The organism is uncultured Microbulbifer sp., from assembly GCF_947504145.1.
In the GTDB taxonomy this organism is placed as follows: domain Bacteria; phylum Pseudomonadota; class Gammaproteobacteria; order Pseudomonadales; family Cellvibrionaceae; genus Microbulbifer.
Window position 1 is genome coordinate 1 of record NZ_CANNGQ010000003.1, and the last position, 56,781, is coordinate 56,781.

Annotated in this window: 60 protein-coding genes (1 of these 60 only partly in view); 40 read left to right on the forward strand and 20 right to left on the reverse strand. The window is 56.0% G+C overall.

The features are described from left to right. From Q1A74_RS10680 to Q1A74_RS10770, 19 genes are all read left to right on the forward strand, one after another. On the forward strand, positions 1-458 hold a 458-nt coding region (locus Q1A74_RS10680), incomplete at its 5' end, for a hypothetical protein (protein WP_299595618.1). A 995-nt stretch (positions 459-1,453) separates the two neighbouring features. Beyond that, the gene (locus Q1A74_RS10685) at positions 1,454-1,945 is read left to right on the forward strand and encodes an arsinothricin resistance N-acetyltransferase ArsN1 family B (protein WP_299595620.1); all 492 of its coding nucleotides are present in this window, start codon (positions 1,454-1,456) and stop codon (positions 1,943-1,945) included. Positions 1,946-2,077: 132 nt separating this feature from the next. Then, on the forward strand, positions 2,078-2,488 hold the full coding sequence (locus tag Q1A74_RS10690; protein ID WP_299595622.1) for a hypothetical protein: 411 nt from the start codon (positions 2,078-2,080) through the stop codon (positions 2,486-2,488). A gap of 57 nt (positions 2,489-2,545) precedes the next feature. Further along, positions 2,546-2,944 (forward strand): ATP-dependent Clp protease adaptor ClpS, encoded by a 399-nt coding sequence (locus tag Q1A74_RS10695; protein WP_299595624.1) that lies wholly within the window; start codon positions 2,546-2,548, stop codon positions 2,942-2,944. A gap of 124 nt (positions 2,945-3,068) precedes the next feature. Next, a complete protein-coding gene (locus Q1A74_RS10700) occupies positions 3,069-3,509 on the forward strand; it encodes a hypothetical protein (RefSeq protein WP_299595626.1) in 441 nt (146 codons plus the stop codon). A 155-nt stretch (positions 3,510-3,664) separates the two neighbouring features. Then, a complete protein-coding gene (locus tag Q1A74_RS10705; protein WP_299595628.1) occupies positions 3,665-4,171 on the forward strand; it encodes a hypothetical protein in 507 nt (168 codons plus the stop codon). Between the two features lie 120 nt (positions 4,172-4,291). Next, a complete protein-coding gene (locus tag Q1A74_RS10710) occupies positions 4,292-4,654 on the forward strand; it encodes a hypothetical protein (protein WP_299595630.1) in 363 nt (120 codons plus the stop codon). A 127-nt stretch (positions 4,655-4,781) separates the two neighbouring features. Continuing rightward, positions 4,782-5,198 (forward strand): GNAT family N-acetyltransferase, encoded by a 417-nt coding sequence (locus tag Q1A74_RS10715; RefSeq protein WP_299595632.1) that lies wholly within the window; start codon positions 4,782-4,784, stop codon positions 5,196-5,198. 894 nt (positions 5,199-6,092) lie between these two features. After that, a complete protein-coding gene (locus tag Q1A74_RS10720) occupies positions 6,093-6,605 on the forward strand; it encodes a hypothetical protein (protein ID WP_299595634.1) in 513 nt (170 codons plus the stop codon). 144 nt (positions 6,606-6,749) lie between these two features. Continuing rightward, positions 6,750-7,085: a hypothetical protein gene (locus Q1A74_RS10725; protein WP_299595636.1), complete on the forward strand. Its 336-nt coding sequence runs from the start codon at positions 6,750-6,752 to the stop codon at positions 7,083-7,085. A 646-nt stretch (positions 7,086-7,731) separates the two neighbouring features. Then, a complete protein-coding gene (locus Q1A74_RS10730; protein WP_299595638.1) occupies positions 7,732-8,172 on the forward strand; it encodes a protein export chaperone SecB in 441 nt (146 codons plus the stop codon). Positions 8,173-8,340: 168 nt separating this feature from the next. Beyond that, positions 8,341-8,559, forward strand: a complete 219-nt coding sequence (locus tag Q1A74_RS10735; RefSeq protein WP_299595640.1) for a hypothetical protein — start codon at positions 8,341-8,343, stop codon at positions 8,557-8,559. A gap of 148 nt (positions 8,560-8,707) precedes the next feature. Next, positions 8,708-9,010 carry a hypothetical protein gene (locus Q1A74_RS10740; protein WP_299595642.1) on the forward strand — a complete coding sequence of 101 codons (303 nt, stop codon included), beginning with the start codon at positions 8,708-8,710 and terminating at the stop codon, positions 9,008-9,010. 578 nt (positions 9,011-9,588) lie between these two features. Further along, on the forward strand, positions 9,589-9,924 hold the full coding sequence (locus Q1A74_RS10745; RefSeq protein WP_299595644.1) for a hypothetical protein: 336 nt from the start codon (positions 9,589-9,591) through the stop codon (positions 9,922-9,924). A 151-nt stretch (positions 9,925-10,075) separates the two neighbouring features. After that, on the forward strand, positions 10,076-10,438 hold the full coding sequence (locus Q1A74_RS10750; protein WP_299595646.1) for a hypothetical protein: 363 nt from the start codon (positions 10,076-10,078) through the stop codon (positions 10,436-10,438). 63 nt (positions 10,439-10,501) lie between these two features. Beyond that, complete coding sequence (locus tag Q1A74_RS10755) at positions 10,502-10,945, forward strand: hypothetical protein (RefSeq protein ID WP_299595648.1); 444 nt, start codon at positions 10,502-10,504, stop codon at positions 10,943-10,945. 75 nt (positions 10,946-11,020) lie between these two features. Beyond that, the gene (locus Q1A74_RS10760; protein WP_299595650.1) at positions 11,021-11,386 is read left to right on the forward strand and encodes a DUF2200 domain-containing protein; all 366 of its coding nucleotides are present in this window, start codon (positions 11,021-11,023) and stop codon (positions 11,384-11,386) included. Between the two features lie 110 nt (positions 11,387-11,496). Continuing rightward, entirely contained in the window at positions 11,497-11,850 is a 354-nt protein-coding gene (locus tag Q1A74_RS10765; RefSeq protein WP_299595652.1) for a DUF1428 domain-containing protein, read from the forward strand. Positions 11,851-11,922: 72 nt separating this feature from the next. Then, positions 11,923-12,534 (forward strand): DNA-3-methyladenine glycosylase I, encoded by a 612-nt coding sequence (locus Q1A74_RS10770; RefSeq protein WP_299595654.1) that lies wholly within the window; start codon positions 11,923-11,925, stop codon positions 12,532-12,534. A 51-nt stretch (positions 12,535-12,585) separates the two neighbouring features. Here Q1A74_RS10770 and Q1A74_RS10775 read toward each other — a convergent pair whose 3' ends face one another. The 3 genes from Q1A74_RS10775 to Q1A74_RS10785 form a co-directional block, all read right to left on the reverse strand. Then, complete coding sequence (locus tag Q1A74_RS10775; protein ID WP_299595656.1) at positions 12,586-13,152, reverse strand: hypothetical protein; 567 nt, start codon at positions 13,150-13,152, stop codon at positions 12,586-12,588. Positions 13,153-13,291: 139 nt separating this feature from the next. After that, positions 13,292-14,050 carry a serine O-acetyltransferase gene (gene cysE / locus Q1A74_RS10780; RefSeq protein WP_299595658.1) on the reverse strand — a complete coding sequence of 253 codons (759 nt, stop codon included), beginning with the start codon at positions 14,048-14,050 and terminating at the stop codon, positions 13,292-13,294. Between the two features lie 74 nt (positions 14,051-14,124). After that, on the reverse strand, positions 14,125-14,853 hold the full coding sequence (locus tag Q1A74_RS10785) for a M15 family metallopeptidase (protein ID WP_299595661.1): 729 nt from the start codon (positions 14,851-14,853) through the stop codon (positions 14,125-14,127). Between the two features lie 317 nt (positions 14,854-15,170). On the opposite strand from Q1A74_RS10785, the gene Q1A74_RS10790 reads away from it, so the two are divergent. From Q1A74_RS10790 to Q1A74_RS10805, 4 genes are all read left to right on the forward strand, one after another. Continuing rightward, the gene (locus tag Q1A74_RS10790; RefSeq protein WP_299595663.1) at positions 15,171-15,455 is read left to right on the forward strand and encodes a TfoX/Sxy family protein; all 285 of its coding nucleotides are present in this window, start codon (positions 15,171-15,173) and stop codon (positions 15,453-15,455) included. Between the two features lie 186 nt (positions 15,456-15,641). Then, positions 15,642-16,529, forward strand: a complete 888-nt coding sequence (gene htpX / locus Q1A74_RS10795; protein WP_299595665.1) for a protease HtpX — start codon at positions 15,642-15,644, stop codon at positions 16,527-16,529. A gap of 71 nt (positions 16,530-16,600) precedes the next feature. Beyond that, on the forward strand, positions 16,601-17,674 hold the full coding sequence (locus Q1A74_RS10800; RefSeq protein ID WP_299595667.1) for a trypsin-like peptidase domain-containing protein: 1,074 nt from the start codon (positions 16,601-16,603) through the stop codon (positions 17,672-17,674). Between the two features lie 49 nt (positions 17,675-17,723). Further along, the gene (locus Q1A74_RS10805) at positions 17,724-18,068 is read left to right on the forward strand and encodes a Rieske (2Fe-2S) protein (protein WP_299595669.1); all 345 of its coding nucleotides are present in this window, start codon (positions 17,724-17,726) and stop codon (positions 18,066-18,068) included. Positions 18,069-18,092: 24 nt separating this feature from the next. Here the strand turns inward: Q1A74_RS10805 and sfsA are convergent, their stop codons facing one another. Next, on the reverse strand, positions 18,093-18,803 hold the full coding sequence (gene sfsA, locus Q1A74_RS10810; protein ID WP_299595671.1) for a DNA/RNA nuclease SfsA: 711 nt from the start codon (positions 18,801-18,803) through the stop codon (positions 18,093-18,095). Positions 18,804-19,097: 294 nt separating this feature from the next. Between sfsA and dksA the strand changes: the two genes are divergently transcribed. From dksA to Q1A74_RS10860, 10 genes are all read left to right on the forward strand, one after another. After that, complete coding sequence (dksA, locus tag Q1A74_RS10815) at positions 19,098-19,535, forward strand: RNA polymerase-binding protein DksA (RefSeq protein WP_299596953.1); 438 nt, start codon at positions 19,098-19,100, stop codon at positions 19,533-19,535. Positions 19,536-19,621: 86 nt separating this feature from the next. Beyond that, positions 19,622-20,512 (forward strand): tRNA glutamyl-Q(34) synthetase GluQRS, encoded by an 891-nt coding sequence (gene gluQRS / locus Q1A74_RS10820; protein ID WP_299595673.1) that lies wholly within the window; start codon positions 19,622-19,624, stop codon positions 20,510-20,512. Positions 20,513-20,642: 130 nt separating this feature from the next. Continuing rightward, positions 20,643-20,819 carry a hypothetical protein gene (locus Q1A74_RS10825; protein ID WP_010130964.1) on the forward strand — a complete coding sequence of 59 codons (177 nt, stop codon included), beginning with the start codon at positions 20,643-20,645 and terminating at the stop codon, positions 20,817-20,819. Continuing rightward, the gene (locus tag Q1A74_RS10830) at positions 20,809-23,802 is read left to right on the forward strand and encodes an ATP-binding protein (RefSeq protein ID WP_299595676.1); all 2,994 of its coding nucleotides are present in this window, start codon (positions 20,809-20,811) and stop codon (positions 23,800-23,802) included. Before Q1A74_RS10825 ends, Q1A74_RS10830 begins: the two co-directional genes overlap by 11 nt. 144 nt (positions 23,803-23,946) lie before the next feature. After that, on the forward strand, positions 23,947-25,344 hold the full coding sequence (locus Q1A74_RS10835; protein ID WP_299595678.1) for a sigma-54 dependent transcriptional regulator: 1,398 nt from the start codon (positions 23,947-23,949) through the stop codon (positions 25,342-25,344). A 1,032-nt stretch (positions 25,345-26,376) separates the two neighbouring features. Further along, complete coding sequence (pcnB, locus tag Q1A74_RS10840) at positions 26,377-27,843, forward strand: polynucleotide adenylyltransferase PcnB (RefSeq protein WP_299595680.1); 1,467 nt, start codon at positions 26,377-26,379, stop codon at positions 27,841-27,843. 16 nt (positions 27,844-27,859) lie between these two features. Further along, on the forward strand, positions 27,860-28,333 hold the full coding sequence (gene folK, locus Q1A74_RS10845; RefSeq protein ID WP_299596956.1) for a 2-amino-4-hydroxy-6-hydroxymethyldihydropteridine diphosphokinase: 474 nt from the start codon (positions 27,860-27,862) through the stop codon (positions 28,331-28,333). Between the two features lie 156 nt (positions 28,334-28,489). Continuing rightward, entirely contained in the window at positions 28,490-29,134 is a 645-nt protein-coding gene (locus Q1A74_RS10850; RefSeq protein ID WP_299596959.1) for a deoxynucleoside kinase, read from the forward strand. A gap of 68 nt (positions 29,135-29,202) precedes the next feature. Next, complete coding sequence (panB, locus tag Q1A74_RS10855; RefSeq protein WP_299595682.1) at positions 29,203-30,018, forward strand: 3-methyl-2-oxobutanoate hydroxymethyltransferase; 816 nt, start codon at positions 29,203-29,205, stop codon at positions 30,016-30,018. A gap of 65 nt (positions 30,019-30,083) precedes the next feature. Beyond that, positions 30,084-30,929: a thioesterase family protein gene (locus tag Q1A74_RS10860; RefSeq protein WP_299595684.1), complete on the forward strand. Its 846-nt coding sequence runs from the start codon at positions 30,084-30,086 to the stop codon at positions 30,927-30,929. A gap of 174 nt (positions 30,930-31,103) precedes the next feature. Here Q1A74_RS10860 and zntB read toward each other — a convergent pair whose 3' ends face one another. From zntB to fabV, 9 genes are all read right to left on the reverse strand, one after another. Further along, positions 31,104-32,072, reverse strand: coding sequence for a zinc transporter ZntB (gene zntB, locus Q1A74_RS10865; RefSeq protein WP_299595686.1), 969 nt, complete (start codon positions 32,070-32,072; stop codon positions 31,104-31,106). Between the two features lie 17 nt (positions 32,073-32,089). After that, complete coding sequence (locus Q1A74_RS10870) at positions 32,090-32,965, reverse strand: D-hexose-6-phosphate mutarotase (RefSeq protein WP_299595689.1); 876 nt, start codon at positions 32,963-32,965, stop codon at positions 32,090-32,092. Between the two features lie 72 nt (positions 32,966-33,037). Continuing rightward, positions 33,038-33,811, reverse strand: coding sequence for an MBL fold metallo-hydrolase (locus Q1A74_RS10875; protein ID WP_299595691.1), 774 nt, complete (start codon positions 33,809-33,811; stop codon positions 33,038-33,040). A 20-nt stretch (positions 33,812-33,831) separates the two neighbouring features. Next, complete coding sequence (gene bamC, locus Q1A74_RS10880) at positions 33,832-35,007, reverse strand: outer membrane protein assembly factor BamC (RefSeq protein ID WP_299595693.1); 1,176 nt, start codon at positions 35,005-35,007, stop codon at positions 33,832-33,834. Positions 35,008-35,124: 117 nt separating this feature from the next. Beyond that, the gene (gene dapA, locus Q1A74_RS10885) at positions 35,125-36,000 is read right to left on the reverse strand and encodes a 4-hydroxy-tetrahydrodipicolinate synthase (RefSeq protein ID WP_299595695.1); all 876 of its coding nucleotides are present in this window, start codon (positions 35,998-36,000) and stop codon (positions 35,125-35,127) included. A 137-nt stretch (positions 36,001-36,137) separates the two neighbouring features. Next, positions 36,138-37,163: an LpxL/LpxP family Kdo(2)-lipid IV(A) lauroyl/palmitoleoyl acyltransferase gene (gene lpxL / locus Q1A74_RS10890; protein WP_299595697.1), complete on the reverse strand. Its 1,026-nt coding sequence runs from the start codon at positions 37,161-37,163 to the stop codon at positions 36,138-36,140. An 87-nt stretch (positions 37,164-37,250) separates the two neighbouring features. Further along, positions 37,251-37,481 (reverse strand): DUF2789 domain-containing protein, encoded by a 231-nt coding sequence (locus Q1A74_RS10895; protein ID WP_299595699.1) that lies wholly within the window; start codon positions 37,479-37,481, stop codon positions 37,251-37,253. Positions 37,482-37,625: 144 nt separating this feature from the next. Beyond that, a complete protein-coding gene (locus Q1A74_RS10900; RefSeq protein ID WP_299595701.1) occupies positions 37,626-38,669 on the reverse strand; it encodes an NADP(H)-dependent aldo-keto reductase in 1,044 nt (347 codons plus the stop codon). A gap of 172 nt (positions 38,670-38,841) precedes the next feature. Further along, positions 38,842-40,020 (reverse strand): enoyl-ACP reductase FabV, encoded by a 1,179-nt coding sequence (gene fabV / locus Q1A74_RS10905; RefSeq protein WP_299596962.1) that lies wholly within the window; start codon positions 40,018-40,020, stop codon positions 38,842-38,844. Positions 40,021-40,511: 491 nt separating this feature from the next. Here fabV and Q1A74_RS10910 point away from each other — a divergent pair, with 491 nt between their 5' ends. Continuing rightward, positions 40,512-40,925 carry a hotdog domain-containing protein gene (locus Q1A74_RS10910; protein ID WP_299595704.1) on the forward strand — a complete coding sequence of 138 codons (414 nt, stop codon included), beginning with the start codon at positions 40,512-40,514 and terminating at the stop codon, positions 40,923-40,925. A 104-nt stretch (positions 40,926-41,029) separates the two neighbouring features. Here the strand turns inward: Q1A74_RS10910 and Q1A74_RS10915 are convergent, their stop codons facing one another. Both Q1A74_RS10915 and Q1A74_RS10920 read right to left on the reverse strand, forming a co-directional pair. After that, entirely contained in the window at positions 41,030-41,887 is an 858-nt protein-coding gene (locus Q1A74_RS10915; protein ID WP_299595706.1) for a universal stress protein, read from the reverse strand. 282 nt (positions 41,888-42,169) lie between these two features. Continuing rightward, entirely contained in the window at positions 42,170-43,660 is a 1,491-nt protein-coding gene (locus tag Q1A74_RS10920; RefSeq protein ID WP_299596965.1) for a SulP family inorganic anion transporter, read from the reverse strand. A gap of 495 nt (positions 43,661-44,155) precedes the next feature. Between Q1A74_RS10920 and Q1A74_RS10925 the strand changes: the two genes are divergently transcribed. From Q1A74_RS10925 to Q1A74_RS10950, 6 genes are all read left to right on the forward strand, one after another. Beyond that, on the forward strand, positions 44,156-45,436 hold the full coding sequence (locus Q1A74_RS10925; protein ID WP_299595709.1) for an efflux RND transporter periplasmic adaptor subunit: 1,281 nt from the start codon (positions 44,156-44,158) through the stop codon (positions 45,434-45,436). A 107-nt stretch (positions 45,437-45,543) separates the two neighbouring features. Continuing rightward, a complete protein-coding gene (locus Q1A74_RS10930) occupies positions 45,544-46,245 on the forward strand; it encodes an ABC transporter ATP-binding protein (RefSeq protein WP_299595712.1) in 702 nt (233 codons plus the stop codon). A 39-nt stretch (positions 46,246-46,284) separates the two neighbouring features. After that, the gene (locus Q1A74_RS10935) at positions 46,285-47,616 is read left to right on the forward strand and encodes an ABC transporter permease (RefSeq protein WP_299595714.1); all 1,332 of its coding nucleotides are present in this window, start codon (positions 46,285-46,287) and stop codon (positions 47,614-47,616) included. A gap of 19 nt (positions 47,617-47,635) precedes the next feature. Further along, positions 47,636-48,844: an FtsX-like permease family protein gene (locus Q1A74_RS10940; RefSeq protein ID WP_299595716.1), complete on the forward strand. Its 1,209-nt coding sequence runs from the start codon at positions 47,636-47,638 to the stop codon at positions 48,842-48,844. A gap of 101 nt (positions 48,845-48,945) precedes the next feature. Beyond that, a complete protein-coding gene (locus Q1A74_RS10945) occupies positions 48,946-50,292 on the forward strand; it encodes a sigma-54 dependent transcriptional regulator (protein WP_299595718.1) in 1,347 nt (448 codons plus the stop codon). Beyond that, positions 50,292-51,629: an ATP-binding protein gene (locus tag Q1A74_RS10950; protein ID WP_299595720.1), complete on the forward strand. Its 1,338-nt coding sequence runs from the start codon at positions 50,292-50,294 to the stop codon at positions 51,627-51,629. The genes Q1A74_RS10945 and Q1A74_RS10950 overlap by 1 nt, the downstream gene beginning before the upstream one ends. Before the next feature lie 38 nt (positions 51,630-51,667). On the opposite strand, the gene Q1A74_RS10955 is transcribed toward Q1A74_RS10950, so the two are convergent. From Q1A74_RS10955 to aceE, 5 genes are all read right to left on the reverse strand, one after another. Beyond that, positions 51,668-52,063, reverse strand: a complete 396-nt coding sequence (locus tag Q1A74_RS10955; RefSeq protein WP_299595722.1) for a hypothetical protein — start codon at positions 52,061-52,063, stop codon at positions 51,668-51,670. 67 nt (positions 52,064-52,130) lie between these two features. Next, a complete protein-coding gene (locus Q1A74_RS10960) occupies positions 52,131-52,391 on the reverse strand; it encodes a hypothetical protein (protein ID WP_299595724.1) in 261 nt (86 codons plus the stop codon). A 47-nt stretch (positions 52,392-52,438) separates the two neighbouring features. Further along, a complete protein-coding gene (locus tag Q1A74_RS10965; RefSeq protein WP_299595726.1) occupies positions 52,439-52,708 on the reverse strand; it encodes a hypothetical protein in 270 nt (89 codons plus the stop codon). A 319-nt stretch (positions 52,709-53,027) separates the two neighbouring features. Next, positions 53,028-54,695 (reverse strand): dihydrolipoyllysine-residue acetyltransferase, encoded by a 1,668-nt coding sequence (gene aceF / locus Q1A74_RS10970; protein WP_299595728.1) that lies wholly within the window; start codon positions 54,693-54,695, stop codon positions 53,028-53,030. 27 nt (positions 54,696-54,722) lie between these two features. Beyond that, positions 54,723-56,781, reverse strand: the 3' portion of a protein-coding gene (aceE, locus tag Q1A74_RS10975; RefSeq protein WP_299595730.1) for a pyruvate dehydrogenase (acetyl-transferring), homodimeric type. 611 nt of this gene lie beyond the right edge of the window; only the last 2,059 of its 2,670 coding nucleotides appear in the window; its start codon lies beyond the right edge, outside the window; the stop codon is at positions 54,723-54,725.

Below are 56,781 nucleotides of genomic sequence, written 5' to 3' on the forward strand. Positions count from 1 at the left end.
CCTTTTGTGTTACTCGCTGTCGCTCAAACATTAACACAAAAGATGCTCCGCGCTGGCTGCGCCTGCGCTGGGCGTTATGCATCAAATATCCACGGAAGGGGATAATCATGAAAATTTTATTTAGTTGTATTTTGATTTCTTTGGCGTTGACGGCGTGCTCATCGAAAGAGAATTCAACCCAAGCTTCCGGGTCGGTTGGAAAATTTCCAAAATTGCCAACCAGTAGTACTGAATATACGACATTGCAAGGAGTTATGTCTTTCTGGATGTATGAAGGCGCTGCAGGTTGTTATGGGACAATTACTGATGGTCTATCCGAGGTTAACCTTTGGGTAAGTGAAGATTCGTGTGTAGAAGTTAATTACAGCGAAAACGAAGCCGCGTCGGTAGAAGTAACGTTTATCTCTGAAAATCAATATGGCCCAGGAAAAACCTACACAATAACCAGTTTCAAATAATGCATAACAAGGCGAGGCAATTCGTTCCGGCCCTGCGGGCCTCCACCGGACAGCTTACTTTGTGCACTTTATGCGCAAGTCGCTTCGCTCCTATTTTTGCGCATAAAGCGCCCAAAGTAATCTGCCGCTGCTCGCGGCGTTAATGTTCAGGTTCATCATGCCGCCGCCTAAACGTTGTAGCGTGCCCGATGAGCGATTTGGCGGCTGCTAGCGCTGTAGAAACAGTGTCGCTAGCAGGCATTGACGGTTGATTCTAAGAGGCTGCAGTGGGTTCCTTTCGTTAAAGTTAGCACTGGCGGCGGAAGAAATTGAGTGGGGTTTTCCTTTTGGGCGTGTAAGCCGCTCCAGGGAAAGCGTGGCATGGTACAGCCAGTCGTGCCGCTCGAAGTATGTTAGTAATTCGGGGCGTTGGGTTTCGTGGTCTTGTTCAGTATTAAATTGCTTTCAAGCCGTCAAACATTAACAAGGCCGGGCAGTTTGCTCCGGGCCTTCGGCCCTCCGCGGGACAGCTTACCTTGTGCACGTTTAGCGCAGGTCGCTTCGCTCCCATTTTTGCGCAAAACGCGCACAAGGTAAGCTGCCCCTGCCGGCGGCGTTATAAATCGAATCAAGGTTATGAGTAAAAATACAGGTAATATTTACGCACTTTACGTTTGCTTCGGTATTTCTATAGGACTAGTTTTGGGGGTTCTGGGAGGTATGGCGTTCGGGCTTTACGTTGAAAATATAGGAGTCGGAATAGGTTGCGGTGTAGCAATTGGTGGCGGGTTAGGGACAACCATCGGTTCGCTCCTAGGTATGTTTAAAAGCAGGTCAAATTAGCCAGGAGCAGAGATTTATAACAAGGCCAGGCAGTTTGCTCCGGGCCTTCGGCCCTCCGCGGGACAGCTTACCTTGTGCACGTTTTGCGCGGTCGCTTCGCTCCCATTTTCGCGCAAAACGCGCACAAGGTAAGCTGCCCCTGCTGGCGGCGTTAAGCGGCAGTAAGAGTCAAGATGATAAGGCAAGCTGAAAAATCGGATGCGGCTAAGATTGCTGAAATCTATAACTACTACGTGTTGAATACATGCATCACGTTTGAAGTGGAACCGGTAACAGAAGAGGAAATGACCGTTCGTATATTGGAGTGCCAAGAGAATGGTCTGCCGTGGCTTGTCGCGGAGTATGAAGGTGAAGTTGTCGGTTACTCTTACGCAAGTAAGTGGAAGGGCCGTTGTGCTTATCGGCATTCTGTTGAAGCTACGGTATATCTAGATCGAACTGCTGTATCTAAAGGGTGGGGTTCAAAACTGTATTCAGATCTATTTTCAAAATTAGCTAAAAGTGGCGTGCATGCGGTAATCTCGGGTATCGCATTACCAAATGATGCCAGTGTTTCATTGCATGAAAAATTTGGAATGGAGAAAGTAGCTCATTTTAAAGAGGTCGGGCGTAAGTTTGATAATTGGGTGGACGTTGGCTACTGGCAGTGCCTGGTCCGCGCTTAACAAGGTGCTGCAGCTGACGTCTTACTTTATGCACGTTTCGCGCAGTCGCTACGCTCCTATTTTCGCGCAAAACGCGCACAAAGTAAGCCGCCGCTGAGCACGGCGTTATGTAATCGCAAGAGTCAAGGAACGATGAGAAAAAACAAAATCAGGATGCTAGTTTTATGGTTTGTAATCGTAATTGCGTATTGCACATTCGCTTTACTCACAGAGTATGATTTTAAGCTGCTGGATCTGAGTGCTATTACCAATATCTTCTTGTTGATTGTTCTATTTAAAGAGAATGGCCCGCAGAGGGTGGAAGATCCGATTAATTTTGTAAAATTTTCAGATGGAAAGATCGAATTTTCTGAGGTGTCAATTCCTGTTGATAAGATCAACAAAATAGCCTTAGAAATTGTTGAAAAAGATTGCTATTTTACTCTTCCTTACAATCAAATTGAGCCAGGTAAATTTCCTAGTTTCGTATTCCCTTCCAAGAAATTGGAGGAGTTCAAAAACTACATTATCGCTGGCCTCGGACCAGTGGAAATAATTGCATAACAATCAGCGGCAGAGCGACAGCCAACGCTGGGCGTTATGCGCTTAAGGCAGATGAATTTGAGATTTATAATTAACTACTTTGAGAGAAAATATAAGGAACGTGCAGAGCGCGATAAGGTAATTAGGCTGATCTCAAAATGGGTGAAGTTTCAAAATGAGTTTCCAAAGGATGTAAAATCCCTCACGAAATTCAGTGGTGTAAATGAAAATATCTATGAATTAATTTTGCATAATGATGATACGACTCCTATCGATTACGTCATGTTTGTTTTAGAAGGGTGTTTTGAGATGGAGGTTGATTCTGCCTCACAGAAAGCTTTAACTGCATGTAACGAAGGCAGTTGTGTGATTGCAAATAAACTCGATAAAAATTCTGCTGAATACTTAGCTATCTATCTTAAGGGGCATGCTAATTCTAGAGGGTACCCATTGATTTGGGAGGCAAAATACACATAACAAGGTGCTGCAGCCGACGTCTTACTTTGCGCATTTTTTACGCGGTCGCTGCGCTCCTAGTTTCGCGCAAAAAACACACAAAGTAAGCCGCTGCTGAGCACGACGTTAAGCATAAGAAACAATAATGAAGAAAAATCTCCTTTACGTAATAGCAATATCATCTGTATTTTTTCTATACAACTTCGTCGTCAGCTATGGCTGGCAGCTGGTGACCCCGTATGACGTATTCCGGCCTTGGGTAAAATCTACATTTCCTCCTGAAAGTTATCCTTTTGCGTACAACGCCATTAACTTGGCGTACATATTCATATTGAGTGTGATTTTTGCTCTACCTGCGGGTATCGCGCTTCGCTGGCTACTACCGGCTAATTCGTGGAAGCTGATCATTCCGGCAGTTCTAATTTTCTTTCTGATTGAGTACCGTGAATCCATTATTGATGGAGGGCAATTCATCAGCTACGCATCTAACCCGCGTACGTTTGTATACATGATTTTTGCCTTGGCTATGTATCCGGTGGCTTATCTAGTGGTCGCAAAAGTCCCAGGGCTCCGCAGCAATGCTTAACAAAGCCGGGCAGTTTGCTCCGGGCCTTCGGCCCTCCGCGGGACAGCTTACCTTATGCACATTTTGCGCAGGTCGCTGCGCTCCCATTTTTGCGCAAAACGCGCACAAGGCAAGCTGCCCCTGCCGGCGGCGTTAGAAATCGTAGTCGTCAAAGAATGAAAATTTATCAACCCGCGAAAAATTCGATTCCAAAGTTTTTGGGAGTATTTGCAATTCTGTTCGGAGGCGGGGGCTTCCTACTTCCTGGCATCACATCGGGAAGTGCAGGATTTTTGATTGCCGGGTTACTAATCACAGCAATTGGCGTGATCACATTTTTTGGCAAGGTTGAAAGATTCATCGATACAGAAAAACGCGCTGTCGTAAACTTTAAAAAATGGCTCTTCATAGAGTCGGAAACGCAGATTTCTTTGAGCTTATATAAGTATGTAAGAGTAATCGAGAATTCTGATGGTCCTTCCACTGATGATCGATCACGCAGATTCTATGAGGTCAACTTGGTTGGAAAGAATACAACCAATGATTATTCTGGCGGTTTTGATATTAATATGTTGCTGGCCAAGTATCCAAGGTCTAGTACTGGGAAGAGCGAAGCCATGAGCTTCGCTGAGAGGGTGGCCCGCGACGTAGGCCTACCACTCCACGCTGACAAAAATTTCTAACAATGCAATGCAGCCGACGTCTTACTTTGTGCGTTTTTTGCACGGTCGCTACGCTCCTATTTTCGTGCAAAAAGCACACAAAATAAGCCGCGGCTGATCGCGGCGTTAGCAGTCTTAGCCATGAAACTAGAAATTGATAACTATTGGGAGCTTCTATCTCTCCATAAAAGCATGATGGCCGTAAAATTTGATAAAAATTCATGCTTGAAGGAGGCTCAGGGTAGTCCTTATACGGGTAGCTTGGCGTTCAAAATCTTTGATTTATTGCTTGAAAACTGCAATGAAAAACAACGTCAAGAATGGTTGGAGTGGCAATTGGCAGATGAGAGCCGCCTCGAAACTCAATTACTAAGGAAGCACATTGCAGATTCGGATTGGTGGGCAAGCTCAAATATAGAGCAAAGGGAAAGCTTTGTTCGCGATTTCATGGCGCCCCTAACTCTTGAGCAGCAGCTCTTTCATGAGGTAACGACCAACTGCTAACAAGCAGCGGCAGAGCGACAGCCAACGCTACGCACCTTTTGCGTTACTCGCTGTCGCTCAAACATTAACACAAAAGGCGCTCCGCGCTGGCTGCGCCTGCGCTGGGCGTTAACTGCTCAAGGAACTTATGAGCATCGAATATAAAATCAATGAATCAGTGACCGTCGATCAATTTGTGAAGCTATTGAGAGATTCGACACTCGGAGAACGCCGGCCTATTGATGATCGGGGTTGCATCGAAGGTATGATTTCAAATAGCAATCTCACCGTAAGTGCTTGGCATGATGGACAGCTTGTGGGTTTTTCCAGATGTGTTACAGATTTTCATTATGCCTGCTACTTATCTGACCTAGCTGTCAGTTTGCAGTATCAAAATTCTGGCATCGGTAAGCAGCTCCAAGTTCTTACACAAGCGCAACTTGGACCAAAATGTAAACTTATACTCATTGCTGCTCCAGCAGCCAATCAGTATTACGAGCATATTGGGTTTAGCCACAACCCCCGCTGCTGGGTGCTTGAACGTGAATCGAGTATCAGCAGTTAACAAACAGCGGCAGAGCGACAGCCAACGCTCCGCGCTGGCTGCGCCTGCGCTGGGCGTTATGTGCTGTAGATCAAAGTAATGGCAAATTTGAGAGAAAGAATAAATCGAGATGATGGTGAGTTTTTCCAAGTAGGAAATCATGCCTTGAATACACTGGAGATCATAGGGTTTGTTTTTCTTATCTTGGCAGTGCTTATCTATCTTGCCGTGACAAAGGCTGATTTTCAGCATGCATGGCTGGGGTGGGTGTTCTGCGTTTTGGGTTTTGTTATCGTAACTCTCGGGGTTGCTCAGAATGAACGCACGAAATGCACATAACAATCACGGGCAGTAAAGCTCCGGCCCTTCGGGCCTCCGCGGGACGGCTTACCTTATGCACGTTTTGCGCGGTCGCTACGCTCCCATTTTCGCGCAAATCGCGCATAAAGTAAGCCGCCCCTGCCGTGGGCGTTAAGACACATGAAGAAACGAATTGTTATTAGCCTCGTACTTGGGATATTTTGCACTATCGCGATGATGATTCCTTTCGTCAGTATTCCATTTATTTATGCGGCGCTACCAATACTCAGAAGCGTTCCTGGATTTGATGAAACTGGAGCACACATAGAGTATGTTTTTTTGTCAGTAATTCCGCAAAGTGGGCTCGCATGGTTGATGCTGATTTCATACTTCACAGGTATTTGGCTAGTATTTCTCTCTTTATTCCAACGCGCGAGTCGAGAGCCTGGAGGAAGGTCTTAACAAACGCAAGCAGGATGCTACGGCCCTTCGGGCCTCCGCGGGACGCCCAACGCTATTCACATTTTGTGCGGTCGCTGCGCTCCCAGTTTCGCACAAAATGTGCATAGCATTGGTCGCCCCTGTTGCGGGCGTTATGTTCAGGAGTAAGAAAACTTGAGTTGGATTTTTGAAGTCTTCTCAGAAAAATCTGATCAAGCCCGTTTGGTCGCTATTTTAATTTCAGCTGTTGTCGCTGTTATGGTTGTCCTGTTGAATCAATGGTTTCTTTCAAGAAGGGCCAAAAGAGAACTTTTGATTGAAAAAATCGAAGAAATATTTACGGCTTCAAATGAGTATATAGCATCATGTCGAGAGCTGCTTGCCGCGCTGAACAACTCGAATAGTCAAGAGGAGTACTATGAGTACCCCGAGGAATCAGTAAATAAGCTGAATGACTCAATAACAAAAATACAAATGATTTGTGGTCTGTACTTCAATTCTGAAAGTTTTAATGCGGAAGATTTTCGGATATGGAGAATGCCAATACTCGAAATAGCGCACAAGGGTAAGATCTTACCGGAAGGCGAGACACATATGGCGTATGAGGATTCAAAAATTCACATTCATACAAGCCGAGAAAAACTTGATGACCTTTGTAAATCGCTTATGCGCAGGTACGGGCATTGAAGAACATAACAATCAGCGGCAGAGCGACAGCCAACGCTACGCACCTTTTGTGTTACTCGCTGACGCTCAAACATTAACACAAAATGCGCTCCGTGCTGGCTGCGCCTGCGCTGGGCGTTATGTGCGGGTAACCGAGAAGAGAGTATGAGAACTACAGTTACATTAATTTTATCTTTATTTCTTCAGAATAATGCGTATGCAGATCTAGACTATAGAATGGTTGGAAAGGTAGATCTTTCAAATCATCAATATATTTCGGTCTTAAAGGATCGAGCAATTTATATCTGTGAAATTAATGCAAAAGATTATAATTTCGAGAAAAGAAAGTGTGAAAAGTATGTTAATGATCGATCAGATTCGTGTGTAGGTGAAAATAAATATTCTTTGCCTGAATCTGTAACGAACAAAGAAAGCGCTAAGAAATTTTCTTTAGATTACCTGCTTTGCGTAACTCCAGCTCCTAGGGTTAAATTAAACTAGTCGAAGTGTTTTTGCAGTGTAGCGGTGGCACATAACAAGGCCGGGCAGTTTGCTCCGGGCCTGCGGCCCTCCGCGGGGCAGCTTACCTTGTGCACATTTTGCGCGGGTCGCTGCGCTCCCATTTTCGCGCAAAACGTGCACAAGGTAAGCTGCCCCTGCCGGCGGCGTTAGTGTTTTTTACAGCAGTGGCATTTTGGGTTTTGGTTTTCTCGAAAGTTCAGTGCATTAAACGGTGGTTCCGGCACGCAGTGTGGTAAGAATTAGCAGCGTGAAATCGAGACCCCGCTATTTGGCATCGGCAAGCCGGCTTTTGAATATTTGCCGGCATCTCTATTTGTGCCGTGCCGCTTACAGATGTTCGTCGGCTTCGCCCACGGTGGAAAACTTAAGGTCTCTGCCAGTAGTGGCGGCACCGCACAGAGGTTTTTCCAAGTACAGAAAGGCCTATTCGCGTTCGTTCTGTGCAGTGGTAACATCAAGCCAAGAAGTGCTAAAGCGAGTTGGCAGTGCGCCGAAACACTAACAAGCTGCGGCAGAGCGACAGCCAAAACTACGCACCTTTTGTGTTACTCGCTGTCGCTCAAACATTAACACAAAAGGCGCTCCGCGTAGGCTGCGCCTGCGCAGGGCGTTATACGGCACCACTATGAAACAATGGAGTGAAATCAAGTCTGAATTTGAAGTAGATGGGTCTCTACGTGATATTTACGTGGAGAATGTAGATTCAGCTGTATGGAATATATTTATTAGCGCCGTAAAACAGTCAAGCTACAAATTTGATTTTGTTCATGGAGATCTGGTGAGGAATCTTCCTGGTAGCCTTGCTGAAATTAAGGCTTTGCAAGAAACCAACCCCACAACTTTGCGTATCTGGATTTCTGGTAGCATCCAGATTAATTGCCATTTTTTTGTGGAGTCAGAGATTGAGCTTGACTTGTCACCGTCTGAAATACAAAGCGCGGGTTCTTACTTTAAGTTAACAAGTTTTTTAGAATGGGTAGCCTCGGTTACAAGTAGCGTCGTAAAATTAACGCATGAAAATGCGCAGGAGCAGGTGATCCTCAGTGTCTGCAAGCAAGCCGTATAACAAGGCAAGGCATTTCGTTCCGGCCCTGCGGGCCTCCACCGGACAGCTTGCTTTGTGCACTTTATGCGCAGGTCGCTTCGCTCCCATTTTCGCGCATAAAGCGCCCAAAGCAAGCTGCCGCTGCTCGCGGCGTTATAAACCCAAGTAACGAGAATAAAGTAGTGCCTCATGAATATACCTCTGACAGTAATCGGACAGTTCATAATCATCTTTGCAGTAGTTATTGCGATTGTCAGCTACTACCTTGGTAGAAGGAAAACAGAAACGCCTGCATTGGCCGCCGTACTTGGGGCGGTATTTTCTATCGTGCCTATTTTTGGCCTTATTTATGTTGTAGTTTTAATGTTCAAGCGCGATCTGGTGAGAGAGGCTGAGTCCGGAGCGTAATTCGGTTTATAACAAGGCCGGGCAATTCGCTCCTGGCCTTCGGCCCTCCGCGGGACAGCTTAGCTTGTGCACCTTTTGCGCAAAATGCGCACAAGGTAAGCTGCCCCTGCCGGCGGCGTTATGTGCCCAGAGAGGAAAATCGAGTGCTGTGAAAAATTTTATGACTGTTGCAGCCTTTACAGTTGGGGTTCTAGGTGGAATTTTGGTCGGTATATTCCATGATCAATTTTCTTCAACTAAACAAGTCGTGCTAAGTAAAGATTTGGTAACTGATGATGGAAGGGTTCTCCCTGCTGGCACCGTCCTCAGGTATGTATCTCATGCTCCCGAGGGGTATATTCAGGCAGATTTAGCCATTGCAATAGAAGGGGAGGCGATTAGTGGAATTAAAGTTGAGTCCAATGAAAAGGCCAATGTTCGCAATCAGTACTTCTACTCTGGTACAAAGTGAAGCACATAACAATCACGGGCAGTGAAGCTCCGGCCCTTCGGGCCTCCGCGGGACGGCTTACCTTATGCACGTTTTGCGCGGTCGCTTCGCTCCCATTTTTGCGCAAAACCCGCATAAGGTAATCCGCCCCTGCCGTGGGCGTTATGCATCCGAAAATTCTGGCTTGATATTGTTATCATGAAAGAAAATATAAATACACTTTCTGAACACATAATGGATTTAGATAGTGTGCGTAACGAGTACAGTCCCGGCTCACTCAATCGTTTACACGAAATCGCCACCTGGACTAGCGAGTTCGTAACGCAGGAGCTAGAAAAGGGTTCGGATCTTGAAGAATCGGCTAGAAAGATAGGCTTTGAACTTCAGAGTAGATATCCTGATCTGAGCGAAGAAGGCATCAATAATGTCCTTGTGTATACACATTTCTACCTGTGCCGCTAACCATGCATAACAATCGCAAGCAGAATGCTCCGGCCCTTCGGGCCTCCGCGGGACGCCCAACACTATGCACGTTTTGTGCGCCCCTGTTTCGGGCGTTAGCAATACCAGTAGCTGATCTATCAATAGAGGATAATTTTATGAAGTCAGTATTCAGTTTCATTTTTGTATCATTCGTCGCACTAGCTTCGGTTTCGGCATGGTCAATTGAGATAACTGCCGATGAGGTTCGAGGCCAGCATGGTGGTGAAACAATGAATTATCTTGGTAACGTAAATGTTTTATTCCCTGATAGTTCAGTTTTGGAAACAACAGCCTTGACTGTTGAAAATCTTTCTAATGGTGAGAGAGTTTTGGAAGGTGATGTCACTTTAAAGTATGAAAATTTAGTGGTGAAGTCTGAGAAAGTATTGTTGTCGCCAGTTGAAGGCGGTTTAAAGGCTCTGATGGAAGAGGCGGCGGTTTCCGGTAATTAAGTTGCCAACAAGGCCGGGCAGTTTGCTCCGGGCCTTTGGCCCTCCGCGAGACAGCTTACCTTATGCACATTTTGCGCAGGTCGCTGCGCTCCCATTTTCGCGCAAAACGCGCACAAGGTAAGCTGCTCCTGCCGGCGTTAAGTATCCGCACATGAAAAATATTGTGGAAAATTTAAAGAAAGAAGAAATCGAATCCGCGCTAATCTGGTATCGCGTCATGAAATGGGTCAAGGTTGCTCTCGCTATCATACTCGTTTGGGCATACTTCGCTGATTTTCGCTGGCTCTCAGAGATTTTGTATATCTCGGTCATTCTTCTACTTTTTTTGCCGCTAGGTTTTTTTGATACGTTTATCTCCGAGCTGTTGGAGTACAACACTGGAGCAATTGAAAAACGGCAATTACTAAATGCGAATGAGGCAAATGAGCATTTTTCGGCGGTTTTTGAGCGGGTTAAATCTCTAGAGGAGCAAGTAGAGAGCATCGAACTTCGTATCGAGGACCAAAATACTTAACAATCAGCGGCAGAGCGACAGCCAACGCTGGGCGTTATGAGTCAGTCAAATTTGAGAATATGCATGGACGATAAAGTTAAAAAGATAATTACTCCCGAAAAATGCGAAATTTTCGCAAAGAACTGTATTGAGCGAGGGCGTGAAGATTTGGCACTACAAGCTAAAGAGCGTGCTGTTCAGCTTCGCGCAGAAGGCTATGGTGCGGAGACGCAAGCGGAACGCGAAGCTCTTGAGGCTGTGTATGCATACGAAGAAGTTTTGAGCACAAAGAATGGGAAGAAAACTCGCGCCGGTCGCACTTGGCAAATGATTTCTCGCCACGGGATCATTGGTGCCGTAGAAAGAGCTGTCAACCGTCCAACTGAAACTCAAGGTTATACCTCTCTAGTAGAAATGGGGCTAGAGGATTATGCATTTGAAAATGTCATCCTTCGTTACCCTGATCTATTCAGTGAGCAAGCAGTTAGCATCTCAAGAGAGCGCATGGAACATTGGCAAAACTCATAACAATCACAGGCCGTAAAGCTTTGGGCGTTATCTGCTTCGAGAGTTCGCTCCATTTAACTGAATAGTGATTGAGATATGATTACAACAGAAAAGCAAGATGAAAAAATTGCGAAGATGTCATTTGCTATGATCTATCACTTATATGTTAAGAAAGTCGAAAATAAGGGGAGAACTTCTGATGAGCTTAATGAAGTGATAACTTGGCTTACTTCATACAGTGAAGAGACGATAAATGAACTTATTGTAAATAAAGCCACGATGAAAGATTTCTTTGCCGGAGCGACAATGAATCCGAATGCACACCTGATTACAGGAAAAATTTGTGGCTATAAAGTTGAGAATATTCAAACACCTTTAACGCAACAAGTAAGGCAGTTGGATAAGCTGGTCGATGAGCTTGCGAAAGGCCATAAAATGGAAAGAATCCTACGATCAGCGTAATGAAAATGGAAGATAATAAGGTGCTCTAACAGATCTCCGGCAACTTAGCGCGGCGTGAGGTCAAGAGTAGGTTTCTTCGTACGTTAGAACCAAATCCAAAGGAAGGAAATATGTCATATATAGATTGTTTTGTTGCCGCGGTTCCGTCTGGAAACAAGGAGAAATATATTCAACACGCAAAGATAGCCGCAGAAATTTTCAAAGAGTATGGGGCGCTTGAAGTAGTTGAGAATTGGGGCGACGATGTACCTGATGGTGAAATAACGTCTTTGCCAATGGCGGTGAAAGCCGAGCGAAATGAAACGATTGTATTTTCTTGGGTGGTTTGGCCCTCTAAAGAGATTCGTGACTCGGGTTGGGGGGCAATGATGGAAGACCCAAGAATGTCTCCTGAAAATAACCCAATGCCTTTTGATGGTAAGCGGTTAATTTACGGTGGTTTCAAGACGATTCTCAAGTCCTAGGCACTACACCATACAAGGGCGGGCAATTCGCTCGGAACCACACCACTCTTCGCACATTTGTGGAGTTGATCGATGGAAAGAACGGTTGACGGACCTGATGGAAAACCTCGCTGTGGCTGGTGCGCGGCGGCGCCGGAGTTTTTTGAGTACCACGACCACGAGTGGGGGTTCCCGGTGAATGACGATCAGCGGCTGTTTGAGAAGCTGTGCCTGGAGAGTTTTCAGTCCGGACTAAGCTGGCGCACGATTCTGGCGAAGCGGCAGAATTTTCGCAACGCGTTCAAAAATTTTGACTTCAACAAGGTGGCGCTCTTTGGCGAAGTGGAGATTGAGCGCCTGCTACAGGACGAGGGCATTGTGCGGCACCGCGGTAAAATTGAGGCGACCATCAACAACGCCAGGCGTGCAAAGGAACTGATTAGGGAAAAAGGGTCCATCGCAGCCTATATCTGGCAGTTCGAACCGACAGGTAGTGACCAGCCTCCTCCGCAGACAGCATCCACTTCCGAAGCATCCAAGGCGCTATCCAAAGATTTAAAAAAACGAGGCTGGAAATTTGTCGGGCCTACTACTGTATACGCATTTATGCAGGCCATGGGGTTGATCAACGATCATCTGGTGGAGTGTAAATCCCGCAGAGAGGTAGAGCGCGCAAGGCGGTCTTTCCAACGCCCAACTAGTTAAGCTATTTCGGCGATTGTGTTCACTGCGGGCTTGTGTGCAACCCAGGGGCATTCAATCGGGCAGTTTGAATGTAGCCTTGCCGGTAATATGGCTTCCAAGCTGCCAATCGGGCACCTGAACCTGCACTGGCGGCGGCGCCGGCTGCTCACTCGCTTCTACTAAATTTCCATTTGCGGGCCTGAGGCTCAAGTGGCTAACAGGTACCTGTACGGGCTCCGTCTTGCTACGCTCATGCTCTTTCAGTAAGTAACCTTCCATCGGTGCCAGGGTCAGCCCAGATCCAGCTAAAGAATCTTGCGGAGCCACGGCTGTTGGTGGCGCTTCTTTCGGGGCTGGAGCCACGGGGGCAGCTTCGGCAGACGGCGCTTCTGCCGGCACGGCCTCCCCTTCCGTTTTCAGTGACGACTGCGCTCCCAGCTTGACCAGTGTGGCCTGCAGCTGCTCTGCCTGCGCCTTGCCAAGACCCTTCTTGATGGCCAGCGGACGACCGCTGAACAACTTTTCTACGGTTTCCGGGCCGGTTTTAAACAGTCTTGCGAAATTCGCTTTTACGTCGGCAACAGTGTAACCGGGCTGGAGATCACCGCGGAAAATGACGCTGTAACTAAGTTCACTCATAGGGCACCTCGATAGTATTGCCGCCGTCCCGGCTTCTTATTTTTCGTTCTTGTCTGTTGTTCGATCGGCCAGGTTGTAATAACCCGGGGCACTGATTAACTGGCTGGGACCAAATTTGTAGTGGCTATTGATAACCAATTCAGTCGTCGGAATCCAGTGTCTGGTCCATGGTATAGGCTGGAGCCCCTTCACATTTGCCCCCCACCACCCTGGCCGGTACGCCCGCGACGGTGGAATGCTCGGGAACATCCCGCAACACCAGGCTGCCTGCGGCGATCTTGACACCTGCGCCGATGGATACCGGCCCCAGGATCTTGGCGCCGGCGCCGATCATGACGCCGCGGCCGATTTTGGGATGACGGTCACCGCCACCGCTGCCACTTCCGCCAAGGGTGACCGAGTGCAAGATGGAAACGTCGTCTTCCACCACACTGGTCTCTCCCACTACCAGGCCGGTGGCGTGGTCAATCATGATGCCGCAGCCAAAGCGAGCGGCAGGATGGATATCTACGGCAAACTGCTCAGAAACGCGGCTCTGGAAATAGAGCGCAAGCGTGTAGCGCCCTTTCTTCCACAACCAATGGGCGATCCGATGGGACTGTAACGCGTGGAAGCCCTTAAAGTAGAGAAAAGGGGTCAGATACTGATCGCAGGCCGGGTCGCGGTCGTACCAGGCGCAGATGTCCGCCTGCATACAGCGGGAAATTTCCGGTTCGTCGGCCATGGCCGATGCGATGACTTCCTGCAGTGCGGTTGCGGTGAGCGCTGCGTGGTCCAGTACGGATGCAAGCTGATACGCCAGCGCCCGGTCCAGGCTGCGATGACGCAGCACGGTGTTGTGAAAATAGCTGGCCAGCACCGGTTCACCAGCTGCCGCTGCGGCAGCTTCGGCGCGCATGGCAGACCAGATATCCGACTGGTTCAGTTCTCTTACGTTGATAATTCCATTCCTCTTCGCGGATCACTTTGCGGTCACAGCCGGTCGATATTGGTCGGGTACGCAGACTCAGGCACATCGACAAAACGGGGGTATATTACCGGCATTTCGCCACATACCGTATCTGCCAGCGCGACCGCATCCTCCCCCTGACACAGCTGCAATTGCTCCTGCAATGTGTGCGCGCTCAACATCTGCTGGAACTCTTTCGCCCGCGGGGCGTAACTCAGATGCCAGCGCTCTGGTGCCACTCCTCCCCGGTCCTCCGCGTAAGGGCGGAACAGCCCGTGGCTTTTACCCTCGGCAATACGTCTATCCAACCAGCAGTGGAAGGGGCCAAACACGCCGCTATCAGCTACCTCTTCCGGCGTCAGTTGCACCCGGTAATCCTCCGGCACCGCCGCGGCATCGATGACATCAAAGTCGGTACCCCAGTGGTGACGGGACCCGCCAGGCAGTGCCGACCAGCGCAATATAGCGAATACCGTTTCTTCTGGCGACATACGCGCCACTTCCAGCGCCTTTCCTTCGTTATCCAGCAGCGGGCGCTGGCCGCTGGCCTTGGCATTCCAGATGGTTCGCTGGCGCCGGAAATCCCGGAAGCCGGAGACCACTTTCGGGTCAAATCCCGCAGCCCTCGCATCCCGTCGCAACTGGTCAAACGCGGCGAGCGCTTCGGGATGCATCAGCTGACCGGAAACCGGCTCGAGAATGACGTGCGCATCCGTGAGACCGAATAGAATATTTTTCAACAGTCGATGCATGGCGGCGCACCTCCAATCCCCAAAAGCGGGGATACACAAAAAAATGTAATACTGCAAAACTCCATAATACAGACTAGGCTTTTGCTGCGGACGTGACTAAATAGTACAAGTGTGCCGCGTGATGACGGCGGCCGCAAATATGCGAATTGTGCGCTCCCAAAATCGAACGGGCGACGCCAGGCAATGAGCAGCGCTGTTTGGGCTTTTATTTTTTTATGCTATGTTGGACGACCGTTGCAATTGGCTCAGGATGAAGCCGAAAAGAAGTTGTGACGCCGCAAGGTATGAGAAGCATCAACCATTCAGGGAATGAATTTATGCACCCAAGTCAATCAGAGTTGTTGAAACTGAAAAACCTGGGACTCGCTTCCGTCAATATTCTCCATTCCATTGGCATTCGCACGCAGGACGACCTGCACCGCGTAGGCCCGGCCGAAGCTTTCGCCAGTATTCGGCGTCGCGGCATCAATACCTCTCGCGTACTCCTCTACGCCCTGCAGGGCGCCCTCCTGGATATTCACTGGAACGACCTGGACCCAGACCTCAAAGCATCGCTAGTCAGCGAGGCGGAACAGCTTATGTCCCGCAAAGACAGCGCCTGACCCTATACTCTCCTGAAATTGTGCCCGGGCAGGCTTGTAAACGGCGCAACCGCACCCTATTTAGCCTCTAACGCCCCCTGCGTATTGCCATGTGACTCGCGGCTCAACGCCTGCGAATGCGCGCCTGCGTTATCTGGGCTTACCACAAGTCTCTTTTGGTTCCTCAATGTCTTTCGGAGAAGTTTGATGTTGCGAATAGGGCTCTTTCTGCTTACCAACCTGGCGGTGATGCTGCTTGTCGGCATCATATTCAACCTGCTGGGTATCCAGGGTATTCTCGACGCCAATGGCGTCAACCTGAACCTCCCCGGCCTGCTGTTGATGTGTGCGATTTTCGGGATTGGCGGGGCACTGATTTCGCTGCTGCTGTCGAAAACCATTGCGCGCAGAACCACCGGCACCCAGGTCATCGACCAGCCGCAAACCCCGGACGAGCGCTGGCTGGTTGAAACCGTGCGCGAACTGTCGCAAAAAGCCGGCATCGGTATGCCAGACGTGGGGATCTTCCCGATGCCCCAGGCCAACGCCTTCGCCACCGGCTGGAACCGGAACAGTGCGCTGGTGGCGGTGAGTGCCGGTCTGCTACAGCGCTTTAACCGGGACGAGGCGCGCGCGGTGATCGGCCACGAAATCGGCCACGTGGCCAACGGCGATATGATCACCCTGGCATTGATCCAGGGAGTGGTGAATACCTTTGTCATGTTCTTCGCGCGGTTGGTGGGCTTCTTCGTCGATCGGGTGCTGCTGCGCAACGAGCAGGGCCTGGGCATCGGCTACCACATCACATCGATCGTCATGGACATGGTGTTCGGGGTGTTTGCGATGATGATCGTCGCCTGGTTCAGCCGCCGCCGGGAGTACCGCGCGGACGCCGCCGGTGCGCATCTGGCCAGCCCCAACGCGATGATCGCCGCGCTGGCGCGGATCAAGGCGGAGTCGGAGGCCGGCCGCGAAGAACCCCTGCCGGCGAATATGAAAGCCTTTGGTATCTACGGCAACAGCATGGCCGCCCTCCTCGCCAGCCACCCGCCTCTTGAGGATCGGATCCTGGCATTGCAGAATTCTGCTCGTTAATTGCGAAACGCAGGGGCCCAACTGACGGGCCCCTGGCCGCTGCAGAACTTACGCGCAGGAACCGCCAACCGATGCCTCTGAAACATTCACTTTTCCGTATTGCCGTTACCCTTCTGTTGATCTGCCCGGCCCTCGGTGCCCTGAATAGCGCTCACGCAGACGCCCGCATCCCCCAATTCGCCACCGACGACGAAACCAACACCATGCAGGTGTTTAATTTCGCCAGCCCATCGGTGGTCTATGTCACCAATGAAACGGTTGTGCGGGATCGCTGGACCCTGCGCCTGCACACGGTGCCCAAAGGCGCCGGTAGTGGTTTTATCTGGGATGACCGGGGCCATGTAGTAACCAACTTCCACGTAATCGAAAAGGCTCGCAAGATCACCATCACCCTGCAGGACCGCAGCGAGTGGCCCGCCGAGCTGGTCGGCTCCGCACCGGAAAAGGACCTGGCGGTGCTGAAGATCAACGCCCCGCGAGAGTTGCTCAAACCACTGCTCCCCGGCGAATCCGCGGGCCTCTCCGTAGGGCGCAAGGTGCTAGCGATCGGCAACCCCTTTGGCCTGGACACCACGCTCACTACGGGCGTCGTTAGCGCCCTCGGCCGCGAGATCGAGGCGGCAGGCAATCGCACAATCCGCAATGTGATCCAGACAGACGCGGCCATCAATCCGGGCAATTCCGGTGGCCCGCTGCTGGACAGCAGCGGCCGCCTGATCGGTGTGAATACCGCAATTTACAGCCCCAGCGGCGCCAGTGTGGGCATCGGCTTTGCGATCCCGGTGGATACGGTGAAAAAAATCGTGCCGGAGCTGATTGCGCATGGGCGTCTGGTGCGGCCGATTCTGGGGATCGAATCGGCACCGGACCAGTGGGCAAATCGGTACGATTTCGAGGGGGTGGCAGTACTGCGCACGGCGCCCGGGCTACCCGCCGAGCGCGCGGGGTTGCGCGGTGTGTACCGCGGCAATCGCGGTGGCTGGCAACTGGGGGATGTGATCGTCGGTATCGACGGCCTGCCCATCAGCAATTACGACGACCTGATGAACGTACTGGAGAACCGGCGCCCCGGAGACAAGGTGAAAGTGGACTACCTCCGCGATGGCGAGGCCTACCAGACCTCACTGGTGCTCGCGGCGCCCTGAGCAGTTACACTGCGCGCCAGAAATTCATCGACTTCGCGTAATTAATCCCATGCAAAAACACTTTCTCTGCGGCTACGAAGACCTCAATGAAGGCGACTCCAAAGGCTTTTCCCTGGGCGACAACAGCGCGGGCATGAACAATGTGTTCGCGGTAAAAAAAGACGGCGAGGTGTTCGCCTATAAAAATATCTGCCCGCATCGGGGCATCAATCTGGAGTGGCAACCGGACCAGTTTCTGGATTCGGAAAAGGCCCTGATTCAGTGTGCCTCCCACGGCGCCCTGTTCGAGATCACCACTGGCGAGTGCATCGCAGGCCCCTGCGCAGGAGACGCTCTGACACCGGTACCGGTGGAATATGCCCAAGAGGGGCTCTATGTATTGTTGGCAGATTGAGAATGGCAGGCAGTCCGAGCCCGATCAATCCGCCGGTGGCAGAAAAGGCACCGGCTCATACAGACAGATTTCACCGGCACCGAGCTGAGCCCGGTAGGCAATCACTTCTACCCCGGCAGTAACAGCCTCTTTCAGCGCCGCCGTGTAAGCGGAGTCAATCGCCGCTGCCGCCTCTACCGAGTCGATAGCGGAGTGCTGGACACAGTAAAACAGGACCGCGCGTGTACCCGCCTCAGCCATTTTCTGCAGCTCACGCAAGTGCTTGGTACCCCGTGCACTGACCGCATCCGGAAAAAGCCCGCGGGAGCCCTCCGCCAGTGTCACATTCTTCACTTCTACGTAGCAATCGCCATCCTCCCCGCTGAGTAACAGGTCGATACGGCTGTTTTCCTCGCCGTATTTCACTTCCCGACGCAGCTGCGGGTATCCCTGCAACTCACTGACCACACCGGAAACAATCGCCTCCTCCACCAGGTGATTTGCGCGACCGGTATTGACGCCGGCGAGCGCGCCTTCCGGTGTGGTGGTGATTTCCAGCGTGTGGCGGTATTTGCGCTTGGGATTCCCCGAGTCGGAGTACCAACAAGGCGTGTTTTCCTCCCAACAATTTTTCATCGAGCCAGTATTCGGGCAATGAATGGTTATAATTTCACCAGAAGAAATTTCGATATCCGCGAGAAAACGCTTATAGCGGCGCAGTAATTTCCCCTCAGTGAGGGCCGGGTTAATTTTCACGCAAGATCCTGCAAAAAGTCAGCTTTGAATGAATTGAGCGACAAGCTGTCGAAAAAACGCCCGCCAGAATACACCATTGCGTGATTTCTTTGCGGTCAGATCGTCGCTAGAGCATCAACCGGGCAACATTTTGTGGCGCCGTTCTGAGAGATTTGGTAGTTTCCTCGCCTTGGTCGCGCTAGCGGCCTGAGGATACAGCCGGCGGTCGCTTAGGCTTTGTGCAGCCTGCTAGGCTTGAATTTGGTTGTAGTGCCCTAATAACTCAGGGCCCGTATTACGAGAGAGGCAATGACTATGCCCAATACTGCTGCGAAATCCGATTCTCTGCACGGCTTCGAGCCCTATCAGGAACAGAAGGGCGAGGAGTACATGAATGAGAAGCAGCAGGAGCATTTCCGCAAGCTGCTGCTGGCCTGGAAGGCCGAACTCATGGCAGAAGTGGATCGCACCGTAACGCACATGAAAGATGAGGCGTCGAACTTCCCGGATCCGGCGGACCGCGCCAGCCAGGAAGAAGAGTTCAGCCTGGAGCTGCGCACCCGCGATCGCGAGCGCAAACTGATCAAAAAAATCGATGGCACCATCGAACTGATCGACCAGGACGACTACGGTTTCTGTGAAGCCTGTGGCGTCGAGATTGGTATCCGCCGCCTGGAAGCACGTCCCACCGCCACCCTGTGCGTGGACTGCAAGACCCTGGCGGAAATCAAGGAAAAGCAGATCTCCGGCTAACGCCCGCTGCCCGGGCGGCACCCGAGCCGCCCGGTATTCCGCCCAGTCCAGATCTTTGTATCGCTATCTGCTCCCCGGTTTACGGCATGCCCGAACACTACATCGGCCGCTTTGCCCCCTCCCCCACTGGCCCGCTCCACTTCGGCTCCCTGGTGTGCGCGCTTGGCAGTTACCTCGATGCCGTCGCCCACGAAGGGCACTGGTGGGTGCGCATGGAGGACCTGGACCCACCGCGGGAAATGCCCGGCGCAGCCGCGCGCATTCTGAAGTCCCTCGATGCCCACGGCCTTCACGGGCACGGTCCGGTGGTGTGGCAGAGCCAGCGTCACGGCCTTTACCAGAGCGCACTGGATCAGCTGCGGCAGAGAGGCCTGGTGTACCCCTGTACCTGCACACGAGAGCAGGTGCGCAAGGCCGGTGGACACCGGCGGGACGACTGCCTGGGTGTACGGAGCCTGGGAGAACGGGGCACGAAGGAACCGCAAGAAAGCTACGCCCTGCGCTTTGCCTGTGCCGGAGTGACAGAGAAGTTTTCAGATATCTGGCAGGGTGAGCAGACCCAGCCCATCGGCGAAGACCCGATACTCAAGCGCAAGGATGGCCTCTACGCCTACCAACTCGCAGTGGTGGTTGACGATATTCAGCAGAACGTGAATTGTGTAGTGCGCGGCGCCGACCTGCTGGACTGTACCGGTGTGCAGCGACAACTGTTCCTCGCTCTGGGCGCGGAACCACCGCGCTTTGGCCACATGCCGCTGGTGATGAATGAGGGTGGCCAGAAACTTAGCAAGCAGAATCACGCCGCTCCCCTGGACGACGCTACTCCCTCAGAAAACCTGTTTCAGGCTTTGCGTTTCTTGAGCTTTCTTCCGCCAGCAGAACTGGTGAACGAGCCACCCCGGCAGATCCTCAGCTGGGCCAGTGCGCGCTGGCAACGACAGCAGGTGGACAGGCGCAACCGACTGCTGGAACAGTAATCGCCCGCAGTTCGACGAGGCGATACCGAACGGCAGTTGAACTTGCCCCCAAGTGCGCTTTACCATTTTGCGCCAACTTTCTCCCATTCCGCCGCACTGCCTCACCGCAGGACGCACCGACAGGTTTTTGATGAGTAACCGTACCCTGTTAATCCTGCTGGTACTGGTAGGCTACGTATTCAGCCCCACCGTATTCACCTGGATGATCAATCCCTCCGGCGCCTGGTATCGCCCGTTTATTCTGTGGTTCGTCTTGATTCTGCTGGCGATTTTCATACAGCGGAGGCGCAAACCCGATGACCTTTGAGATCGTCAATATTGCGCTGATTGGCGTGGCGTATATTTTTGCACTGTTCTTTGTCGCGTTCGCCACGTCGAAAGGGTGGCTACCGAGTAACTGGGTGCGGCACCCCTTCTTTTACGTCCTGTCCCTAGGGGTTTCCCTTAGCGCCTGGACCTACTACGGCATCATTGACCTGGCCTGGCAGCACGGCTACGGGGTACTCGCCTATTACCTGGGTACCGGTGCCATGTTCCTGTTCGCCCCGGTCGCACTCGAGCCCCTCGCCAAACTGGCCCAGCGCTACCAGCTCAACTCCCCTGCGGACCTGCTGGTATTCCGCTACCACAGCCGCGAAGCCGGCACCCTCGCTACCCTGTTTATGCTGCTCGGGCTCCTACCGCTGATTGCGCTGCAGATTCAGGCCGTGGCAGAAACTCTGGCACTGCTGTCGCGGGACAACGCCGCCGCCCTGGCGCTACCCGATAGCGGAGTTACCAGCAAAAATTTGATCGCATTTTTATACTGTGTGCTGCTGGCACTGTTCACCAGTACCTACGGCGCATCCCGCAAGCGCAGAGCCGGCCTTGCCAGCGCCATGGCGCTGGAATCTCTGGTGAAACTGGTGGCCCTGCTGGCGGTCGGCCTGTACGCGGTGTATGGCGTCTTCGGTGGTCTCGACGGATTGGATCAGTGGCTGGTACAAAACGGCGATATGCAGCAACTGCTGTATTCTCCGATCAAGCAGGGGTCGTCCCATACGTTGCTACTGGTGTTTATCGCTACCGCCGTGGCCATGCCGCACATTTTCTACCTGAGCATTGCCGAGCGCCCGGCCACCAATGCACTGCGCACCGCCAGCTGGGGCTTCCCGTTGTTTCTGCTGCTGATGGCGCTGCCGATCTTCCCCATCATGTGGGCGGGCTTCGCACTGGATGTGGCGGAACCGGTGCAGTACTTCACCCTTGCGGTGCCGCGGGCCAGCGGCTCCGCGCTGCTCACCATCGTCGCCTTTATCGGCGGTCTCTCGGCCGCCACCGGCGCCCTGATCATGATCACTCTGGCACTCTCCACCATGGTGATGAATCACTGGCTGTTGCCGGGTACCCGCTGGCAGTCCGACGACAACATGTACCGTCAGCTGCTGTGGCTGCGCCGGGCACTGGTCGCCGCGCTGTTTCTTGCGGGCTTCGGGTTTTACCTGCTGCTCAACAATCGCCTGTCGCTGTCCGACCTGGCGATCATCGCGTTTATCGCCTCGCTCCAGTTCCTGCCCGGGATCTTCGCGGTGATTCACTGGCCCCAGGGCAACCGTCGCGGATTTATCGGCGGACTGCTCGCCGGTATGTTTATCTGGGCCGCCGGCTTGTTGCTTCCGGCAATGGTGGGCAACAGCGGCATTGCTTTCGGCGACTACCGCATCCCCCTGGGGATGGAAATCTGGCCAGAGATCACCACACTGTCGCTGTCACTGAACGTACTGCTGTTTGTGGGCCTGTCCATATTTACCCGCGCCAGCAGCCTGGAGCGCTACGCCGCCGACCTGTGTAGTGACGATTCCATCAGCCAGGCCCTGCGCCTGGAGCTGGATGTGCAATCGGCGGCAGACTTCCGTATGCGCCTTTCCGAAAGCCTCGGTGCCGCCACCGCCAGCCAGGAAGTGAGCCGCGCCCTGCGCCAGCTCAACCTGCCGGAAAACGAGCGCCGCCCCTATGCTCTGCGCCAGTTGCGCGACAAGCTGGAAGCCAACCTGTCCGGTCTTCTGGGCCGGGTACTCGCTGGCCAAATCGTGGATCGCCACCTGCCGTTTGTCACCAGCGATCAGCCAGCCAACAAAGATATCAACCTGATCGAAACCCGCCTGAGCCGCTATAAAAACCAGCTCACCGGCCTCGCCGCGGAATTGAACAACCTGCGCCTGTACCATCGTCAGATGCTCGAAGAGCTACCCATGGCCGCCTGCTCCCTGGGGCGCGATGGCGAGATACTACTGTGGAATTACGCCATGGCCGACCTCACCGGTGTGAGCGCCAGTGAGGTGATCGGCTCCAAGCCGGAATACCTGCCGGAGCCCTGGCGCACGCTGGTCACCGAATTTGCCGACTCCGCCGATGGCAGCCGCTTCAAGCAGCTGGTGGAAATGGACGGTAACAGCCACTGGCTCAATCTGCACAAGACGCGGCTCAAGCAACGCACCGGAAAGTACGGCCGGGAAAACAGGGAGAGCGGCAAAGACACCCGCGGCGACGGGCAGATGCTGCTGATGGAAGACATCACCGAAACCCAGGTGCTGGAGCAGGAGCTGATGCACAGTGAACGCCTGGCTTCCGTCGGCCGCCTGGCTGCCGGCGTGGCACATGAGGTAGGCAACCCGGTCACCGGTATCGCCTGTCTCGCTCAGAACCTGCAGTTCGATTCCGATAATCCCGAGGTGCTGGAGACGGCAGATCAGATCCTGAGCCAGACCCAGCGTATCAGCCGCATCGTCCACTCTCTGGTGAGTTTCTCCCACAGCGGCAACCAGGAAAGCGAAAAGGCCCCGGTGGACCTGCATGCCTGTGTGGAAGAGGCCGTACAGCTGCTGTCCCTGCAGCGTGACAAAACGCAGGTGACTTTTGCAAATCAAGTACCCGATGACCTCTACGCACTCGGGGACAACCAGCGGCTGATCCAGGTGTTCATCAACCTGCTCAGCAACGCTCGCGATGCCAGCCCCGATGGCGGGCATATCGAGGTTGAAGGCTATACCCGCGCAGGGTTCGCCTGTATCGCGGTAACCGACAATGGCCCTGGTATTTCGCCCGCTCATCGCGAGCGGATTCTCGAGCCCTTCTTCACCACCAAGGAGCCGGGCGAAGGCACCGGCCTCGGGCTCGCCATGGTGTACAGCATTGTGGAGGAGCACGGCGGGCAGCTGGAGCTGGTCAGCCCCGCCCACCAGGACACCGGCCGCGGCGCACGGTTTATCGTGCAGCTGCCGTTGGAAAATGCCGCTGAAGAGTACCGCTAATACGGCATTCCTGTGACCGGGCTGTTACGGCCCGGCGGCGAAAAATGAATATTTTTTGAACATTTCAGAGGGATTGGGTTGCATCGAAACGCCCGACAGGTAAAACTTAGCCTCCCCTGAACACTTTGTAACCAGGCGTAACACATGAGCCACATCCTGATCGTAGAAGATGAAGCCATCATCCGCACTGCGCTGCGCAAGCTGCTGGAGAGGCACCGCTATAAGATCAGTGAAGCCGGCTCTGTACGTGAAGCGACCGCCAAGTTTCGCATCACGGATATGGACCTGATCATTTCCGACCTGCGCCTGCCCGGCGCCCCCGGCACCGACCTGCTCAAGCTCGCCGGTGACGTGCCGGTACTGATCATGACCAGCTACGCCAGCCTGCGCTCCGCGGTGGACTCCATGCGCATGGGCGCCGCCGACTATATTGCCAAGCCCTTCGATCACGACGAAATGCTCGCCACCGTACGCCGGGTCATCGGCAAGGCTGAACAGCACCGCGCTGCCGGCGCTGCGGCAGCGGACAGCAAAGCCGAGGGCCGCGCCATCGCCGGCATGATTGGCGACAGCCCAGTCATGCGCGACCTCTACGCCCGCATTCACAAGGTGGCCCCCACCGATGCCACAGTACTGGTACACGGTGAAACCGGCACTGGTAAGGAGCTGGTGGCGCGGGCGATCCACGAGGAGAGCAAGCGCAACGGCAAGCCGCTGATTTCAGTCAACTGTGCCGCCATCCCGGAAACCCTGATTGAAGCAGAACTATTCGGTCACGAAAAAGGCGCCTTCACCGGAGCCCAGACCGCCCGCGAGGGCCTGGTTGCCGCCGCTGATGGCGGCACCCTGTTCCTGGATGAGATCGGCGAACTGCCACTGGAGGCCCAGGCGCGACTGCTGCGTGTACTGCAGGAGGGCGAAGTCCGCCCCATCGGCGCCATCGAGTCCCGCAAGGTCAATGTACGGCTGGTCGCCGCAACCCACAGAAACCTTCGCCAGCTGGCGGCAGAGCGCAAATTTCGGGAAGACCTTTACTACCGGATCAACGTGGTCCAGATGACCCTGCCGCCACTGCGCGAACGGGGCAAAGACGTACTGTCGATCTCTGAAAGCCTGCTGGAAAAGTTCTGCGCAAAAATCAGCCGCCAGACCCTGAAACTGTCGCCCGAGGCCATTCAGGCTGTGACCACCTACACCTGGCCGGGGAATGTGCGCGAGCTGGAGAATGCGATACAGCGCGCGGTGATCCTCACCGAAGACACGGACGAGATCGACCATCGCACTCTGGACATCGACCTGGATCTCGTTCCCATCGATGAAGCCGACCCGGAGCGCCTTCCACGCACGAATAGCCTACACGCCGATCCGCGGGAAGATCTGTCGCTGGAAGACTACTTCGCCCGCTTTGTACTCGAACATCAGGAAACCATGAGCGAAACCGAGCTCGCCAAGAAGCTAGGGGTCAGCCGCAAGTGCCTGTGGGAGCGCCGCCAGAAGCTCGGCATCCCGCGCAAAAAAGCCAGGCGTGTCACAGAAGCCTGATTTCCCGAGTACAACCACCGCTTCGCAAGCCCCGGCCAGTCACGCTGCCCGGGGCTTTTCATTGTTGGGCGCCCCCAACCCGGCACACGCAACTCACCCAAGGCTCCCCTTTCTCCCACCTCAATCTGTTTAGAATCAATAAGTTACAGACATTCCCAGAATGTTTCCGGCGAATCTGGGAAGAGGGTAACAGGACGGAAATTGGTAACAAGTGAAAGTGTTACCCCCTCTCACAGTCGAGTAACAACTACCGCACTATGCGTAACGTAAAACTGTGTTTACTGGACGTAAAAAAGTTCCAAGAAATGTTAAGTGCTTGATTTATAACGACTTTATAAAGTTGGCACGCTATCTGCTTTGTATAGGTCAAACAACAATAACAGCCAAGAATAAAAATAAATGACTGTTTAAGCCCTAATAACAACTGACAATAAGCGGGCGAAACACAATAAGAATAATGAGAACGGGCAGATCGATAATAAAAACCAAAGTGATCGATGCCGGAGCGCAGCTGTGTAATAAAAATTGAGCAATAAAAATAATAAGGCTCAGAACAACAATAAAAATAAACTAAGAATAGTTACTCAAGCAGTAACGACACAGCAAAAGTAGTGAACAATAAAAATAAACAATAAGAATAAAGAGAAATAACAAAAACAATAAATTGTAGAAGACAACAAAAATAACGACAAGCACGTGACAAACTGACTGATTGTGCCTGGGAGAGGGTTTGCTGAAAAGCAAATTGATAGCGCAAGGAAGCCGCTGCCTTCATACCGAATAAGAATAATTCCCTTCTTTTCTTTCTTTTCAATGAATGCACACAATTTGCTGGCCCCCGCGAAAGCGGGACCGGCGGCTGTGCATTGCGCTGTGTGTGATAGAATCCGCCTCACAATAGTCCGGAACCAGGACCAACAGGGTCCCACTGGTGAAATACCCGGAACAATGCGCCGGAGCCACTCCCGAAAATGCCCCGGTAGACCACAGCCGCCCAGTGACAAGCGGGCAGCGGATAACACAGAAAGCCGTATGTTCAATTCCCTGATCAGCAGTATCAAGCGCTGGCACAGCAAGCCCAAAACCGATGAGGGCGCTGGCACCCAGCCGCCTTCCGGTAGCGGCAAAGCCCGTCAGCCCTCCTCCAAGCCCTCCCGCTCCCGCAAAACCTCCCGCGTTGTGGTTCCACGCAGTGATCACTGCCTGTCCCGCCGGGACGTCAGTCGTGCAGCGCTGACAGTGATGAAGCGATTACAGGAAGCGGGTTTCGAGGCCTATATCGTGGGGGGTGGCGTGCGCGACCTGCTGCTCGGCGGGCACCCCAAAGATTTTGACGTAGCAACAGACGCGACCCCTGAGCAGGCCAAGCAACTGTTCCGCGGCGCACGTATTGTCGGCCGCCGATTCCGTATTCTGCACGCGCGCATCGGCCGCGAGGTCATCGAGGTCACCACTTTCCGTGGGCACCACAGCGATGGCGAAGCCCACGAGGCCCAGCAGTCCGAGCACGGTATGCTGCTGCGCGACAATGTATACGGCGACCTGGAAAGCGACGCGGTGCGCCGCGACTTCACGGTCAATGCGCTCTACTACACCATCAATGGCTTCGAGATTCACGACTACACCGGTGGTATCCGCGATATCGAGCAGCGCCAGATCCGTATGATCGGCGACCCGGCAACCCGCTACAAAGAAGATCCGGTGCGGATGCTGCGCGCCGTGCGGTTTGCCGCCAAGCTGGATTTTGAAATCGAGCCCGCCACCGCCGCGCCACTGGAAGAGCTGGCGCCGTTACTGCGCAATATCGCGCCCGCGCGCCTGTTCGATGAAGTCCTCAAGCTGCTGATGAGCGGCTACGGCGAACGCACGTTTGAGCTACTGTGCGAGCACGCGCTGTGGCCTCATCTATTCCCGGACAATGCCCGCCAGCTGGACAATCCCGAAGCCCTGGCACTGACTCGCCAGGCCCTGCGCAATACCGACGACCGCATTCGCAATGACCAACGGGTAACACCGGCATTCCTGTACGCCGCATTGCTGTGGCCCGCGGTCAATTCCGAACAGAAATTCCTCACGGAAAAAGGCATCCCCCCGGTGCCGGCACTGGCCCAGGCCGCACAAAAAATCACCAGCAACCAGCTGGTCCACACGGCCATTCCCAAACGATTCTCCATGCCCATGCGGGAGATCTGGGAAATGCAGTCCCGCCTGCCCCGCCGCGGCGGTGAACGCGCCTTCCGGCTGATGGAGCACCCCAAGTTCCGCGCCGCCTACGACTTCCTGTTGTTGCGTGAAGACAGCGGCGAAATTCCCGCGGGCCTCGGCCAGTGGTGGACCGACTTCCAGCAGGCGGACGAAGAACAGCGCCAGCAGATGGTTCGCGATGCAGCCCGCAATGGCCCTCGCGACAGCAAAAGCCGCGGTCGCCGCAATCGCGGTGGACGTAACCGTAATCGCAACCGGCGCCCGAACAACGGCGCGGATCACCCGTCAAGTTGAGCGGAATTCCCAAGTGATTCGCTGTTATATTGGTCTCGGTAGCAATCTGGCCGACCCCGCCGCGCAATTGCGCAGTGCCCTGGGCCAGATCAGAAATGTGCCGCAAACAACGCTGGTAAGCTGCTCCGATTTTTATGCCAGCGCCCCGGTAGGGCCCGGCGAGCAACCGGATTACGTGAATGCGGTCGCCTGCCTGGAAACCGCCTTGTCTCCGGAGGCGTTACTGGATGCCCTGCAGGCCATTGAAAATCTCCACGGGCGCAAGCGCACCCTGCGCTGGGGTGCCCGCACTCTGGATCTGGATATTCTGCTGTACGGAAATCAGCAGCTGGATACGGCGCGTCTGCAAGTACCGCATCCGCGTATGGCCGAGCGCAATTTTGTACTGGAACCCCTGGCGGAACTGTCCCCGGAGCTAACCATGCCCGACGGCACATCGCTGCGCACGCTACTGGCCCAGTGCCCGCCCAACCGATTACATCGCCTGTAAATTACGCCTGCAGTAAATTACACCGCCCGTTAGTTGCACAGAAAGCAATCAGGGACAAGAAGCAAGACAAGGAGCCACCCGGTGACAAGACTTCCCACTTCCGACTCCGCTCCCGGCGATGACTACCGCGCAGAAAACCTCGCCCAGGAACTCAACCTGGAAGGCAAAACACTGCCGCGATTTATCGCCGTGGAAGGCAATATCGGGGTAGGCAAAACCACCCTGGCAAAAAAACTGGCCGCCACCTTCAATTACGACACCCTGCTGGAACTGCCGGAAGAAAATCCGTTTCTCGAACGCTTTTACCGCGACCCCAAAAGCGCCGCCCTGCCCACCCAGCTGCACTTCCTGCTACAGCGCTCGCAACAGATCCAAGCACTGCGCCAGGACGACATGTTCAAGCCGGTGCGGGTGGCAGACTTCCTGATCGAAAAAGACCACTTGTTCGCCGAGGTCACCCTCGACAGCGACGAACTGCAGCTGTATCAACAGGTCTACCAGCACCTCACCCTCGAGGCGCCCAAGCCGGATCTAGTGATCTACCTGCAGGCACCGCTGAATGTGTTGCAGGAGCGCATCCACAAGCGCGGCATTTCCGCCGAGCGCAGTATCAGCAACGAATACCTGGCCACCCTCAATGAGGCCTACACCAACTTTTTCCACTATTACGATCAGGCGCCCTTGCTGATCGTGAACTGTGCCGAAATCGACATTGTCGATCAGCAGAAAGATTACCTGCAACTGGTGGAGTACCTGTTGAACGTCACCAGCGGCCGCCACTACTACAATCCCGGTAAGTAATCCGCACAGTAGCGGAGTACCTGCCCAACGCATTACCGGGCTGAACGCCCACAGAATGAGTCATCGCCATGCCCTATGCCCCCAGTGAGCTGACCAAGCCGATCACGATTCAGACCCTGAGAAAAATGAAAGCCGACGGCGAGAAATTTATCTGCGTCGCCCTCTATGATGCCCCCATGGCGGCCATGGCTGAGAAAACCGGGGTGGAGAGCGTGTTGATCGGCGACTCCCTGGGCATGACGGTTCTCGGCTATGAAAGCACCATTCCCGTCACCATGGAGCAGATGATCTACCACGTGGAAGCGGTGGCCCGGGGCAACAAAAAGTCCCTGATCATGGGTGACCTTCCGTTTATGACCTACGCCACTCCGGAGCAGGCACTCACCAACGCCACTCGCATCATGCAGGCGGGTGCACACATGGTGAAAATCGAAGGTGGTGCCTGGCTGGCACCCACGGTGAAAATGCTCACGGAGCGAGGCATTCCCGTCTGCGCACATCTGGGACTGACCCCGCAATCGGTACACAAGCTCGGCGGTTTTCGGGTACAGGGCCGGGACGGTGAGCGCGCGGGAGAAATCCTCGACGACGCCGTACAACTGGACGAGGCTGGCGCAGATCTGCTGGTGCTGGAGTGTGTACCCTCGGACTTGGGCAAGCGCATTACCGACACCGTCTCCATGCCCACCATCGGCATCGGCGCCGGCCCTCACACCGATGCGCAGGTGCTGGTGGTCAACGACATTCTCGGCCTCACCGAAAAGCCGCCCAAGTTCTCCAAGAACTTCCTGGCGGAGGCTGGCGACATTCCCGGCTCCCTGCGCAAATACGCGGAAGACGTCAAGAACGGGACTTTCCCCGACGAAGACCACAGCTTCAGCTGAGCCGCCACTCGCCACGCAAAAAACACCAAAATTGACTGAACTGAAATCGAGAGAGCAGTAGTCCGATGGAATTCAATGACATTCTCAGCGGCGCGCGCAATGACAGCGGCAGCGCCACCATCCCTGCCGGCTGGACTCAGGGGCGCGCCACTTTTGGCGGCCTCGCCGCAGCGCTGCTGTACCAGCCGATCGAGTCCACTCTGGAAGCCGTCACTCAGGGCACCATTGTCGATACACCACTGCGCTCACTGACGTTTTCGTTTGTCGCACCGGCAGCAGCCGGGGAGCTGGCTACCCGCACGCAGGTATTGCGCGCCGGTCGCTCCGCGGTGCAGATTGAGGCCCACGCCGCCCAAGGCGATCAAGTGGTCACCGCAGCCCTCGCCAGTTTTGGCAAACCCCGCGAATCTGCCGCCGCCGTATCCCCAGAGCCCGCGCCGCAATTCAAGGCGCCGGATCAGTGTGAGGCCCTGCCGTATATCGAAGGCCTGATGCCCGAGTTCTCGCAACACTTTGACTACCGTCTCGCCGCCGGTGCCCTGCCCTTCACCGGCAGTACCGACACCCACCTGGGCGGCTGGATTCGCTTCAAAAAACCCGCGGGGCCCATCACCACCGGCCACTTGCTGGCACTGATCGACGCCTGGCCCCCGGCGATACTTTCCCAGCTTAAAACCCTCGCCGCTGCCAGCTCCCTCACCTGGACCCTCGAACTGACACCCGCCGCCCACCGCGCAAAAGCCGAGGCCAGCGCGGCGAGCGCAGAGAGTAACGAGAGCAATGACTGGTGGCAGTACCAGGCGGAAGTGGAACAATCGGAAGACGGCTATGCAGTCATTCGCGCGCGCCTGTGGAACGCCAACGGGGAGTTGATCGCGTTTTCCCGACAGACGGTGACCGTGTTCGGTTAAGGTAAATCGAGGATTAAAGAAGTTTCCGCGCAGGTGTCGATACCGGGAATCGCTTGGTGAGCCCCTCAAAAACAGGATGTTTTTGCAGAGACCCCAGTGATGGGTTCACAGCGTGTCTCAACACGCGATTCCCGGTAGCGGCGCCACCACACAAGCTGTTCCGAAGCGCTCAGCTCAAAGCCATTTTTTCCAGCGGAACACCACCAGCTGGATGGCCACGGTAATCACCAGTAACACGCTAAAAATCACAAAGGCCTGGGGGTTTTCCGAGCCAGGAATACCGCCCACATTGACGCCAAGCAGACCGGTAAGAAATCCCAGCGGCAGGAAAATCGCAGCGATGATGGAGAGCACGTACATGCGACTGTTGAGCTGCTCGGAAATACGGCTCATCAGCTCCTCCTGAGTGACCGCCGCCCGCTCCCGTACTGCATCGATATCCTCGATATGCCGCAACAAGCGGTCACTGACCTCCCGCAACTGCAATCGATCCACATCACCGATCCAGGCCAGCTTCTCCACCATCAATCGCGCCAGCGCCTCCCGCTGCGGGGAAAGGTAGCGCCGCAGAGTAATGGTCTGTTTGCGCAGCATCGCGAGATCCAGCCGCAGGCCTCCACTGGCGCCGGCCACCACTCGATCCTCGAGTTCATCGATGGCATCCTCAAACGTATCCACCGTGTCACTCATACGCCACACCAGCAGGTCCGCCAGTTCCACCACCAGCGCCGCACAGGTGCGCGGCCCGCGGCCGGTTTCCAGCTGCTGACAAAGATCACTGATCGATAGTAACTGACGCTTGCGGGTGCTGATCACCCGATGCTCTTCCGCCCACAGGCGGATGGAAACCATATCTTCCGGCTGGGATTCCGGGTTCAGATTGACCCCGCGCAGGGCAATCAGCAGGCCATCATCAATACCTGTGGAGCGGGGGCGTGTCTCCTCGGTGAGCAGGGCTTCCGCCACCAGGGTATCCAGCCCCGCGGCGCCGGTAATCCACGCGCGCGCCTGCGGATCGGTATAGTCAAAGTGCAGCCACAGCTTGCCCTGCGCCGGCAACCATGCCTCCACTTCAGACCATTGCAGGCGGCGTCCACGGCCATGACCGTCCAATAGATAAGCGTGAATCAATCCGGATTGCATGGGCGTATTCATCGGATTCAGCGGCTGAGCGTGAGGCTGGCGCGGGCGCTTTCTCCCGCTCGCAGCTGCCAGCTGTTCACAAACGCATTGCCGTGCTCGACACACACGAAACCGGTGAAGTGCGCACCGATATCATCGATGGTGGCCGCGAGCTCGGCGCCTGGATTCCAGGTGATTACGGTGTGGCAGTTGTCGCTCTCGGCAGTGATCGGGTTGGGCGTGAGAATTTTCTGGGTTGCCGGGGCCTGCTCAAATACCCGGTCCACCTCGCCCGGAAAGGTCTGCAACCCTTCCAGCGTATCCCGCGCGAATCCACGGGTTTTGTCCAGATAGCTTATCCCGGACAGGCCTTCGACCTTGACCTCGGCGATATCCGCCACCGCAAAATAGCTGTGCAGTGCCCAGCTGTACTCAGCGGTGGTATCCGCAGTATTGCTCAGTTCCAGATCAAAAGAGAGGGAGTCGCCCAGGCCAATCTTCAGCACACATTCAAAGCTCGCCGCAAACAACGCGTCTCCCGGGTGTTGATAACGCAGCTCGAGCACCACGGTGCCATCCGCCTGTTCACTGCTGCCGGCCAGTTCCCACAACTGGTTGCGTACCAACCCGTGCTTGGGCTTGCCCGGGTCTGCGCGGTTTTCACCAAACCACGGAAGGCACAGGGGCACACCACCGCGCACAGCGGCACCGGGCGCAAACTCCGCGGCCGGGCTTAGCCACAACAGTGGTGCGCGGCCCTGTGCGGTAAATTCGAGCACCTGTGCGCCCTGTAGGGCAATCACCGCACGGCACTGGCCGGTTTCTACCAGCAGCAGGTCGAGGCCGGGTTTGTTGTAGAGCGCACCACTGTCAGTGCGGGTAAGGCAAGAAGGTAACTGGTCGAGTGCTGCCACGAATTGAAACTCCGTTTCCCAGATGCAAATTGGAAAGGTCCCGCAGCGGACGCCGAGGGACCGGAATGGTCTTTACTCTGCCTTTTCGATCTGCAGCCAGTCAAATCCTTCCTGCTGACAGGCAAAAATGCAGTTGGCTGCGCGAGCGGCGGCATCCGCCAGTGCAGCTCGCGCGAGCTCCAGGCTGTTATTCTTTTCACTGATATGGGCCACCACAAGGTGCTGCAGCCGATCGCTGCCCACCCGCTGCAGAAAACCTGCGGCCTGCTGATTGCTGAGGTGGCCGTAAGCACCGCCCACCCGCCGCTTGAGCGAGGGAGGATAAGGCCCCTGCGCCAGCATCTGTGGATCGTGATTGGCTTCTAACACCAGCGCATCGCAATCGCCGAAATGGGATTCCACATGAGGCGTGATGGTGCCGAGATCGGTGAGCAGGCCGAGACTGCTGCCGCGACTGCGGAACACAAACTGCGCCGCCTCACGGGCATCGTGCGGTACCGCCACCGGGGTTACCTGAATGTCGCCCACCGCAAACGGCTGGTGCCCTTCGATCAGGTGAACTTCCGGCAGGGTGCCGATATCCCGCGCGCGCAGGGTGCCCGGGGTCAGGTAGACCGGCAACCGGTACTTGCGCGCGAAGGGGCCGACACCGCCCAGGTGGTCGCTGTGTTCGTGAGTAACCAGAATGGCGGAGAGATCCGCAGGGGTAACCCCGAGCCGCGCCAGGCGCCGCTCGGTTTCCTTGATGGTGAAACCGCAGTCCACCAGAAGGCAGTGATCGCCAGAGGCAACCAGAGTGCCGTTGCCCTTACTGCCACTGCCCAGGGAGGCAAATCTGATCGCCATGTGTGCGTCCGCTACCGGGGTCAGATCAAATTCTGACGGATGGCCATCAGCAACTCGGAGGTTTTGGCGCGCGATAGGGGTGTACCGCGGGTGCTGCGAATCCGCACCTCGATGGCGTCATCGGCGCCACGCAGCACCACCAGATAGCCGGGGATATTGCTATTGGGTGCGCCGCCGAGCCCCTGCAAATTGGCGAACAACGCCGGTTCCGCGGTAGAGCTCATATCGATATTCGCCAGTACCTGCTCAAGGCTGTATGCATCCGCCGACTGGGCCAGTTTGTCCTCGCCGCTGCCGGAGCCCCAACCGGAAAACCAACCGCCCTCTTCGTCAGCAAGTTCCCGCTCGGCGTCGTAGGTGACATAGAAAATACCGATGTCGGAATCTTCTTTATGCAGACGATAGGCACCGGTATTCAATGCGTGGCTCACCGTGGCCCAGGCGCGGCTCATGGCCAGGCCCAGCGCGATGTAAGGCTCTCTGCCGGCAGGCTCGACCACCTGCACCTTCACCTTGCCACCGCCGATCGCCTGAGCCACCAGGGAGGCCGCGGCACCGGTAGATTCCGCCGCCAGGGCGCCGGACATCTCATCGATCATCCAGCCCTCGCGCTCGGGGCTTGAGGACTGGGCCGGCCAGTTCACCGAACCATCGGCCGGAGTTTCCATCGGCACAGCAAGGTGGCGAACATGGATTTCGGTGGTATCCGGCTGCACACCGGATTCCACCTGCAGGCGGTACTTGTCTTTGGTGTCCGGGTTTTCCCCGAAGGTGAGCCAGGTGGTCTCCATGGTCCCGGCGCCCGCGTCCGACATGGCCAATTGCAGGCCGGTGGAGCGCAGGAAGTAATGCAGTTGCGGCCAGACTTCGTCCGGTGGCTGGTTCACCAGCACCCAGCGACGATTGCCGAGCTTCTGGATTTTCACCCGGTCCAACCCAACATTGACGGACAGCGCCTGTGGGCGGGGCACGACAAAATCACCGCGATCCACATCGCCGGCAATCTGCGGTACTTCGTAGAGTTCTTCCTGGTGCTTGGAGGTAACACCCTCCGGCATCTGCAGCGGCGGCAGGCTGTCTGCCAGCTGGTAGTCGTCACCGCGGTCGCGGAAATAACCGTCCTGGCCAAAGATGCCACAGCCACTCAAAGTGGTAACCGCAGCGCACAGCACGGCTCCGGCGGTAAGTTTTGTCATTATTGGTACCTTGTCGAATCAGTCCTGATCGCAATTATCCGTAGCGGCTTCGGCCAGCTGGCCGGGGTGCCCTGTACATCAGAGCCACCCGCTGAAACCCGCAGAGTCTGTAACCTGTCAGAGCACGCCCGCACTGCGCAAGGCCTCGCGCACCACGCCGTGGTGCTCGGCAGACAGGCCGGTGAGCGGCAGGCGTATACCGCTGTCGATGCGACCCATTTCTTTCAGCGCCCATTTCACCGGTATCGGGTTGGACTCCACAAACAGCGTTTTGTGCAATATATCGATGCGCTGATTGATGGCGCGGGCGGTTTCTGCATCGCCGGCCAGCGCCGCTTCGCACATCTGTGCCACGGCAGCGGGGGCCACGTTGGCGGTCACACTGATATTGCCGTGACCACCGAGGAGCATCAGCTCCACCGCCGTCGCGTCATCGCCAGAGTAGACCGCAAAATCTTCCGGCACCCGCTCAATCACCTGGCGCGCACGCTCCAGGTCGCCGGTGGCTTCCTTAATACCCACGATGTTGCTCACCGTCGACAAGCGCTGCACGGTTTCCGGCAGCATATCCACCGCGGTACGCCCGGGCACATTGTAGAGGATCTGCGGAATATCGACGGCTTTCGCCACGGTTTTGAAGTGCTGGTACAGCCCTTCCTGGGTCGGTTTGTTGTAGTAAGGGGTCACCAGCAGGCAGGCATCGGCGCCACATTTGGCGGCTGTTGTGGTGAGTTCGATGGCTTCGGTGGTTGAGTTGGCGCCGGTACCGGCAATGACGGGGATACGTCCGGCTACCTGATCCACTACGCGGCGGATGACCTCGAGGTGCTCGTGCACGTCCAGGGTGGCGGACTCACCGGTGGTGCCCACTGCAACCAGCGCGCGGGTTCCCTGTTCTATGTGCCACTCCACCAGCTCGTGCAGCTTGTCCCAGTCGAGGCCACCATCTGCATACATGGGTGTGGCGAGAGCCACCATACTGCCGGAAATCATCGCAACTCCTTCTCCAACCGGCCTGGTGCCGGCCTGTACCGCCTAAAAATGAATGCGGTATGTTACTGAGCGTGCCAGTTTGATGCCAGCGCAAAAAGGTCATCCGGCCAGAAGACATCAAACAGGCCGATTATTGATCACTTTTTGCGCTTTTTGCGCCGTCTTTTGCGCGCTGGATAAAAGCTCTCCTCGCCTTCCGGGCGCGTCTTGAAGCGGCGGTGCACCCACATGTACTGGGACGGATTCTCGCGCATACGCGCTTCCACAAACTGATTGACCAGCACCGCGTCTTTCCGTTCGTCACCGGACGGGATTTCCTCGATCGGGGGGAACACCTTCACATGGTAAACACCCCGCTCTTCCAGCCGAGTCACCGTGTAGGGCACCACCTGCGCACGTCCTACCCTCGCAAAGCGTGAGGTGCCAGTCACTGTAGCGGTGGGAATCCCGAACAGGGGTGCAAACACCCCCTGCTTGATGCCGTAGTCCTGATCCGGTGCATACCACACCGCACGGCCTTTCTGCAGCGCCCGCAGCATGCCGCGCACATCCTTGCGCTGAAAAACATCGGAGTCTTTGCCGTGACGCTCGCGCCCCTTGCGCTGCATATAGTCGTACACAGGATTTTTGTGCGGCCGGTACATGCCATCCACCGAATGACTCATATTTACGAAGGCAGCGCCGATTTCCAGGGTAGTGAAGTGCATCGCCATCATCACAACACCCTGCCCCCGGTTGCGAGGTGCTTCCAGGTATTCCAGCCCTTCGATGGTAAAGCGCTTGCGCAACCAGCGGCTGGAGCGGAACCAGGCCATGCCGGTCTCCATCAGCGCAATACCATTAGAGGCAAAGTTGCGGCGCAACAGTTGATCGCGCTTGCGCGGGGAAAGTTCGGGAAAACACAGCGCCAGATTGCGCTCGGCAATGATCCGGCGGCTTGTGGCAAACCGCAGCATCAGTTTACCCACGCCGCGACCGAGGAAGATCTGCCATCGGTACGGCAGCTGCGCCACCAGAAACCAGACACCAAATAAAGACCAGGTAAGCCAGTATCGCGGGTGTAACAGGGCAAGTCGAAAATGCGGTTTTTCCATAAATAGCGGACAGCAGCGATGGGGGAGCAGGCACCCGGTAGCCTGGGCGCCCGGAAGAAAACGGCGCATTATAGCCGCGCCTGTCCCCCGGAGGGTACTCCCAACCCTGCCACTATCGCCTGAGGCCGCCTAGTCAGCCCTTACGGCCCGCTCAGGTCAGTGCCTCAACAGGGCATCCAGTTCGTCCACCACTTCGCACCAGTCCGAGTCCTCCACAATTGCATCGCGCAGGAACTTGCGCTGACTGTCGCTCCAAAACTCCGCCCGAGACAACTTCTCTTCACCCGCAAGGTGGTGCCTACCGAGGAATTCCTCGATGGCGGTATCATCGGAGCCGAGCCCCAGCTGGGCAAACAGATCATTGAGTGTGTGGTGACCGGTTTCCATACAACCTCCCATTGGCAACGTGTCGATTCAGCCCGCCCGTTTCACGGCGCGGAACGCTACCTGTCAGTATAGATAGCGCTGCAGCTTCCGGCGCCAAATTCCGGCGCCCTGCACTATCAGGTCTGACGCCACCGGTCGCCGATTTCAAGGGGCGGGGCTGGGACTTTGCCGGTGAATGGCTTCGATGGCCTCCAATTGCTCCGTATTCAGCAGCAACTCACTGCTCGCTATATTGCTGCTGAGCTGCTCCATAGTGGTCGCACCGATGATATTGGCCGTCACAAATGGCTGTTGGGTAACAAACGCCAGCGCCATCTGCGCCGGGTCCAGCCCGAACTCCCTGGCGAGGTGCACGTACTGGCCGGTGGCGGAAACCGCGCGTTCGCCGGTATAGCGCTGGAAGCGGTCAAACAGCGTCAGACGCGCGCCCCTGGGCCTGGCGCCATCCAGGTATTTGCCACTCAAGGTGCCAAAGGCCAGAGGCGAATAGGCCAACAATCCGCACTGTTCGCGAATCGCCATTTCCGCCAGCCCCACTTCAAACGTGCGATTCAGCAGGCTGTAGGGGTTCTGGATAGAGGCCACCCGCGGTTTGTTGCCGTGGGCGGCGAGACGCAGGTAGCGGTGCATTCCCCAGGGCGTCTCGTTGGACAGCCCGACGTGACGTACCTTGCCGGCGGCGACCAGCTCCTCCAGTGCTGACAGGGTTTCGCTGATATCGACACCGTCATCATCGCCGTGCTGGTACCCCAGCTTGCCGAAAAAGTTGGCCTGGCGTTCTGGCCAGTGCAACTGGTACAAGTCGATATAGTCGGTTTTCAGCCGTGCCAGAGAATCGTCACAGGCCTGCAGAATCTGCGTGCGACTCAGGCGCGGTCCGCCGCGAACATGGCCGACACCGGAATTGGCAGCACCGCGGCCGGTAACTTTGGTGGCGAGCACTACGTCATTGCGCTTGCCCGACTGCTGCAGCCAGTTACCGATAATTTCTTCGGTGCAGCCATAGGTTTCCGGCTTCGGTGGTACCGGATACATTTCGGCGCAATCGATAAAATTAACACCGTTGCCGGTGGCATAGTCCAGTTGCTCAAATGCCTGCGCCTGATCGTTCTGTTCGCCATAGGTCATGGTGCCCAGACAGATTTTACTGACCTGAATGTCGGTTTTACCCAACTGGCGATACTCCATTGCGACTCCCTATCTACGTTCAATCAAATTCGTATTTACACTAATAATCCCGATAGTGCCGCAGCCTACAACAAAAAACGCCGGCGGGTTAGGCCGGCGTTTTTTGTCGCAACATCAACGTACAATAACTATGTGATCACCATGCGATACTGCGAGCAATGACAGTGTGCGCTTACTTGAAGTCTGCTTCGACCAGTGGGCTCACGTCTGCTTCGTAGTCGACTCCGTCCACACCGAAGCCGAACAGTTTGAGGAAGTCGTCACTGTAGCCTTTGTAGTCAGTGAGCTGGAACAGGTTTTCTTCCGTCACTTCCGGCCACAGCTTTTCGATCTTGGCCTGAGTTTCCGGGCGCAGTTCCTTTTCGTCCATGCGGAATCGGTTGCTGTCGTCCAGACGTGGGCTGTCAGTGTAGAGACCTTCGGTGTACAGGCGGTACAGCTGCTCGATACAACCTTCGTGGGTACCTTCTTCCTTCATCACTTTGTAGACGATGGAGATATACAGCGGCATCACCGGAATTGCAGAGCTGGACTGGGTGACCAGCGCTTTCAGTACCGCAACATTGGCACTGGCGCCGCTGCTGTCGCTGATGGCCTTGGCGGCGCGGTCCAGGTCTTCTTTGGCTTTACCGATGGTGGCGTGGCCGTAGATTGGCCAGGTGAGCTTTTCACCGATGTAGGTATAGGCAACGGTTTTGCAGTCGTCCGCCAGTACACCCGCGTCGCCCAGGGCTTTCATCCACAGTTCCCAGTCTTCACCGCCCATCACTTTGACGGTAGCCGCGATCTCTTCTTCGCTCGCCGGGTCAACACTGATGTCGGAAATTTCCAGCTTGTCGGTATTGAGGTTTTTGGCGGTGTAGGACTTGCCGATGGGCTTCAGCACGGAGCTGTGCAACTCGCCGGTTTCCGGATCGGTACGACGGGGGGAAGCGAGGCTGTAGATGACCAGATCGATCTTGCCGAGGTCCTGCTTGATCAGGTCGATGGCCTGGGCTTTGATTTCATTGGAGAAGGCATCGCCGTTAATACTTTTGGCATACAGGCCGGCTTTGTGGGCCTCTTCTTCAAATGCGGCGGAGTTGTAATAGCCGGCAGAGGCAGTGCGCTTTTCGGTCGGCGGCTTTTCGAAGAAAACACCGAGGGTATTGGCACCGCAGCCAAAGGCGGCGGTGATACGGGAAGCGAGGCCATAGCCGGTGGAGGCGCCGACGACGAGGACGTTTTTGGGGCCGCCTTCGATACTGGACTGGGATTTGATGTAGTCAATCTGTTCGCGCACGTTGGCGGCACAGCCCTGCGGGTGGGCATTGGTGCAAATGAATCCGCGTACTTTCGGCTTGATGATCATGCCGGGCTCTCCGTTGGTGATTCCAAATTGATGGGACCGCTGAAAACCGTAGCGAGCGAGCAGCGCCGGTCGCCGCCAGGTGCTCGCGCAGTAGGTTTTCAGTGGTACCAGGGCCGACTGGGCAGCCATAAAGGCGCCCATTCTAATGGCGTTTGTCGGCAACGCCCATAGTGACAGGTCACGCTTAAGGCGATTGATGGCCAGAATTTCAGGGTTGGCGGCCAGTTTAGCCACTCGAGGCGCACAATTTTCGCACCAAACAGGTGCGCCCAGTCACACCTTCGACCCCAGGGGTAGTCGCAGCGAAGCAGTGCGAGTGGCGGGGAAGTACCGGGTACCGGGTATCCGCCACTCCGCCTTCGCTCGATGCCCTACTACTTCATCGCCAGATTAATCGCAGCTTGGCACACTAAATGCACAACCTCCTGTGGCAGCGCGACGGAACGCGGGGCCCTTTTATTTTTTATGGAAAAGCAGCGAGGTAAATTCTCATGAAGTACTACTCACGTCATTTCGTAAAACCCGGCGACCTGAACCCAGCTCAACGTCTGTTCGGCGGTCAGGCACTGGCGTGGATAGATGAGGAGGCAGCCATTTTCGCGGGGTGCCAGATGGGCACCGCGAATATCGTGACCAAGCTGATGTCAGAAATCGATTTTGTCAGCTCGGCAGTATGCGGGGATATTGTGGAATTTGGATTTGAGGTGACGGGTATCGGTCGCACCTCACTGACGGTGCACTGTGAAATGCGTAACAAGCAGACCCGGGAGCTGATTGTGCGCGTGGAACGGATTGTATTTGTTGCACTGGACGCCGAAGGCAAGCCTACGCCACACAAGAAAGCCGGAATGACGGTAGCAGAGGCCGCAAACTCTTCTGTGGAAGCCGACAAGCTGGCCAGCTGATTCTCACGTTTGGCAAAAACGAAAAAGCCTGTGTCAGCCCCGTCATCTGCTAAAAAGATCACGGGGCCATCACAGGCTTTTTCAATACGGTTGCTGGATGCGTATCAGCGCAGCAGCAACAACGGCTGATTCGTGCTCAACAACATTTTTGCCGTGACACTGCCCAGCAGAAGATCGCGCAATTTACTGTGGCTGAAGGCACCCATCACCGTCAGGTCGACATTGTGTTCCTGCTGGTACGCAATCAAAGCATCAACCGTCTTGCCCTGCAGGTTCGCGCTGATCACCGAAACCCCGCCGTGGCTCAACGCTTCCGCGCCCTCCGCCAGCACCGACTCGGCACCGTCCCCCACATACACCAAATGGCAATCGAGGCCTTTAAATACGGGGCTCGTCGCCACCATATCCAGCGCCTTGCGCGCGGACTCACTGCCATCGTAGGCCAGCATGATCGAACGCGGCGCCTTGAACTCGCGGTTTACCACCAGGATCGGCTTGTGCAGTGAGCGCACAATCGACTCCAGTTGCGCCCCCAGCCCCTTGTTCGACTCCCCGTGCTCCTCACCGCGAATGCCCAGCACCAGAACCCGGACATGATCTTCGAGCTCCATCAACGACTCGATCAGAGAACCGTGCCGCTGACAGGTCAGTACCCGCTCCGCACCCGCTTTCACAGCGCGCTCCTGCGCCCCTTCCAGCATCTGTCGCCCTTGCTCCAGTAACAGCTTTGAACGCTGCTGTTCCAGGCTGGTGAGCTCTTCCAGCAGCTCTTCCTGGCTGCCAAGGCCGATACTGCCGGAAAGATCCGCTACCGCGGGGGTGGTTACCCTTTCGATATTGTGGAGAAGCTTGATGGGGGCGGATGCGCGATTGGCGATCCAGGCGGCGTAATCGCAGACGGCACCGCTGTAGCGGGAGCCATCGATGCAGGAAAGTACGAGGGGGTCATTCTGTTCGGTCATTTATTGTTTTCTCTCTATCGCTATCCAACTGAATAAACCACTAGGCGCTTACGAAGTATAGAGATAGGGGAGAAGCCGAAATACTTGGTGGAAGTTTTTGAAACCGTCGGCGACATGGACGTCGCCGCCGGAATCCCATACGACCGCCATGGATGGCGGAAGTGCAGAAAATGCATGGATGCAATTTTCTGCCAGGGATGTACTTGTGCGATTTCAAAAACTTCCACCCAGTGTTTCGGTGCCACAAGAGCCCAAACAGAGCTCCCGACCGAAGCTCGAGGCTCAGTGCCCCCCCAAAACCTTCTCAATCTCTTCTGGCTTGTCGTGTACTCCGAAGCGGTCAACGATGGTCGAGCTCGCCTCGTTCAGGCCGATCAGCTCGACCTCGGCGCCCTCGCGGCGGAACTTCACCACCGCCTTGTCCAGTGAGTACACCGCCGACACATCCCAGAAATGCGCCCGGCTCAGATCAATCACCACCTTGTCCAGCGCCTCTTTAAAATCGAACGCCGCCACAAACTTGTCCGCCGAATTGAAGAACACCTGCCCCACCACCTTGTAGGTGCGGCAATTGCTCTGCTCATCCAGCTCCGAGCTCACATACATAAAGTGGCTCACCTTGTTGGCGAAGAATAGAGCCGCCAGCAGCACCCCCACAAACACGCCAAACGCCAGATTATGGGTAAACACTACCACAATCACCGTGGACAGCATCACCAGATTGGTGGACAGCGGCAGCTTGTTCAGGTTGCGAATGGAACCCCAGTCGAACGTACCGATGGACACCATGATCATCACCGCCACCAGCGCCGCCATCGGAATCACCGCCACCCAGTCACTCAGGAACACCACCAGCGTCAGCAAACCGACACCTGCGACCAGGGTAGACAGACGGCCGCGGCCACCAGACTTAACGTTGATCACAGACTGACCGATCATCGCACAGCCCGCCATACCACCGAGCAGACCAGCGCCGATATTGGCAATACCCTGGCCCTTACATTCACGGTTCTTGTCGCTGTTGGTATCGGTCAGATCGTCCACGATGGTCGCCGTCATCAGGGATTCCAGCAGGCCCACAACGGCAAGACCGGCGGAATAAGGGAAGATGATCTTCAAGGTCTCGAAGTTCAACGGAACATCCGGCCACAGGAAGATGGGCAGGGTATCCGGCAGCTCACCCATATCACCAACAGTGCGGATATCCAGCCCCATGGCCACTGCTACCGCGGTCAACACCAGGATACACACCAGCGGCGACGGCAGAACCTTGCCCACCACCGGCACATACGGGAACAGATAGATAATGCCGAGGCCGGCAGCAGTCATGGCATAGACATGCCAGGTAACGTCGGTGAGCTCCGGCAGCTGCGCCATAAAGATGAGGATCGCCAGCGCGTTCACAAACCCCGTGACCACAGCCCTCGATACAAAGCTCATCAGCACCCCGAGCTTGAGGTAACCGGCGATGATCTGCAGCACACCGGTCAACAAGGTAGCCGCTAACAGGTACTGAAGGCCGTGCTCCTTGACCAGCGTCACCATCAACAGCGCCATGGCGCCGGTGGCCGCCGAGATCATGCCCGGGCGGCCGCCGACGAAGGCAATGACCGTGGCAATACAGAAGGAGGCGTACAGGCCCACCCGCGGATCGACACCGGCGATGATGGAGAAAGCGATGGCCTCCGGGATAAGGGCCAGGGCCACCACGAGGCCGGCCAGCACATCGCGGCGGATGTTGCCGAACCAGTCTTGCCTGGTGGACGACAACAGGGTGTTAGAGAACTGCATAATCAGAGGAGCCTGTCTGGGATATCTTTTTGGGTATCGTTTTCTGGGTATTGTTTTCGAAGTGTTGTGTCTGGACGGTCTTGATCGAGCCCAGAATGAAGGGCGCGGATTCTAGCACCTTGGCGTTGCTGGCTAAAGAACGTGCAGGGACTCCCCGGTACATTCAAACGATGGCGACCTATAGGAGCCTGTAGGAGCCTGTGAACCTGACGCCCAAACACCCTTCTGTCCGTCATCCCGGACACCCCTTGTCCGGACACATTTTCCGGACACCGCCACGCCCTACCGAAAACTCTCATTGGGAATATTTTTCTTATATTTCAATAACTTAACATGAAAAATCACCTTGGCACGGCAATTGCGATAAGGCTCCTGCACCCAGAAAATCCACGCTGCATCCGGGCCCCAAATCACCCGCGTCACAGTGGCAAAACAAGACAACCGAATCGCAGCACTTATCAGGCACTTGGAAACAACATGATCAGAGATACCTCCGGGCAGGACGTCCAGCTCGCACCGCAAAGCCCGTGGAAAAACCCGCGGCTGCTGACTCGCGCTGGCCTGGGCATTAGCGCAGCGGCCTTTGTGGTGTGGGGACTGATGAGCTGGCAGAGCACCAGTGCCGTGGATGCGAGTGTATCCCTGTCGCGCCTGAACGTTGCGGCCGTAGAACGCGGGGATCTGGTGCGGGATCTGGTAGTGCAGGGCAAGGTGGTCGCGGCGAACAGCCCTACCCTGTTCAGCCCGGCACAGGGGATTGTGAAATTTTCCGTCAAGGCAGGGGATATCGTTGAGCAGGGCCAGCTACTGGCGGAAGTGGACAGTCCGCAGCTGCAGAACCAGCTGGCTCAGGAAAGTGCTCTGTACAACAAGCTCAGCGTAGAGCTTGCCCGGCAGAAGATTCAGGCCAAGCGCCAGCGTCTGGAGAACACGCAGAAAGCCGATCTGGCGAAGGTCGATCTCGTCGCCGCCCAGCGCGAATTGAAGCGCGCTGAGCTCTCCATGGAAAAGCAGATCATCTCCCAGCTGGATTTTGAGAAAGCCAGCGATGATTTGGCCCGCGCGGAGCTGGAATACAAACAGGCCGTGCAAAACGTCCAGCTGGAAAATGAAGCCCTCAGCTTCGAGACCCAGACCCTACAGCTCCAGGTCGACCAGCAGAAGCTGCAGATGACAGAGCTTGAGCGCAAAGTCAACGAACTGCAGATCGTCTCCCCGGTAAAAGGCACCATCGGCAGCCTCGCCACCACACAGCGCTCCGCTGTAGCGGCCAACACCGCGCTGCTCACCGTTGTAGACCTCACCAGCTTCGAACTGGAAGCCGCCGTGCCGGAAAACTACGCCGACGACTTGGGCCTCGCCATGGAAGTGGAAATCAACATGGGCGGCAAGAAACTGCCCGGCGAGATCACCGCTATCGCACCGGAGGTAATCGACAACCAGGTCACCGCTCGTGTGCGCTTTACCAACGGTCAGCCACAAAACCTACGGCAGAACCTGCGTCTCACCGCCCGGGTACTGCTGGAAAACCGCCCGGATGTGATGCTGGTAAAACGCGGGGGCTTTCTGGATCAGACTGGTGGACGCTTCGCGTGGAAGCTGAATGACCAGCAGCAGGCAGTAAAAGTACCGATCACCATCGGCGCGCTGGGGTTGAACCAGGTGGAGATTGTTTCCGGATTGAATGAAGGCGACCGGATTATTACTTCCGCTGCTGATGAACTGGACAAGGCGCAGCTGGTTGCCCTGAAAGACTGATCAAACAAACTGAACTCTGATGCGAAGGCGCTGATACCGATTGTGGTGCCGCCCAAAGATTTGAAAGAACCCACGAACACAAGACTACCAAGACAAGGAAATCCACCATGCTGAAGATGCACAACATCCGCAAAAGCTACCGCACCGATACCATCGAAACCCACGCGCTACGGGACTTCAGCCTGGAAGTGAACGAAGGGGAATTTGTCTCCGTCACCGGCCCCAGCGGCTCCGGTAAAACCACCTTCCTGAATATCGCAGGCCTGCTGGAAACGCCCACCGGCGGCGAATACCTGCTGGACGGGCAGGAAGTCGGCAACCTGTCGGACCGCGAGCGCTCGCGTATGCGCAATGAAAAAATCGGCTTTATCTTTCAGGGCTTCAACCTGATCCCCGACCTCAACCTGTTCGACAACATCGATGTGCCCTTGCGCTACCGCGGCTTCAACGGCAAAGAGCGCCGCCGCCGCATCGAAAGAGCCCTGGAACAGGTTGGCCTCTCCGCCCGGGCCAAACACCTGCCCGCGCAACTGTCCGGTGGCCAGCAGCAGCGCGTCGCCATCGCCCGCGCCCTCGCCGGCGAACCCCGCTTCCTGCTCGCCGATGAACCCACCGGCAACCTCGACTCCCTCATGGCCCGCCAGGTCATGGAACTGCTGGAGTTCATCAACGAATGGGGCACCACCATCGTCATGGTTACCCACGACCCGGACCTCGCGCGCCGTGCGCAGCGCAACATCCAGATTGTCGATGGCCAGGTCTCCGACCTGCGCCAGAGCATTGCGCAACAAGAAATCGCCACCGCATAAGCTGACCACGCGTTTGCTGAAAAGAAAAAGGACACCGAAATGATCGGCTACTACATCAGCCTCGCCCTGCGCAGCCTGCGGGGCACACCCATACTGAGCGCGCTTATGATCGCCGCCATCGCCGTAGGCGTGGGCGCTTCCATGACCGTACTAACGGTCAACTACATGACCTCAAAAAACCCACTGGTAGACAAGGATGACCAGCTCTACGCCGTACAGCTCGACGGCTGGGATCCCAACGAGGCCTACAACCGGGGAGCCAAAGGTAATCAGATGCCCTGGCAGCTGACCTACCGGGACGCCACCGCCCTATTGCGTTCGGATATTCCCAAGCGCCAGGTCGCCATGCACAAATTCGGATTCACCGTCTCCGTGGACGACGCCGAAGTGCGCCCCTTTGTGGCAGTGACCCGCGTAACCACTCGCGATTTCTTCGCCCTGTTTGATGCCCCATTCCAGTATGGCGGGACCTGGGAAAAGTCTGCAGACGAATCCCCAAAACAGGTTGTTGTTCTGTCCCAGGCCACCAACGAAAAACTGTTTGGCGATAAGAATAGCGTGGGAGAAGTGATTCAGCTGAATGGCGAAGCCTTTACCGTCATCGGCGTACTGAAAGAGTGGAATCCATCGCCCAAGGTTTACGACCTCAACAACGGTCATTTCCAAGATTCTGAAGAACTCTACATTCCTTTTGGCCTGCACCGAAAGTTCGAAATCCACAGCTGGGGCAACAATAACGGCTGGAACAGCGACATCGCCAAGGGTTTGACCGGTTACGAGGCCCATTTACACAGTGAATCGGTGTGGATTCAGTACTGGGTTGAACTGGAAAACGGTGCACAAAAGCGTGAGTACGAAGAGTTTCTCGCAAACCACATCCGCCAGCAGAAAGAACAGGGGCGCTTCCAACGACCACTCAAGTTCGCCCTCAGCCGCCCCTCCGAGTGGCTGGTAATGAACGAAGTGCTGGACCACGACAGTCGTGTCCTCGCCTGGTGCGCGCTTGCCTTTCTGCTGGTGTGCGTGGTGAATGCCATCGCTTTGCTGCTTGCCAAATTCCTGCGCAAGGCGCCGGAAGCCGGTGTGCGTCGCGCGCTGGGTGCCAGCCGGCAATCCATATTCGTGCAGCACCTGATGGAAAGCAGCTGCATTGGCGTGCTTGGCGGTATCGCGGGTATTGGCCTCGCTCTATTGGGGTTGACCGGGGTTCGTGTGCTGGCGGGCGGAGGTTTTGACCGCGTTGCGCACATGGATTGGGCGATGGTGTTTGCCGCCATTGGCCTGGCCATCGTTGCGAGCCTGTTGGCCGGCCTATATCCAGCCTGGCGCATCAGCCAGACCAACCCTTCCATTTATTTGAAAACCCAATAAGCCGGAAAAGGAAACAACCGTGTTTGAACTCAAACCCATGCTGTCCGCCCTCTGGCGAAACAAAGTTTCTGCCATGCTGATCGCCCTGCAGATTGCGCTGACCCTGGCCATCGTCAGTAATGCCGTCACGATCATTCAGGAGCGACAGGAAAAAATCGCCCGTCCCACCGGGATCGATGTCGAAAACCTCATTGCTGTGACGTTTATGCCCGTACCCGCGGACTACGATATGGCCGGTGCCGTAGCGGCCGATCTCGACCTGATGCGCTCCATGCCCGGAGTGGTGGATGCCAGTGTCACCAACCAGGCTCCGATTTCCGGCTCAGGCTCTGCCAGCGGCTACTTTTTTGAGCCCAATCAGGAAGTTGGCGATATCACCGCCAACTACTATCAGACAGATCCACATTTCATAAATACACTCGGATTGAAACTCACCGCCGGGCGCAACTTCCGCGAAGATGAGATGGATATTCTGGGGCCCCATCAAAATTACAACGCCGATGTCGCTATTATCACCCAGCAATTCGCCGATCAGGCTTTCCCCGGGGAAAGCGCACTTGGCAAGTACCTGTACGGTGGCCGCGATGATCATCCGACCCAGATTATCGGCATCGTTGAACGGCATATCGGCGCCTGGCCGGGCTGGAGCCTGGCGGGCAACGTCGTGTTTTATCCAGTAATGGCCGAAGGCAACCATAAGCGCTACCTGGTTCGCACCGAGCCAGGCCAGCGCGACGAGATTTTCAAACAACTGGAAGACAAACTCGCCGAGCGGGACCCGCAGCGGGTCATCCATCTGGAAACCACAGAAAATCACATGAAGGAGACCTACTCCAGTGACAATCTGATGATCAAGGTACTGACTCTGGTGGTCAGCCTGCTGACCTTTATCGTTGCACTGGGCATCGTCGGACTGACGATTTTCTGGATCAACCAGCGCGCCAAACAGATTGGGATTCGCCGCGCACTGGGTGCCAGCCGTCGCAACATCAGCCGCTACTTCCTGCTGGAAAACAGCATTATTGCCATTACCGGTCTGGTACTGGGTGGCACCGCGGCAATGCTTATCAACGGATTGATCGCCTCCAATTTTTCCCAGCCGTTACTCTCGCTACCTATGCTGATCACCTGTGCGTTAGTATTGCTGCTGGTTAGCCTGCTGGCGGCGCTGGTTCCGGCACTGCGTGCCGCGAATATTTCGCCGGCGATGGCGACACGTAGCGTTTAGTAATCACAACGAAGTACGAATGTAAGATGCGAAGCCTCTGCAAGTGAAGACTACTTGCAGGGGCCCCATGAAATTTGACTACGAAGCTGGAGCCGCTTTCGTTGGACAAAGTACTTATCATCGACGACAACACCGGCATTATCTCTGCCCTGTCCCTGCTGTTGTCCCTCCACAATATCCAAACTCTCTCCGCCATTACGCCCCAGGCGGGGCTGCAGCTGCTGCGGGAAAACCCGGATGTTGGCCTCGTCATTCAGGACATGAACTTCACCGCCGATACCACTTCCGGGGAAGAGGGCCGCGCGCTGTTTTTTGCCCTGCGCGAACTGCAACCGGATATACCGGTCATCCTGCTCACCGCCTGGACCCAGCTGGAAATGGCCGTCGAACTGGTCAAGGCCGGGGCGGCGGACTATGTGGGCAAGCCCTGGGATGACAACAAGCTCATCGCTACGATCAAAAACCTGCTGGAACTGCACGATCTGCAAGAACAGCAGCGACAATCCCAAAACCGCGCACAGAAAGCGCGAGACCAGCTGCAAGACCAGTTTGATTTACGGGGTATCATCTACCGCAGCCAGCGCGTGCAGACCCTGCTGGAAATGGCCACCCAGGTGGCCCATGCCCATGTACCCGTACTGATCACCGGGCCTAACGGTGCCGGCAAAGAAAAAATTGCCGATATTGTGCAGGCCAACTCCAGCGTAAAAGACGGCCCCTATATCAAGGTCAATGTGGGTGCGCTGCCGGAAGAATTGATGGAAGCGGAGCTGTTCGGTGCAGAAGCCGGTGCCTACACCGGCGCCGGCAATAAGGTGCGACAGGGTCGGTTCGAAGCGGCGGACGGCGGCACCCTGTTTCTCGACGAGATCGGTGAGCTTTCCGCTAGCGGCCAGGTAAAACTGCTGCGCGTATTGCAGACCGGAGAATTTCAGCGCCTGGGCAGCAGCCAGACCCGCAAGGTGCAGGTGCGCGTGATCAGCGCCACTAACAGCAATCTGCAACAGATGATTGCCGATGGCCGCTTCCGCCAGGACCTGTTCTATCGCTTGAATGTGATTGAACTGAAACTGCCGCCACTGAGCGAGCGACCGGAAGATATTCTGCCACTGGCCCGGGGCTTCCTCGCCGGGAGCGGAAAAAATCTGGGGCCTCAGGCCCAGCAAAGCCTGATGCGCTACCGCTGGCCGGGCAATGTGCGTGAACTGCAAAACGTAATGCAGCGCGCCGCCGTACTCACCAAAGACGAAATCATTGAAGAGACGACTCTCGCCCTGCCGGAAGACACGCAGTTAAAAATGCCGGAACACAGCTTTGAACCCAGCCGCGAACTGCTGGAGCAGACCCTGGCGAACTGCAACGGCATTATCGCCCAGGCCGCCCGCGAGCTGGGCCTGAGCCGCCAGGCGCTCTACCGCCGCCTGGATAAATACGGAATCCCCTACTGATGCCCCGCGGTACCAGCCCAAAAACCTCGATCGAAGGAAAACTGTTCGCCACGGTCATACTCGCGGTAACACTGGGTACGGGGATTCCCTTTGGCCTGTTGCACCTGGGCGCACAGCCGATATTAGCCTGGAGCGCCGGCCTGTTGCTGGCACTCGTTCTAGCGTATGTGCTGTTGCGGCCGCTCACCCACAACCTCAACCGCGCACTGCAGAGCCTCGAAGGCGGCCTGCTGAATTTCCGCGACGGCGACTTTTCCATTTCCCTGGCACTGAACCGCAAAGACCAGCTAGGGCAGCTGGCGGACCTGTACAACGAGGTGGGAGAAATACTTCGGCGGGAACGGGCACATATCCACCAACGAGAATTACTGCTGGATACGGTGATCCAGAGCTCACCGCTGGCGCTGCTGCTGATCGATCAGCGCGAACATATCATTTACGCGAATACCAGCGCGCGCCACCTGCTGCACAATGGAAAACCGTTACAGGGACATCTGCTACAACAGATTCTTACCCTGTGCCCGCCCGAGCTGGCACGGGCTATCGAGCAGAAACAGGACGGACTCACCAGCTATCTCGACGACGACGGCAGCCACACGCTGCATATCAGTAACAGCACCTTCGTACTCAACGCGCAAAAGCACCGACTGATTCTATTGCGGGAAATGACCAAAGAGCTGACCCGCGCTGAAGTACAGGTGTGGAAAAAAGTCATTCGCCTGATCAGCCACGAGCTGAACAATTCCCTCGCGCCCATTTCCTCCATGGCGCACAGCGGCAAGATGCTCTCGGAGAAAATCGACTCGCCGCAACTGGCGGGTGTATTTGATGTGATTGCCGACCGCTGCCGACATCTGACCGAATTCACCCAGGGCTATGCGCGTTTCGCCAAATTGCCGCCGCCTTCCTGTGAGGAGGTGCATTGGTCATCTCTGGTGACGCACCTTCAGGCGTTGCACCCGGTTACGCTGAAAGGGAAATTGCCACTGCGGCCGGGCTATTTTGATCCGGTACAAATGGAGCAGGCGCTGTTAAACCTGCTGAAGAACGCCGGAGAGTCGGGCAGTGCGGAAGAGGATATTACTCTGCAAATTGAGGCCGATGCTCACGGCCAGCTACTCACCGTATCGGACGGCGGCAGTGGTATGAACGACAAGGTATTGCAGCAAGCGCTACTGCCCTTCTACTCCACCAAACCCCAGGGTGTGGGTCTGGGGCTGGCCTTGTGCCGGGAAATTGCCGACGCCCACGGCGGACAGATTCGGCTACACAACCGGCGCGAAGGAGGACTACAGGTCAGCCTGTGGCTGCCCTGGCCCGATTCTGGAGAACGGTAGGTGGGCGGTAGGTAAGCGGTAGCCAACCAGCAAGCCACTTACGCACCCACGGTGTGGCAGCGCAACCCCTCACTGTACATCCAGCATTTACCGCCCTCGGGACAGGGAGCATCCACTGCCATCGGTGACGTGCCAGCAGGGCACTGTGGCGCGCGTCCCGCGGTACACCAGGCGCCGGTATCCAGCTGATAACAGACTGCATCGTCCACCAGACAGGAACCTGCGGTGTGAACCTCGGTGTCACCGGCGAAGCAATTGCGGGGATAAGCGGGCAGCAGGTTGGCCGGCAACGGCCGCTGGTAATAAGTAGCCGGCGTGCCGGTGAGGTCACACCAGAAACCATCCAGACCGGCGGCATTTTCCAAATTGCCACCGGTGTTGGCGCAGCCAGCCGACAGCAGAATAGCCAATACGTAAAAAAGGCGCAGCTTCATATCACGTCCTCTGTGATAGCTAATCCAGGTACCCCACTCCCTGAGGTATCACGAGCATTCGCGCGATTTACTTCTCGTACACGATGCAGCGGCGGCCGCCAGAAATTTCATAGCACTGGGCAGTGGCCGGACAAATGGAGCCCGGTGCCAACTCTTCGGCATCACCGGGGCAACCATCGTAGTTGGTTTTCTGCTCCGCATGCGCTGGCGCACGGGGAATGGGCGCACTGTTAGGGTAGACCACCTGATCGCGCACACTGCTGGTACCACAGGCGGAAAGCAGCGTCGCTGCCGCCATCAGGGAAAGTATCGTCACTCGTTTGCGCATGGGGCCTCCTTAACAATCACTTCAGATACCGGTTGAATACACGCCCCTTAATACACGCGCATCACCGGGAAAAACCAGCAGGCAGAGCCCACTCGGTCGCCATTTCCATCCATCGAGCACTGGCGGCTGGCTGCCGGTGGCGCCGCCGCATTCGGAAGATAGTTGCCCACTTCGACAAAATCCGCGCTCTGGGATTTGTCATCGGGGTTAAAGAAAAATGGATCGTAACTGTTTTCGTTCCCATAAGGTACGAATACACAACCCTGTATACACAGCGCAGCTCCCATTGCCACTGTGGCGATCCCTGTGCGGTTCATGGCTCAATTACCTCGCAATTTCATTACTGCCTGACCACAACCGGAAATTCCTATCTTCCGGTAATTACTCACTGATACTTTCAGTTTAGCGCGCAGGTAGTGTTCGACGACGATGTACAGTAATTAACCAGAATTAAATACGCAGAAATCAACGTTACCCGTATTTAGACGACAATCGGCCACTTGCGACGCATTTATTGCCCGAAAAATGAGACACCGCTCATAAAACTGGGGAGCAACGAACAGACCAAAAAGGGGGCAAAAAAAAAGCGCCGATGGAAAACCACCGGCGCTTTTTTGGACGCTGAGAAACCTAAGGCTACAGCAGCAGCTTGCGCACGTCGGCCAGTACGCCCGCCAGGTAGGTGAGGAAGCGGCCCGCATCGCCACCATTTACGGCGCGGTGGTCGTAAGACAGCGCCAGTGGCAACATCTTGCGCGGTTCAAATTCCTTACCGTTCCACTCCGGGCGAATAGCCAACTTGGACACACCGAGGATACCCACTTCCGGCGCATTGACGATCGGGGTAAAGCCGGTACCGCCAATGGCGCCAAGGCTGGAGATGGTGAAGCAGGCGCCCTGCATGTCACGGGGCTTCAGCTTGCCGTCGCGAGCAGCGATGGCCATCGCAGTGGCTTCTTCTGCCAGCTCGTACAGGCCTTTCTTATCCACATCGCGGATCACCGGAACCATCAGGCCCTTGGGTGTGTCCACCGCCATGCCGATATGCACGTAATCCTTCTTCACGATGTGCTCGCCATCGTTGTGCAGGGATACGTTGAAGCTCGGCACTTCCTGCAGTGCCGCCGCGGCCGCTTTCAGCAGGAAAGGCACTGGAGTGAGCTTCACACCACGCTTTTCCGCCTCGGCTTTCATGGACTTGCGGAAGTCTTCCAGCTCGGTGATGTCCGCGTCGTCGAACTGGGTGACGTGAGGCACGTTCAGCCAGTTGCGGGACATATTGGCTGCGGTGAGCTTGTGGATTTTGCTCATCGGCTCGGTGGTGACCGGGCCAAACTGACTGAAATCCACTTCCGGCATCGGTGCAATACCAATGCCGCCGCCAACACCACCCACAGCACCGCTCTCGGCCTTCTTCACCTGCTCTTTGATGTAGGTGTTCAGGTCGTCTTTGGTGACGCGATTGCGCGGGCCGGTAGGCTTGACCTTATTCAGAGTCACACCCAGTTCGCGGGCCAGTTTGCGCACCGCGGGGCCGGCGTAAACTTCGGCGGAGGGCGTCAGGTCGCGCTCTACATGAGGATCCCGCTTCGGCGCTTGCTGGGGTGCTTCCGCTTCACTCACAGGAGCAGGGGAAGGTGCGGGCGCCGGCGCAGATGCGGCCGGAGCCGGTGCAGGCGCACCACCTCCACTCTCACCCCCGGAAAGGGTCTTGATCACACCGATCACATCACCGGTGGAAACCTTGTCGCCCTCCTTTACAGAGATGGAAACAATGGTACCGGAGGTAGAAGACGGCACGTCCATGGACGCTTTGTCACCTTCCACGACGATGAGCGCGTCACCCTCTTCCACTTCGTCGCCGGCAGAAACAGAAATCTCAATCACGTCCACGGCATCCGCACCGCCGAGGTCGGGAACCTTGATCTCTTCTTCTTTTTCCTCGCCAGCAGACGCCTGGGCTTCTTGGGAGGCCGGTGCTTCTTCAGCAGCCGGCGCAGGCGCAGACTCTTCAGCAGGCGCCGGAGCAGGTTCTTCTGCCGCGTCGCTGCCAGCGTCATCGCCTGCATCGGTTTCCATTTCACCGATCACATCGCCTTCAGAGACCTTGTCACCTTCCTTGACGGAGATGCTCAGGATCTTGCCAGCCATCGGCGCGGGCACGTCCATGGAGGCCTTGTCGCCCTCCACTACAATCAGCGCATCCTCTTCCGCGACCGTGTCACCCACGGCTACGGCGATTTCAATTACATCTACCTGATCGGCGCCGCCGAGATCAGGCACTTTAATGACTTGTTTAGCCATGTCTTTACCTTCCTTATTCAGCGGGCCTTAGACCAGGCGCGGATTTACTTTTTCCGGATCGATATTGAGCTTCTTGATGGCGTCGGCCACCTCAGATGCCTCGATCACGCCCTGATCCGCCAGGCCCTTCAGGGCCGCGATAGCCACGTAGTTGCGGTTTACTTCGAAGAAGCGACGCAGCTGCTCGCGGCTGTCACTGCGGCCGAAGCCGTCGGTGCCGAGGGTGATCATGTCGCCATCGATAAACTCGCGCAGCGGCTCAACGTAGGAACGGATGTAGTCGGTAGACACAACAACCGGCGCTTCGTTGCCTTCAAACTGCTCTTCCACCCAGGACTTACGCGGGGTTTCAGTCGGGTGCAGCATGTTCCAGCGCACTGTGTCCTGACCTTCGCGGGCCGCTTCGGTAGCGGAAGTGAGGTTCCACACGTCGGAGGTCACACCAAACTGGTCGGCGAGAATATCCGCGGCAGCCATGACTTCGCGCAGGATGGAACCGGCGCCGACCAGCTGTACGTGCTTCTTGGCGGCCTTGCCTTTGCCCTTTTTGCGGGAATTGGCATCCAGCTTGTAGATACCGCGGATGATGCCTTCCTCGACACCCTGCGGCATTTCCGGCTGCAGGAAGTTTTCGTTCTCGACGGTGACGTAATAGAACAGGTTTTTCTGCTCTTCGTACATCTCCTTGAGGCCCTGACGAATGATCACTGCCAGGTCGTAACCGAAGGCCGGGTCGTAGCTCTTACAGTTCGGAATAGTACCGGACAGTACCAGGCTGTGGCCGTCCTGGTGCTGCAAGCCTTCACCGTTCAGAGTGGTACGGCCAGCAGTGGCACCGATCAGGAAGCCACGCGCCTGCATGTCGCCCGCCGCCCAGGCGAGGTCGCCAATGCGCTGGAAGCCGAACATGGAGTAGTAGATATAGAAAGGCACCATCGGCACGCCGTGGTTGCTGTAGGCGGTTGCCAGAGCCATCCATGCAGACATGGCGCCGGCTTCGTTGATGCCCTCTTCCAGCACCTGGCCTTTCTTGTCTTCCTTGTAATACATGATCTGGCCGTGATCGACCGGAGTGTATTTCTGGCCCTGGGATGAGTAGATACCCAGCTGACGGAACAGGCCTTCCATACCGAAAGTACGCGCTTCGTCCGGCACGATGGGCGCGACGTTCTTGCCCATCTTCTTGTCTTTCACCAGCACGGACAGCGCACGCACGAACGCCATGGTATTGGAGATTTCGCGGTCGCCAGAGCCTTTGGTCAGGGCGCTGAAGGCGTCCAGTTCCGGGATTTCCAGCTTCGCCACTTCGGTGCTGCGCGACGGTACAGGGCCACCCAGTGCCTTGCGGCGCTCGGCCATGTACTTCATTTCCGGGCTGTCTGGCGCCGGGCGGTAGTAGGGAACTTCCTCGATTTCCTTATCGGTAATCGGGATCGCGAAGCGGTCGCGGAAGCGCTTCAGCGCCTCGGTGTCCATCTTCTTGACGTTGTGGGTATCCATTGCCGCTTCACCGGCAGCACCCAGGCCGTAGCCTTTTACGGTCTGCGCCAGGATCACGGTAGGCTTGCCCTTGCTCGCCATGGCTTCGGCGTAAGCCGCGTACACCTTGTACGGGTCGTGGCCGCCGCGGTTGAGCTTCATGATTTCTTCGTCGGAGAAGTCTTTGACCATCTCCTCGAGCTCCGGGTATTTGCCGAAGAAGTGCTCGCGGGTATAGGCGCCACCGTTGGCCTTGAAGTTCTGCATCTCGCCATCGACGGTCTCGTCCATGACTTTCTGCAGCAGGCCTTTTTCGTCTTTATCGAACAGCGGATCCCACAGGCGGCCCCACAGGACCTTGATCACGTTCCAGCCGGCACCGCGGAATACGCCTTCCAGCTCTTGAACAATTTTGCCGTTACCACGGACCGGGCCATCCAGGCGCTGCAGGTTACAGTTGACCACGAAGACCAGGTTTTCCAGCTTCTCGCGGCCCGCCAGCGCAATCGCGCCGAGGGATTCTGGCTCGTCACACTCGCCGTCACCGAGGAATGCCCACACCTTGCGATCGCCGCGCGGAGACAGACCGCGGGCCGACAGGTAGCGC

What these genes read in the sequence shown, in the direction of transcription:
- Q1A74_RS10685 (WP_299595620.1), top strand. Translation starts at nt 1,454, where the DNA reads ATGATAAGGCAAGCTGAAAAATCGGATGCGGCTAAGATTGCTGAAATC.
- Q1A74_RS10690 (WP_299595622.1), top strand. Translation starts at nt 2,078, where the DNA reads ATGAGAAAAAACAAAATCAGGATGCTAGTTTTATGGTTTGTAATCGTA.
- Q1A74_RS10700 (WP_299595626.1), top strand. Translation starts at nt 3,069, where the DNA reads ATGAAGAAAAATCTCCTTTACGTAATAGCAATATCATCTGTATTTTTT.
- Q1A74_RS10705 (WP_299595628.1), top strand. Translation starts at nt 3,665, where the DNA reads ATGAAAATTTATCAACCCGCGAAAAATTCGATTCCAAAGTTTTTGGGA.
- Q1A74_RS10710 (WP_299595630.1), top strand. Translation starts at nt 4,292, where the DNA reads ATGAAACTAGAAATTGATAACTATTGGGAGCTTCTATCTCTCCATAAA.
- Q1A74_RS10715 (WP_299595632.1), top strand. Translation starts at nt 4,782, where the DNA reads ATGAGCATCGAATATAAAATCAATGAATCAGTGACCGTCGATCAATTT.
- Q1A74_RS10725 (WP_299595636.1), top strand. Translation starts at nt 6,750, where the DNA reads ATGAGAACTACAGTTACATTAATTTTATCTTTATTTCTTCAGAATAAT.
- Q1A74_RS10730 (WP_299595638.1), top strand. Translation starts at nt 7,732, where the DNA reads ATGAAACAATGGAGTGAAATCAAGTCTGAATTTGAAGTAGATGGGTCT.
- Q1A74_RS10735 (WP_299595640.1), top strand. Translation starts at nt 8,341, where the DNA reads ATGAATATACCTCTGACAGTAATCGGACAGTTCATAATCATCTTTGCA.
- Q1A74_RS10745 (WP_299595644.1), top strand. Translation starts at nt 9,589, where the DNA reads ATGAAGTCAGTATTCAGTTTCATTTTTGTATCATTCGTCGCACTAGCT.
- Q1A74_RS10750 (WP_299595646.1), top strand. Translation starts at nt 10,076, where the DNA reads ATGAAAAATATTGTGGAAAATTTAAAGAAAGAAGAAATCGAATCCGCG.
- Q1A74_RS10755 (WP_299595648.1), top strand. Translation starts at nt 10,502, where the DNA reads ATGGACGATAAAGTTAAAAAGATAATTACTCCCGAAAAATGCGAAATT.
- Q1A74_RS10760 (WP_299595650.1), top strand. Translation starts at nt 11,021, where the DNA reads ATGATTACAACAGAAAAGCAAGATGAAAAAATTGCGAAGATGTCATTT.
- Q1A74_RS10765 (WP_299595652.1), top strand. Translation starts at nt 11,497, where the DNA reads ATGTCATATATAGATTGTTTTGTTGCCGCGGTTCCGTCTGGAAACAAG.
- Q1A74_RS10770 (WP_299595654.1), top strand. Translation starts at nt 11,923, where the DNA reads ATGGAAAGAACGGTTGACGGACCTGATGGAAAACCTCGCTGTGGCTGG.
- Q1A74_RS10775 (WP_299595656.1), bottom strand. Translation starts at nt 13,152, where the DNA reads ATGAGTGAACTTAGTTACAGCGTCATTTTCCGCGGTGATCTCCAGCCC.
- cysE (WP_299595658.1), bottom strand. Translation starts at nt 14,050, where the DNA reads ATGCGCGCCGAAGCTGCCGCAGCGGCAGCTGGTGAACCGGTGCTGGCC.
- Q1A74_RS10785 (WP_299595661.1), bottom strand. Translation starts at nt 14,853, where the DNA reads ATGCATCGACTGTTGAAAAATATTCTATTCGGTCTCACGGATGCGCAC.
- Q1A74_RS10790 (WP_299595663.1), top strand. Translation starts at nt 15,171, where the DNA reads ATGCACCCAAGTCAATCAGAGTTGTTGAAACTGAAAAACCTGGGACTC.
- htpX (WP_299595665.1), top strand. Translation starts at nt 15,642, where the DNA reads ATGTTGCGAATAGGGCTCTTTCTGCTTACCAACCTGGCGGTGATGCTG.
- Q1A74_RS10800 (WP_299595667.1), top strand. Translation starts at nt 16,601, where the DNA reads ATGCCTCTGAAACATTCACTTTTCCGTATTGCCGTTACCCTTCTGTTG.
- Q1A74_RS10805 (WP_299595669.1), top strand. Translation starts at nt 17,724, where the DNA reads ATGCAAAAACACTTTCTCTGCGGCTACGAAGACCTCAATGAAGGCGAC.
- dksA (WP_299596953.1), top strand. Translation starts at nt 19,098, where the DNA reads ATGCCCAATACTGCTGCGAAATCCGATTCTCTGCACGGCTTCGAGCCC.
- gluQRS (WP_299595673.1), top strand. Translation starts at nt 19,622, where the DNA reads ATGCCCGAACACTACATCGGCCGCTTTGCCCCCTCCCCCACTGGCCCG.
- Q1A74_RS10825 (WP_010130964.1), top strand. Translation starts at nt 20,643, where the DNA reads ATGAGTAACCGTACCCTGTTAATCCTGCTGGTACTGGTAGGCTACGTA.
- Q1A74_RS10830 (WP_299595676.1), top strand. Translation starts at nt 20,809, where the DNA reads ATGACCTTTGAGATCGTCAATATTGCGCTGATTGGCGTGGCGTATATT.
- Q1A74_RS10835 (WP_299595678.1), top strand. Translation starts at nt 23,947, where the DNA reads ATGAGCCACATCCTGATCGTAGAAGATGAAGCCATCATCCGCACTGCG.
- pcnB (WP_299595680.1), top strand. Translation starts at nt 26,377, where the DNA reads ATGTTCAATTCCCTGATCAGCAGTATCAAGCGCTGGCACAGCAAGCCC.
- panB (WP_299595682.1), top strand. Translation starts at nt 29,203, where the DNA reads ATGCCCTATGCCCCCAGTGAGCTGACCAAGCCGATCACGATTCAGACC.
- Q1A74_RS10860 (WP_299595684.1), top strand. Translation starts at nt 30,084, where the DNA reads ATGGAATTCAATGACATTCTCAGCGGCGCGCGCAATGACAGCGGCAGC.
- zntB (WP_299595686.1), bottom strand. Translation starts at nt 32,072, where the DNA reads ATGCAATCCGGATTGATTCACGCTTATCTATTGGACGGTCATGGCCGT.
- Q1A74_RS10875 (WP_299595691.1), bottom strand. Translation starts at nt 33,811, where the DNA reads ATGGCGATCAGATTTGCCTCCCTGGGCAGTGGCAGTAAGGGCAACGGC.
- bamC (WP_299595693.1), bottom strand. Translation starts at nt 35,007, where the DNA reads ATGACAAAACTTACCGCCGGAGCCGTGCTGTGCGCTGCGGTTACCACT.
- dapA (WP_299595695.1), bottom strand. Translation starts at nt 36,000, where the DNA reads ATGATTTCCGGCAGTATGGTGGCTCTCGCCACACCCATGTATGCAGAT.
- lpxL (WP_299595697.1), bottom strand. Translation starts at nt 37,163, where the DNA reads ATGCGCCGTTTTCTTCCGGGCGCCCAGGCTACCGGGTGCCTGCTCCCC.
- Q1A74_RS10895 (WP_299595699.1), bottom strand. Translation starts at nt 37,481, where the DNA reads ATGGAAACCGGTCACCACACACTCAATGATCTGTTTGCCCAGCTGGGG.
- Q1A74_RS10900 (WP_299595701.1), bottom strand. Translation starts at nt 38,669, where the DNA reads ATGGAGTATCGCCAGTTGGGTAAAACCGACATTCAGGTCAGTAAAATC.
- fabV (WP_299596962.1), bottom strand. Translation starts at nt 40,020, where the DNA reads ATGATCATCAAGCCGAAAGTACGCGGATTCATTTGCACCAATGCCCAC.
- Q1A74_RS10910 (WP_299595704.1), top strand. Translation starts at nt 40,512, where the DNA reads ATGAAGTACTACTCACGTCATTTCGTAAAACCCGGCGACCTGAACCCA.
- Q1A74_RS10915 (WP_299595706.1), bottom strand. Translation starts at nt 41,887, where the DNA reads ATGACCGAACAGAATGACCCCCTCGTACTTTCCTGCATCGATGGCTCC.
- Q1A74_RS10925 (WP_299595709.1), top strand. Translation starts at nt 44,156, where the DNA reads ATGATCAGAGATACCTCCGGGCAGGACGTCCAGCTCGCACCGCAAAGC.
- Q1A74_RS10930 (WP_299595712.1), top strand. Translation starts at nt 45,544, where the DNA reads ATGCTGAAGATGCACAACATCCGCAAAAGCTACCGCACCGATACCATC.
- Q1A74_RS10935 (WP_299595714.1), top strand. Translation starts at nt 46,285, where the DNA reads ATGATCGGCTACTACATCAGCCTCGCCCTGCGCAGCCTGCGGGGCACA.
- Q1A74_RS10950 (WP_299595720.1), top strand. Translation starts at nt 50,292, where the DNA reads ATGCCCCGCGGTACCAGCCCAAAAACCTCGATCGAAGGAAAACTGTTC.
- Q1A74_RS10955 (WP_299595722.1), bottom strand. Translation starts at nt 52,063, where the DNA reads ATGAAGCTGCGCCTTTTTTACGTATTGGCTATTCTGCTGTCGGCTGGC.
- Q1A74_RS10960 (WP_299595724.1), bottom strand. Translation starts at nt 52,391, where the DNA reads ATGCGCAAACGAGTGACGATACTTTCCCTGATGGCGGCAGCGACGCTG.
- Q1A74_RS10965 (WP_299595726.1), bottom strand. Translation starts at nt 52,708, where the DNA reads ATGAACCGCACAGGGATCGCCACAGTGGCAATGGGAGCTGCGCTGTGT.
- aceF (WP_299595728.1), bottom strand. Translation starts at nt 54,695, where the DNA reads ATGGCTAAACAAGTCATTAAAGTGCCTGATCTCGGCGGCGCCGATCAG.